The organism is Bacteroidia bacterium (genome assembly GCA_037045145.1).
GTDB lineage: Bacteria > Bacteroidota > Bacteroidia > AKYH767-A > OLB10 > OLB10.
In genome coordinates, this window is sequence record JBAOIA010000011.1 from 807,402 (window position 1) to 865,072 (window position 57,671).

The 57,671-nt window shown below is 35.0% G+C and carries 49 protein-coding genes, 1 pseudogene and 1 CRISPR repeat array (2 of these 51 cut by a window edge); of the genes and pseudogenes, 8 read left to right on the forward strand and 42 right to left on the reverse strand.

What is annotated here, in order from left to right; translation table 11 throughout:
• The 9 genes from V9G42_04610 to V9G42_04650 form a co-directional block, all read right to left on the reverse strand.
• Window positions 1-232: the start of a DUF2169 domain-containing protein gene (locus tag V9G42_04610; protein MEI2758703.1), read on the reverse strand. Its footprint begins 953 nt before the window's first position; 232 of the gene's 1,185 nt are visible here — the first part of the coding sequence; it begins with the start codon at window positions 230-232; its stop codon lies off the left edge, out of view.
• Window positions 233-243: 11 nt separating this feature from the next.
• Window positions 244-1,110: a hypothetical protein gene (locus tag V9G42_04615; GenBank protein ID MEI2758704.1), complete on the reverse strand. Its 867-nt coding sequence runs from the start codon at window positions 1,108-1,110 to the stop codon at window positions 244-246.
• Window positions 1,111-1,116: 6 nt separating this feature from the next.
• Window positions 1,117-2,076: a DUF2169 domain-containing protein gene (locus V9G42_04620; protein ID MEI2758705.1), complete on the reverse strand. Its 960-nt coding sequence runs from the start codon at window positions 2,074-2,076 to the stop codon at window positions 1,117-1,119.
• A gap of 1 nt (window position 2,077) precedes the next feature.
• Window positions 2,078-2,521 (reverse strand): hypothetical protein, encoded by a 444-nt coding sequence (locus tag V9G42_04625; protein ID MEI2758706.1) that lies wholly within the window; start codon window positions 2,519-2,521, stop codon window positions 2,078-2,080.
• Between the two features lie 24 nt (window positions 2,522-2,545).
• Window positions 2,546-4,324 (reverse strand): type VI secretion system tip protein VgrG, encoded by a 1,779-nt coding sequence (gene vgrG / locus V9G42_04630; protein MEI2758707.1) that lies wholly within the window; start codon window positions 4,322-4,324, stop codon window positions 2,546-2,548.
• Between the two features lie 101 nt (window positions 4,325-4,425).
• Complete coding sequence (gene tssD, locus V9G42_04635) at window positions 4,426-4,815, reverse strand: type VI secretion system tube protein TssD (GenBank protein MEI2758708.1); 390 nt, start codon at window positions 4,813-4,815, stop codon at window positions 4,426-4,428.
• A gap of 105 nt (window positions 4,816-4,920) precedes the next feature.
• Complete coding sequence (gene tssD, locus V9G42_04640; GenBank protein MEI2758709.1) at window positions 4,921-5,331, reverse strand: type VI secretion system tube protein TssD; 411 nt, start codon at window positions 5,329-5,331, stop codon at window positions 4,921-4,923.
• Window positions 5,332-5,406: 75 nt separating this feature from the next.
• Window positions 5,407-6,786 carry a DUF5458 family protein gene (locus V9G42_04645; GenBank protein MEI2758710.1) on the reverse strand — a complete coding sequence of 460 codons (1,380 nt, stop codon included), beginning with the start codon at window positions 6,784-6,786 and terminating at the stop codon, window positions 5,407-5,409.
• A gap of 50 nt (window positions 6,787-6,836) precedes the next feature.
• Complete coding sequence (locus V9G42_04650; protein MEI2758711.1) at window positions 6,837-7,283, reverse strand: hypothetical protein; 447 nt, start codon at window positions 7,281-7,283, stop codon at window positions 6,837-6,839.
• Window positions 7,284-7,432: 149 nt separating this feature from the next.
• Here V9G42_04650 and V9G42_04655 point away from each other — a divergent pair, with 149 nt between their 5' ends.
• Window positions 7,433-8,002: a sigma-70 family RNA polymerase sigma factor gene (locus V9G42_04655; protein ID MEI2758712.1), complete on the forward strand. Its 570-nt coding sequence runs from the start codon at window positions 7,433-7,435 to the stop codon at window positions 8,000-8,002.
• The gene (locus V9G42_04660) at window positions 7,999-8,235 is read left to right on the forward strand and encodes a hypothetical protein (protein MEI2758713.1); all 237 of its coding nucleotides are present in this window, start codon (window positions 7,999-8,001) and stop codon (window positions 8,233-8,235) included. The genes V9G42_04655 and V9G42_04660 overlap by 4 nt, the downstream gene beginning before the upstream one ends.
• On the opposite strand, the gene V9G42_04665 is transcribed toward V9G42_04660, so the two are convergent.
• The 10 genes from V9G42_04665 to V9G42_04710 form a co-directional block, all read right to left on the reverse strand.
• Window positions 8,232-10,712 carry an ATP-dependent Clp protease ATP-binding subunit gene (locus V9G42_04665; GenBank protein ID MEI2758714.1) on the reverse strand — a complete coding sequence of 827 codons (2,481 nt, stop codon included), beginning with the start codon at window positions 10,710-10,712 and terminating at the stop codon, window positions 8,232-8,234. The two genes, V9G42_04660 and V9G42_04665, sit on opposite strands and share 4 nt — an antisense overlap.
• Window positions 10,713-10,726: 14 nt before the next feature.
• Window positions 10,727-13,204: an ATP-binding cassette domain-containing protein gene (locus V9G42_04670; protein ID MEI2758715.1), complete on the reverse strand. Its 2,478-nt coding sequence runs from the start codon at window positions 13,202-13,204 to the stop codon at window positions 10,727-10,729.
• A gap of 5 nt (window positions 13,205-13,209) precedes the next feature.
• Window positions 13,210-15,639: a type VI secretion system protein TssR domain-containing protein gene (gene tssR, locus V9G42_04675; protein MEI2758716.1), complete on the reverse strand. Its 2,430-nt coding sequence runs from the start codon at window positions 15,637-15,639 to the stop codon at window positions 13,210-13,212.
• 17 nt (window positions 15,640-15,656) lie between these two features.
• The gene (locus V9G42_04680) at window positions 15,657-16,295 is read right to left on the reverse strand and encodes a hypothetical protein (GenBank protein ID MEI2758717.1); all 639 of its coding nucleotides are present in this window, start codon (window positions 16,293-16,295) and stop codon (window positions 15,657-15,659) included.
• Between the two features lie 4 nt (window positions 16,296-16,299).
• Window positions 16,300-17,220: a hypothetical protein gene (locus V9G42_04685; protein ID MEI2758718.1), complete on the reverse strand. Its 921-nt coding sequence runs from the start codon at window positions 17,218-17,220 to the stop codon at window positions 16,300-16,302.
• Window positions 17,221-17,235: 15 nt separating this feature from the next.
• Window positions 17,236-18,909, reverse strand: coding sequence for a thrombospondin type 3 repeat-containing protein (locus V9G42_04690; protein ID MEI2758719.1), 1,674 nt, complete (start codon window positions 18,907-18,909; stop codon window positions 17,236-17,238).
• Window positions 18,910-18,936: 27 nt separating this feature from the next.
• Window positions 18,937-22,212, reverse strand: coding sequence for a hypothetical protein (locus V9G42_04695; GenBank protein MEI2758720.1), 3,276 nt, complete (start codon window positions 22,210-22,212; stop codon window positions 18,937-18,939).
• A gap of 54 nt (window positions 22,213-22,266) precedes the next feature.
• On the reverse strand, window positions 22,267-25,125 hold the full coding sequence (locus tag V9G42_04700) for a tetratricopeptide repeat protein (protein MEI2758721.1): 2,859 nt from the start codon (window positions 25,123-25,125) through the stop codon (window positions 22,267-22,269).
• A gap of 27 nt (window positions 25,126-25,152) precedes the next feature.
• Window positions 25,153-25,875, reverse strand: coding sequence for a hypothetical protein (locus tag V9G42_04705; protein MEI2758722.1), 723 nt, complete (start codon window positions 25,873-25,875; stop codon window positions 25,153-25,155).
• Window positions 25,876-26,037: 162 nt separating this feature from the next.
• Window positions 26,038-27,429 carry a hypothetical protein gene (locus V9G42_04710; GenBank protein MEI2758723.1) on the reverse strand — a complete coding sequence of 464 codons (1,392 nt, stop codon included), beginning with the start codon at window positions 27,427-27,429 and terminating at the stop codon, window positions 26,038-26,040.
• Window positions 27,430-27,660: 231 nt separating this feature from the next.
• Here V9G42_04710 and V9G42_04715 point away from each other — a divergent pair, with 231 nt between their 5' ends.
• On the forward strand, window positions 27,661-30,087 hold the full coding sequence (locus V9G42_04715) for a thiamine pyrophosphate-dependent enzyme (GenBank protein MEI2758724.1): 2,427 nt from the start codon (window positions 27,661-27,663) through the stop codon (window positions 30,085-30,087).
• Between the two features lie 20 nt (window positions 30,088-30,107).
• On the opposite strand, the gene ruvC is transcribed toward V9G42_04715, so the two are convergent.
• On the reverse strand, window positions 30,108-30,668 hold the full coding sequence (gene ruvC, locus V9G42_04720; protein MEI2758725.1) for a crossover junction endodeoxyribonuclease RuvC: 561 nt from the start codon (window positions 30,666-30,668) through the stop codon (window positions 30,108-30,110).
• 80 nt (window positions 30,669-30,748) lie between these two features.
• Here ruvC and V9G42_04725 point away from each other — a divergent pair, with 80 nt between their 5' ends.
• Window positions 30,749-31,693: a lysylphosphatidylglycerol synthase domain-containing protein gene (locus V9G42_04725; protein ID MEI2758726.1), complete on the forward strand. Its 945-nt coding sequence runs from the start codon at window positions 30,749-30,751 to the stop codon at window positions 31,691-31,693.
• Window positions 31,694-31,699: 6 nt separating this feature from the next.
• On the opposite strand, the gene V9G42_04730 is transcribed toward V9G42_04725, so the two are convergent.
• Together V9G42_04730 and V9G42_04735 are read right to left on the reverse strand one after the other, a co-directional pair.
• Window positions 31,700-32,572, reverse strand: a complete 873-nt coding sequence (locus V9G42_04730) for a hypothetical protein (GenBank protein MEI2758727.1) — start codon at window positions 32,570-32,572, stop codon at window positions 31,700-31,702.
• Window positions 32,573-32,671: 99 nt separating this feature from the next.
• Window positions 32,672-33,895: a T9SS type A sorting domain-containing protein gene (locus tag V9G42_04735; GenBank protein ID MEI2758728.1), complete on the reverse strand. Its 1,224-nt coding sequence runs from the start codon at window positions 33,893-33,895 to the stop codon at window positions 32,672-32,674.
• A gap of 375 nt (window positions 33,896-34,270) precedes the next feature.
• On the opposite strand from V9G42_04735, the gene V9G42_04740 reads away from it, so the two are divergent.
• Together V9G42_04740 and V9G42_04745 are read left to right on the forward strand one after the other, a co-directional pair.
• Entirely contained in the window at window positions 34,271-35,464 is a 1,194-nt protein-coding gene (locus tag V9G42_04740) for a glycosyltransferase (protein MEI2758729.1), read from the forward strand.
• A 52-nt stretch (window positions 35,465-35,516) separates the two neighbouring features.
• Window positions 35,517-35,906 carry a response regulator gene (locus tag V9G42_04745; GenBank protein ID MEI2758730.1) on the forward strand — a complete coding sequence of 130 codons (390 nt, stop codon included), beginning with the start codon at window positions 35,517-35,519 and terminating at the stop codon, window positions 35,904-35,906.
• A 48-nt stretch (window positions 35,907-35,954) separates the two neighbouring features.
• Here the strand turns inward: V9G42_04745 and V9G42_04750 are convergent, their stop codons facing one another.
• The 7 genes and pseudogenes from V9G42_04750 to V9G42_04780 form a co-directional block, all read right to left on the reverse strand.
• The gene (locus V9G42_04750; GenBank protein ID MEI2758731.1) at window positions 35,955-36,413 is read right to left on the reverse strand and encodes a 6-carboxytetrahydropterin synthase; all 459 of its coding nucleotides are present in this window, start codon (window positions 36,411-36,413) and stop codon (window positions 35,955-35,957) included.
• On the reverse strand, window positions 36,413-36,922 hold the full coding sequence (gene paaD / locus V9G42_04755) for a 1,2-phenylacetyl-CoA epoxidase subunit PaaD (protein ID MEI2758732.1): 510 nt from the start codon (window positions 36,920-36,922) through the stop codon (window positions 36,413-36,415). The genes V9G42_04750 and paaD overlap by 1 nt, the downstream gene beginning before the upstream one ends.
• An 11-nt stretch (window positions 36,923-36,933) precedes the next feature.
• Complete coding sequence (gene paaC, locus V9G42_04760) at window positions 36,934-37,692, reverse strand: 1,2-phenylacetyl-CoA epoxidase subunit PaaC (GenBank protein ID MEI2758733.1); 759 nt, start codon at window positions 37,690-37,692, stop codon at window positions 36,934-36,936.
• Between the two features lie 2 nt (window positions 37,693-37,694).
• A complete protein-coding gene (gene paaB / locus V9G42_04765; protein ID MEI2758734.1) occupies window positions 37,695-37,985 on the reverse strand; it encodes a 1,2-phenylacetyl-CoA epoxidase subunit PaaB in 291 nt (96 codons plus the stop codon).
• An 11-nt stretch (window positions 37,986-37,996) separates the two neighbouring features.
• Window positions 37,997-38,945, reverse strand: a pseudogene (gene paaA / locus V9G42_04770) (1,2-phenylacetyl-CoA epoxidase subunit PaaA).
• Between the two features lie 11 nt (window positions 38,946-38,956).
• Window positions 38,957-40,117, reverse strand: a complete 1,161-nt coding sequence (gene hppD, locus V9G42_04775; protein MEI2758735.1) for a 4-hydroxyphenylpyruvate dioxygenase — start codon at window positions 40,115-40,117, stop codon at window positions 38,957-38,959.
• A gap of 88 nt (window positions 40,118-40,205) precedes the next feature.
• Entirely contained in the window at window positions 40,206-41,381 is a 1,176-nt protein-coding gene (locus tag V9G42_04780; GenBank protein ID MEI2758736.1) for a homogentisate 1,2-dioxygenase, read from the reverse strand.
• Window positions 41,382-41,501: 120 nt separating this feature from the next.
• Here V9G42_04780 and V9G42_04785 point away from each other — a divergent pair, with 120 nt between their 5' ends.
• Entirely contained in the window at window positions 41,502-43,088 is a 1,587-nt protein-coding gene (locus V9G42_04785; GenBank protein ID MEI2758737.1) for a hypothetical protein, read from the forward strand.
• A 90-nt stretch (window positions 43,089-43,178) separates the two neighbouring features.
• Here V9G42_04785 and V9G42_04790 read toward each other — a convergent pair whose 3' ends face one another.
• From V9G42_04790 to V9G42_04820, 7 genes are all read right to left on the reverse strand, one after another.
• Window positions 43,179-43,943 carry a T9SS type A sorting domain-containing protein gene (locus tag V9G42_04790; protein MEI2758738.1) on the reverse strand — a complete coding sequence of 255 codons (765 nt, stop codon included), beginning with the start codon at window positions 43,941-43,943 and terminating at the stop codon, window positions 43,179-43,181.
• A gap of 126 nt (window positions 43,944-44,069) precedes the next feature.
• A complete protein-coding gene (locus V9G42_04795) occupies window positions 44,070-45,017 on the reverse strand; it encodes an FkbM family methyltransferase (GenBank protein ID MEI2758739.1) in 948 nt (315 codons plus the stop codon).
• Between the two features lie 140 nt (window positions 45,018-45,157).
• Entirely contained in the window at window positions 45,158-47,449 is a 2,292-nt protein-coding gene (locus V9G42_04800; protein MEI2758740.1) for a tail fiber domain-containing protein, read from the reverse strand.
• A gap of 31 nt (window positions 47,450-47,480) precedes the next feature.
• Window positions 47,481-48,611, reverse strand: a complete 1,131-nt coding sequence (locus V9G42_04805) for an acyltransferase (protein MEI2758741.1) — start codon at window positions 48,609-48,611, stop codon at window positions 47,481-47,483.
• A 124-nt stretch (window positions 48,612-48,735) separates the two neighbouring features.
• A complete protein-coding gene (pth, locus tag V9G42_04810) occupies window positions 48,736-49,302 on the reverse strand; it encodes an aminoacyl-tRNA hydrolase (protein MEI2758742.1) in 567 nt (188 codons plus the stop codon).
• A gap of 71 nt (window positions 49,303-49,373) precedes the next feature.
• Window positions 49,374-50,000, reverse strand: a complete 627-nt coding sequence (locus tag V9G42_04815) for a 50S ribosomal protein L25/general stress protein Ctc (GenBank protein ID MEI2758743.1) — start codon at window positions 49,998-50,000, stop codon at window positions 49,374-49,376.
• Window positions 50,001-50,018: 18 nt separating this feature from the next.
• On the reverse strand, window positions 50,019-50,954 hold the full coding sequence (locus V9G42_04820) for a ribose-phosphate pyrophosphokinase (GenBank protein ID MEI2758744.1): 936 nt from the start codon (window positions 50,952-50,954) through the stop codon (window positions 50,019-50,021).
• 195 nt (window positions 50,955-51,149) lie between these two features.
• Between V9G42_04820 and V9G42_04825 the strand changes: the two genes are divergently transcribed.
• On the forward strand, window positions 51,150-51,551 hold the full coding sequence (locus tag V9G42_04825) for a hypothetical protein (GenBank protein ID MEI2758745.1): 402 nt from the start codon (window positions 51,150-51,152) through the stop codon (window positions 51,549-51,551).
• On the opposite strand, the gene V9G42_04830 is transcribed toward V9G42_04825, so the two are convergent.
• The 6 genes from V9G42_04830 to cas12a form a co-directional block, all read right to left on the reverse strand.
• Window positions 51,544-52,263, reverse strand: coding sequence for a zinc ribbon domain-containing protein (locus tag V9G42_04830; protein ID MEI2758746.1), 720 nt, complete (start codon window positions 52,261-52,263; stop codon window positions 51,544-51,546). The genes V9G42_04825 and V9G42_04830 overlap by 8 nt on opposite strands.
• Before the next feature lie 177 nt (window positions 52,264-52,440).
• Window positions 52,441-53,046: a CRISPR direct-repeat array (repeat unit 35 nt; unit sequence ATCTACAATAGTAGAAATTTGTTTGGCTTAGTAGC).
• Window positions 53,047-53,206: 160 nt separating this feature from the next.
• Window positions 53,207-53,488 carry a CRISPR-associated endonuclease Cas2 gene (cas2, locus tag V9G42_04835; protein ID MEI2758747.1) on the reverse strand — a complete coding sequence of 94 codons (282 nt, stop codon included), beginning with the start codon at window positions 53,486-53,488 and terminating at the stop codon, window positions 53,207-53,209.
• A 68-nt stretch (window positions 53,489-53,556) separates the two neighbouring features.
• Window positions 53,557-53,811, reverse strand: a complete 255-nt coding sequence (locus V9G42_04840; protein MEI2758748.1) for a CRISPR-associated endonuclease Cas1 — start codon at window positions 53,809-53,811, stop codon at window positions 53,557-53,559.
• A gap of 5 nt (window positions 53,812-53,816) precedes the next feature.
• Window positions 53,817-54,824 (reverse strand): hypothetical protein, encoded by a 1,008-nt coding sequence (locus V9G42_04845; protein MEI2758749.1) that lies wholly within the window; start codon window positions 54,822-54,824, stop codon window positions 53,817-53,819.
• Between the two features lie 252 nt (window positions 54,825-55,076).
• Window positions 55,077-56,075, reverse strand: a complete 999-nt coding sequence (locus tag V9G42_04850; protein MEI2758750.1) for a virulence RhuM family protein — start codon at window positions 56,073-56,075, stop codon at window positions 55,077-55,079.
• Between the two features lie 5 nt (window positions 56,076-56,080).
• Window positions 56,081-57,671, reverse strand: the final stretch of a protein-coding gene (gene cas12a / locus V9G42_04855; GenBank protein MEI2758751.1) for a type V CRISPR-associated protein Cas12a/Cpf1. Its footprint extends 2,222 nt past the window's final position; only the last 1,591 of its 3,813 coding nucleotides appear in the window; its start codon lies beyond the right edge, outside the window; the stop codon is at window positions 56,081-56,083.

The window sequence follows — 57,671 nt, forward strand, 5'->3', positions numbered from 1 at the left end:
GATATAGTTCATGATCCGCCATCATCAATTCTCCCTTTGGATGGTAATATTTTGTGTCCAAATCAAAGAAATCATCAGATGCTGATTTTGTACACTTTCCGTTGCTATCGAAGTAATAAGTTCGTTTCGCTAAAACATTTAAAAAATGTTTTTCAAATATCCCGCTCCCTTTAGTAAAGGAAAGCTGAACCTGATTGAACTCTATAGAATTATTACTTAGTGTATCCTGCATGGTGAGCGCGATTAAAGGGAATTTTCAGCAGGCTCCGAAAAATAAAATGAGACAGCTTCTGGTACATCCGAGACAACGCGTGGGGCAGCAGCAGCCCAATCTTCAACCGGAGTTTCACCCATAGCAATCCCCGTCAAGCCACTAACAAGATCGCTTCCAACTTCTGAGCCTATGATGCTTGTTACTGCGGGACTGCTGCTTGTACCAAAATATCTGCCAAGCGCATTAGTAAGTGGCGTAGCTACGTGAATATTAGAGGTTACCGAACGCATAAATAATCTCGAAGAGAGTTGGCTTATAGATTGATTAAAGCTTCTGCTAATAGGCAATCCTGAGGCAAAGGGTATGAATTTAAGGAGCGCAAATTCCACAATCAATTGCGCTATACCAGCCCATACACCTGCCAAAATATCGCCCATTGACATGCCTGCCTGCACTGTACTGAATGAAAAAATACAGCCATTTGGATAAGAAACTGGCCAATTGCAGTTTAAATTCATATTTACCATTACGAGTATTGCTGCTGAGGTAGGAGAGCCGTTCATTTGAACCGTACTGGCTGCAAATAATGATTTAGACGAACTGAATGCAAGTATTAAAGGATATAAGACATTAGCAAGATTACCAAGATGAACATCAAAGTAACCTGTATCAGTCCCTTGCAACATAGGTTGTATGCTCAATGTTAATATTGGATGCTTGGCAAGTGTTTCAGGGGAACCGGAAAATTTAGATTTACTGGCAATTACTCCATGACCTAAAAAAGAGCAATGCATATAAGGAAGTGGCACAGGAGCGGGACTTGGGGGGATTATTGCATTATGAATATCCACAGAGACCAAAGGGTCAGTCCATTTCATTACATTGAATCCAACCATATCTTATTAGTTTTCAAAAATTGTAATACATCTCTTTTCCAATGGGCGAATTGTATAATTAAATGAATAACGATAAGTAATAAAAACAAAATTGTGCTTAGGTTCTACTCCTATCTGATCAATAACCGGAATACGCTCATAGCTGTTATCACCCATTTGAATCAATACTTTAATCTTTGTCTCCGGAACTGCGAACTGGAACAAGGAGTTGTAATTAACACCGGTTATGGATATTATCTCTCCTTCTTCAACGCTCGTTGCAATCATTTCATTAAAAGCAGAGTTAAAATATTTAGGATCCAGCTTCACCATTTTGCCCTTATTATCAAACTCAACAGAACTCCTGATTCTTTCTTCGCACATAGTGATAGGAACCATACCTACAGGCGATGGCCTATCGTTCCATTTCCTTATTCTGTTAAATGAATGTTCAATATTAGGCAAAGCTTTACCATAGGCATTCTTCTTTTCCCATATAAACCCCTTACCAATCGGATTATTGGAATATGGCACAATTAACTCATCCCAAACGTCCGTACCACCATAGGCATTACTTAAGGTTAACGGCATTTCTAAGAATGGCTCGGCCTCGCTGATTTGTAATCCCAAAAAACTGTTTTCCCAAAAACGGTTTCCGATTACACACACGGAATGGTCAATTTTATTCTTAATCTTAAAATTGACCATCATTTCTTTTGTAGGTACACCAAATGGTGCAATTGCAGACCCAAAAAGAAGCAAATCAACCCCGCCTCTTTTATAAACTGAATCACTTAAAATTTCACCATATTGGCTCATCCACGGCTTAGGAGATAAAGGCCAGTCACCTTCTGTAGTACACTTTAGGTTTTGACCATTTAATTTATAAAAAACACGAACAGCAATGGACGCTGCATTCTTATCTGATTTCTCAAGAGCCGTCCTAAAGAGTAAATGAGAGTATGGTGTGTGATTCAAGACTTCCATACTAATCACAGTTTAACAATACTCTTTCACCTTCAACCTTAAAATTATCATTAGCTTTCATCTCAATGTTTCCCAAAGTAGATGTCACTTTTTGAATTCTTGCTATATTTTCATTATCCCCGCGAACATGTGTAACCATACTACCATCAATCTCTGAAATCAGATTACCATCTGAAATAAGAGACAATTTTTTTGATGCGTGGATATTAATTTCTTCACCTGATAAGCTTAATTGTTCGCTTACATTTATTTTTAAGTTTTTCGCATTGATAGTAAGCTCTAGACCATTTTCAGTAAATGTAATAACAAGATGAACAGTATTATTGCTATCAACTAATTGTACTTCTTCCTTCAGATGATCAACCCTGACATGGCTCAAGTTGTTTAACTTCAAAATATCCAATGAGTTTGTTTTTTCTAAAATTATAGGAGATTTATTTTTCATAACTGATTAAATTAATTATTGCTATTAACCATTTAATTTTACAATTGCCCCAATAACATCTACTGTAGCTGTTGCATTCACCTTCGCAGTCATACCATCTATTTTGGCCTCGCCAACAGATGCAGTCAGAGAAGCTCCACCAGATTTTGCTGTGGCTGTAAGCCCGGTTGCACCCTCTAATTTTAATTTCGCTGTTTTACTTATCAGCTCAGCATCTTTTTGTGCTTTGGCGGTAATATTAGCCGTTTCGGTTTCAAGCGTGATATTGTTCTTCGCTTTAAGGATAATATCTTTACCCGCCTTCAATTCAATATCATTTTTTTGAGACTCTATTGTGATTTTCTTTTCTGAAAGAATTGTAATATCACCACTTCCATCAATTTGAATAAAATTTTGGCTTTTATCTATTAATGTAATTTGTCCAAGTTCATCATCAAATTCAATTAATGCACCACTTTTTGATCTAATACTTTTTTTATAATTATCAGCATCGCCTCCACCTGATTTCGCCTGACCGCTGTATATAGAATTAACGACAAAAGGCTTCTCTACATCTCCTCCTTCAAAACACACGATGACTTCTTCTCCCTTTTCAGGAATGAAATGCATCCCTTTTCCTCCTCCTGCGTGTGGAGTGGCAAGCCGTATCCATGGAGTCATATCATTTTGTTTTTGCCAAAAGAACTGTACTTTTAATCGGTTGATACCGTCAGGGTCATGGTTTTCTTTAACAATGGCTGTTTGCACATCAGCTTTTCTAAACACATGAGGATTGGTGTAAGGCGGTACTTTTACACTTGCAGGCACAGCCTGAAAAGTGTTTTCATAGTGCCCCACTACGTTGGACAAGTGTATGACATGAGTTGCAATATATTCATAACTGCCGTTTGATTTAACAGTAAACTTACATCCCGGCTTCAAACCTCCGTGTTTGCTTTCTCCTGTAGCAAACAATAACTGTGCAGCAAGTCTTTTCATTTCCAGTTCAGCAATACTTTCCGCCATACCCTTATTTATAACATTAAAATTGTGCATGGGTCTGTCGGTTGCACGCGAATAAATTTCTTTTGACTTATCAGCTGTGGCAGATGAAAAATCATTTTGCACATCAGACGAAAAACTCCCCAATTCCTTGTTGACCGGTTCGCCTTTATGATAATCATAACTACGGTATGAAAATTTATTGGGAACAATATTTGCTTTTATAGTATAACTAGTAAGGTTACTTCCGCTTTGTAGGGTAGCGCCTGAATCACCCGAAGATCCGAATATTAGTTTAGACCCTTCAAAATAAAACCATTCTCCATACCGTGAGGCTAATCTTTGTAAAAACTGCCAGTCGGTTTCATTATATTGTGTTATATAATGATGTTCATCTTTTGACTGAGGGGCTATATCTTTCTTAAGTACATTGCTGGGTATTCCTTCTAATGTTGAGTTAATGATTTTTTCTAAGTTCTTTTTATAATATGAAGCTGAATGAGGAATGTCGTCTAAAAGTATGGTGAGGCTTTGCCCCTTAACAGTAAATGATTGTGTGCGATCTGTTTGCTCGTGTACCGAAATTTGTGTTATAACACCCTGAAAAGTATTGTCATCAATTTCGATAGTTACAATAGAACCAATATTGTTTTTAATAATATCAAGTTGAGAACTTGCGTCATGATTAAGCGTGCCAACGTTCCATATAAAACTAAAATGGTGGTGATCATTTACTGCCTGGTTTATGACCAAGTTGCGATAAACCACAGTACCGCTATGATTTTGCATACTTACAGTAACAGTTGGAATGGAAACAGGCATAGTTTTGCTATAAAAATATTAGACTTGGTTAAGAAATAGGGTAATAAGAAAAAATATACATCAGCAGCAACCCGTGCTACTGATGTATATGGTACGGCACTTTATACCGGCCAATCGTTTTTATGTTCGGCATTACCCATTTTAATTTCTTTAGATGTAATGACAAAGTGTTCGTTCATTGGGTTTTCGCCTTGGTTGGTAAACGCCTCTGAGTAGTTTACAATGTACCCGTTTTTGAAAGAGAGTTCTTTCATTTTTTGGTCGCTGTTGCGTTGGAAGAAAGTAACTTTTCCGTCCTGCTCTTTAAAGGCATCAAATGCCCACTCAGCCAGGGCAGTATCGCCTGTTGATTCTACTTCAAGTTGTAATGTGCCTGCACGCACGCCAGAAGATGGACGACCGGTTGCGTCAGTATCCTGAGACATGGTGTAAGAACAATGTAGTACTCTGTACTTTTTTCCGTTTACTTCGAATTCTGCTTTGAATGACATAATTTTTGGTTTTTTAAATAGTTAGAATTAATATTTGTTAATTATATAGTTTAATTCCATTTTGGGGATGTTTGTTATCATCCGTTTAGTATTTTTTTTAAATCTTTATGCACCTTCGGGCCAACTCATGTCATAACTTGTCATCACACCTTGTGATTCATATTCATATTTTTTAGCACAAATGATAAAGTTTTCAGTCATAGGAATTTCACCCTCACTTTGAAAGCTAACATGGATTTTAACCACATGTGCTTCTTCAAACCTTAATTCTGTAAGCTTTTGAAAACTATTTCGTTGCATAAAGGTTATTTTACCGCTTTTTACTGCATAGTTTGTGCTTGCCCATTGGTGCAATAAAATGCAATTAGGAGAATGTTCAACCATAAACTCCATTACGTTGCCATATAGTTCGGACGTAGGGCGTCCAAATTTATCAACATCACGATTAGCATAATATTTAAAAGAAAAAACCCGAAAAGTTTTATCTTCAATCGTTAGGGTCGCTTCAAATGCCATTAAAATAAGTTATTAAATAATGTAAGAATGAATGACACATAATTAATGAATCATTAAAAGAATATATCTTTGCTTTCAGTTTTTTGCATATTCTGCTAACCACTGCATACCATCATCTCCTTTTTGTCCGTCCAGTTTTATCATAAATGCTTTGGCTGGAAAATAAGGTGTCATGTGAATATCAATTAAAACTCTGTCCTTTTGGTTGGGGTCTTGTCTTAATTGTCCTATTCTGAAACTTTCAATCAGTTTTCCGGGTCCTGTAACACTGTCTAACCATTTAGTGATCTGGCTGCGCAAATCTTTTTCGGTCTGTGAATTCCAATTTTCAAATGCTCTGCGATTCAGAAAGTCAATAAGTACCTTTGTTACATAATCAAATACTCTAACTACTGAATATGTTTGCAAGCCAAGGTTGTCGCCATTAAAAAGTGTTTTGGCAGAAAATGCCATTACTTTTCCATATTCATTAACCATGGGAACAAGTCCTAATTTTTCAAGACTTGCAATTTCACTTTTTTTCAATTCAAATTTCACACCGTCCACTTCACTAAGGCCTCCGTGTTTTTTACCGGCAGCTACCTGACTCATCAATGTTTTATAAACTGTTCCGGCTAATGCACCACTGGGTGGAACATACAAATCATCATCTTCGCCTACTTCTCCCACCTTGGCTCTTCCCACAAGCCAGTTACAAGCCATCATTACGTTAGAGCGGTATATATCTCCACCGGAAAGGTTTGCTGATTCAAAAAGTTCCATTACATCGTCAGGAGTATCCAAATGTTCAAAATCGGTAACCAACATTACTTTGTTGGCATAAGCCATCTTTGCCCATTTCTCAACAACGGCATTGGATCCTAAATACCCCGGAATTACCATTAGTGAATAGTTATCACGTAAATCAAGTCGGTCATAATTCTGTTTCATTTCTTCTGACACAGTGTCAAAGAAAATAGGGTTGTCCAAATCTTTAATCTGCTCTAAAGAGGCATTCATAAAAGAAACGTTCTTTAGTTTGTCAGATTCTGTATTCTTAAAAAACAATGCAACGGAACGATAAGATCTTTCTAAATCACCAGTTGCGTCCAATGCTTTTTTAAGATTGGATTTAAGGGTTTGATCGGCACTTTTGGTTTTGGTTTCAGCTTTTTCAATCATATCAGCCACTGATGTAGCTTCTGATAAAAGCTCAATCCATAAATTCATGGTCTTTTTAAGAGATTCACGTTCAACTTTTTTGCCAGATTCGGTTAAGAATATTTTTTTACGTGCTTTCTTTTCTGGGTTAAGGTTTTGAGCACCATCAACCACTGCTTCTAATAAATCAAATCCGCCAAATTTTGCTAGTGCATTTGAGCTTTGCTCTAATGTTTGTGATGCGTTATCGAAACGTACCTGCTCGCGTTCTTTAAAACCTTCGGCTTGCGAAGCAGCCTGATCTTGTTCTGCCATATAGTTGTATGTTAAGTATAGTTAGTTTGTGTGACTTAAGAATAAAAAAATTATTTAGCATCCTCAATTTCCTGGCTCATGGCCTGCAATGCCTGCATAAAAGATGCTTTGGTCTCAGGATTTTCAAGAACTGTTTTTAATGCTTTGTTGGATTTTAACTGTTTAATGATTTTAGCGAATTCATTTTTTTTCTGTTCCATATCTTTTAAAAAACCGCTCTGATTGGTAATACCCTTTGCTCCAAAATCGCCTAAATTGGCAAAGTTGAGTTTTTCTGACTGAAATGCACCATCTTCCTTTTGGAACTCTACTTCTACTTGTGGTTTGAAGTTAGCAAAAACCTCATCAACGGTTTTTAAACCCTCAACAATTTTTGGTTTTATAGGATCATCAGCAGTAAGTTTTTCAAGCATTAAGGTGCGATTCATAGGAATGTCAGCAATACCTTCACTAGCGTCTTTAGGAACTTCTTGTCCCCCTATTCCATAGTTAAACATATTTGTTAATTTTAATATTAGTCACACAAAGTAAAACACTATTTTTTTAAAAAGCAAATTTTTTTGCTAATTTTCTACCATGATATTTAGATTTTATGGTAGAATAAAAAAGTAATAGAATTTGTATATTTACCCCTAAATTAGCCAATATGTTTAGAGACCCTCTCAACAGACATAATGATAAAGTTTTTGATAAAAATGATATCAATTATAAAGCGATTTACACGTCTTGTTTTCCTATAGTCAGAAGTATGGTTTTGAAAAACTCTGGATCACTCGATGATGCAAAGGATGTATTTCAAGAAGCTTTAATAGTTTTATTCCAGCAGTCGGAATTAGACACATTTAAATTGAATGTTTCTAATTGCACCTATTTGTATAGTGTTGCTCGAAATAAATGGCTTAAAATGTTAAAGCGCAAGTTTAACCATTCTTCGTTAGATGAAGATGAAATAATAAAGGATACAGTAGCATTGGCTGATGATGATGAGTTTAAGCAAAAGCAACGTATGTTAGTTAAATATATTTCTTCCATGGGCGATCGGTGTCAGCAAATAATATCTTTGTATTTTGAAGGTGTTTCTGGTGAAGTAATCGCAAACAAGTTACAGTTTTCTTCTTATGACTATTATAGGGTTGCAAAAAACAGATGTATAGAGAATCTTAAGAAAAGGATTCAAGAAGATCCATTATTTAAAGAATTAATTCAGATAAAATGAGTGATGATTTTAACCTTTTGGATAAGACTATAGAAAATTATCTAAACAACAGACTCCTTGAGTATGATAGAATAGCGTTTGAAAACAAGTTGCAACAAGATGTTGTGCTTAGAAAGAATGTATTAGAATTAATTGCATTAAAACTACTTTATAATAAAGAACTTTATAATCTACAACAAAAAATTCAAGCAATAGAGAAGGAGCTTTCTAATGAAAAGTTTTTTGAAGATTAAAAAGATTGATTACTCCAAATCAATTCGTTATTAGAATCGATAGAGAGATTTACTTTGTCTCCTTTTTTAATTTCACCGGAGATTATTTTTTTACTCAGTGGTCGTCTTATTTGATTTCGAATTACACCCGAAATTGGTCTGGCACCATATTTTGGAGTAAATCCTGATTTTGCCAAATATTCTTTTGCTTTAGCCTCAACCGCCAAATCTATTCCTTGAAGGTTGAGTATTTTTATAAAATTATTAAGTTGAATCTGGAAAATGTTTAAGACAATTTCTTCTGTTATTGGTGAAAAAGGAACAATTTCTGTCAATCTGGCAAGAAACTCCGGTCTGAAATATCGTGTCATAATTTCCATCAACTCTGTGGTGCTTGGTATTACCTTTTTGCCAAAACTTTCAACTATAAAATCAGATCCAACATTTGAAGTAAATAGAATTACTGCATTGGAGAAGTCACCTTCTTTTCCAAGTCTGTCGTGAAGTTTTCCTTCATCCATAATTTGTAAAAACAAATCAAACACAGAAGGGTGGGCTTTCTCAATTTCGTCAAAGAGAACTACAGCATAAGGCTGCTGTCTGATTTTATTTACTAGCATTCCACCTTCTTCATAACCCACATATCCAGGAGGTGCACCATAAAGCAATGCAGCAGAATGCTCTTCTTTAAACTCACTCATATCAAATCGAATAATAGAGTTTTCATCGTTAAATAAAAACTCTGCCAATGATTTTGCAAGTTCAGTTTTTCCGGTTCCTGTTGGACCTAATAGAAAAAACGATCCAATAGGTTGTCCAGGCTTACTTAAACCAGAACGTGATTCCAATATTGCTTCACAAACTGCTTTTACAGCATGATCTTGCCCCACAACTCGTTTCTTCAGTAACTCATCCATATTCATCAACTTCTCTTTTTCCTGAGCTTGCAATTTTCCTAAAGGAATACCGGTTTTATGAGCAACAATTGCAGCTAAATCGGTTTTTTCAATTGTATCGCGTTTGATGTTTGAAAGCTCTTTGAGTTTGCTTAATATGCTGTTTAAGTGAGTTTGTAATTCTTCGGAGGTGCTTAATTTAAGTTCATCGGTGTTGTTTTCCAACTGACTTAATAGTACCGAGCTTAATTTACTTTTCAGTAGTTGGGCAATCCATTGAAGCTCTTTTAATTGATCTTCTTCAGATAGTTTAATTTTTTGTTCTTGTAGCTTACTAAGCTCTTGTTCTATAGAACTGATTCCTTCTGCACTAGTTTCACTCATCATCTTTATTGCAGACATGGTTCTGTCAATTAAATCAATTGCAGAATCAGGCAAAGAGCGTTCCTTCATATAGCGTTTTGCAAGACGGACAGATTCAAGCACTACACCATCTGCAAGCTTTACTTTGTGGTGTTGTTCAAAATAGGGTACGGTAATATTTAACATTCTCGCAGCAGTATTTTCATCAGGCTCTTCAATTTTTAATAATTCAAACAAACGATTAAATGTCTCATCGGATTCAATATGTTTCCGATAATTTTCATTTGTTGTAATACCAATAACAGTAAGATCACCTTTTGATAGTTCGGGTTTTAGAATATTTGATAATCCCGGGGTTGCTCCGTTTTTATCTAAGAGCGTATGAATGTTATCTATAAATAATATTGCTTTTTCATATTGCTTAATATCATTTATTATGCTCTTCATTCGATCTTCTGCCTCTCCTTTGTAAGAAGCACCTGCGATAAAAGCTCCGGTTTCCAGTTCAAAAACATGTGCATTTTTAATATTCTCCGGAACTTTACCTTCAGTTATTAAGAGCACAAATCCATTAACCATTGCTGTTTTACCTACCCCCGGATCACCAGTGATAATTACGTTTGGTTTGGACCTGCGACCTAATATTTCAGATATCATTCGCACTTCCTTATCTCTACCAATTATTTGCTCTAATTTTCCATCACGAGCTAATGCAGTTTTGTCTATACAAAATTTTGCTAATGCACCTGAATTAACATTTTTTTGTTTGTTATCAATTTTCTTAGTGTTTAAAGCATTTGTCAACTCATTATTTGCTAAATTTTCAGACATAATTTCTGAAATAGTGATAGGAAATGTTTTAAGTTGATCGTATGAGAATGCAATACCGGGAGTGCAAATTGATCCTAAAATCGAAATCAAATCAATTTCATCTTTAGCTAGTTTGATCCGTATATTTTCTGCCTCTTCAAATAATTGCAAGATTTTTTCGTCTCCTGTTGGGGTTTCAACTTTGCTTGCTTTGGGATATGATTCAATTCTAACTTCAGCCCAATCTTCCATAAAGTAAAAATCTTTACCGGCATTTTCAAGATATTGCCGTAATGGTAATTCTTTATGCAGAGACGCTAATAATAAATGAGCGGCAGAAAAGTTTGAATTAGAATTTTCTTTTGCAAGTGCTTGGGCAATTTGAATGCTTCGTTTAACTTCTTGTGATAGATTGTCTGTTATGTTCATATTGTAAGAATTAATCAGCGATTATAGATTAAATCGCCAGGAGTTTTAGATAATGTTTTATTGATATTGAAATAGGATACTAAAACAGTTATTGCAATTATAAATAAAAGTAAAAGACCAGTTGAGATATCTATAAGTATAAAATAATTGGTAAGTTCTTCAAGGTTAAATCGAGCTTTAAAAAAGGAGTTTATGATTATACCTAAAATCCAGGAAAGTAATAGTGCACTGAAGATTCCAGAAAAAATAAATCGTAGCATTATGGTAAGATAAATTTTGGTTGCTTCTTTATTTGAAAGTCCAAAGGCTTTATAAGTTCCCAAATTCATTTTAATTTTATTCAGATGATTGCGAAGTAGATTTGATATAAATAGGCTAATGGATAAAACTGCAAAAACAATTAATAAAAAAGTAATGATCAAGGTAATATTCATTAAATATAAAAAATTTTTTTTGTCTTTGACTTTAGCAGTGTCTAATTCAATAACATTTGATTGCTCGCCTTCATCTCCACTATTTAGTTCACTACTAAAATAATTTGCAAAGTCTTCAACATGGTCAAGACTGCCAAAATTAATACTCAAATAGTCATACTTGTAAATTTTACCTTCACTATTAAATAGAGCATAATCTAATATTCGTGTGATTTGAGTTTTGTTTTCTTTGAAAAATGAAATAGATTTGATTTTAGAATCTAAAGAGTCTGTGATGGTGTAATTTTCTGGCAATTCATTTAGTTCAACAGATAGGAGATAACCAGATTGATAAAAATATTCACAAGTGTCGATAGATATTGAAATATCATTTCTTTCTTTTTCAGTTAATATTTTTTCAATTTGAATTTTAGCCTGTTCTACCAACTTATTATCACCTTCAACAAAGTACAAGATTTTTTTACGATTATCACCAGAAAAATCAAATCTATTATCAGTTGGTGCAATATAGGCTTTGTAAAAGGTTTCAGTGCTGATAAATTTATTTTTGTTTGGAAGATCTTGAATTATGGCTCGTATAGGAACAGGAGCTTTAAATTTCTTATTTGGATTAATATCCAAATCTTGCTCATTATTATCAATATAAATCACACAAGTATTCTCAGGGTAATTTAAATAATTTAATAATTGTTTAGTAACTACAATGCCTATGTCTTCTTGACTTTTAAAGTCTTTGTTTCCTTGAAGAAAGTTTTTACTTCCAAATATGTCTGTTTTTATTGGGTCAGGATGCCCATCTATGTCATCCATTAAAAGTCGGCCTTTGATATATTTTACTTCATCAGTGGGAGCATTATTGGATTTATCAAACGCGTATATTGGAAGTGTGAATTCCTTGTAGGAAGTAACACTTTTAATATTATACTTTTGTTTTACCGTTTTTTCATTTAAACTTGTTACAAACTCTTGTACTCTTTCAGATTCTCCCTTAGAAGCAGGTATCATCACCGCCAACCAATTGATAAAAGCATCATTGCGTTTTTTATTCAAATATTCTAAGGCACCATTTGAAAAGCCAACTGCTATGAATGTTAGAACAAGAATGGATACTAAGAAGAGCCAGTTTATATTTCGTGCACCGTATAATACAACTGACTCTTTCTTAAGAAATAATTGACGATAGCTATCATATTTGTCGGGATTAATACTTTCTTTTACTTCTTGCCCCGATTTTTTCTCAGAGACAAATTTTGAGATCAGTGAGTTTTTAAATTTTTGTTGGTCAGAAGCTGTCATTGTTAACCAATGATTGCTATCATAAATATGTTCTTTTAAAATTTCGCCATATCCGCCAGCATTTTGGGTTAATAGGACAATTCTATCGGCAAAGCGTAAAGCAAGGTTTACATCATGTGAAACAATAATTGCAGTTCGGTTCGTGCCTATATTCTGTTTTATCATTAGCATCAACTCACTGGCGTTAACTTCATCAAGATTGCCAGTAGGCTCATCGCAAAGTAATACACTGAATTGATTATTTAATGCCCTTACAAAAGATACACGCTGACGTTGTCCACCGGATAGATTAACAGCAACAGTATTATAGTTTACTACTGATGAAGGTAGGCCTATCTGATTCATTAATTTTTTTGCATTCTCGATAATCTGACTCTTTTTCTCACCGCCTTTAATCATTTGTGATAGGCAGATGTTTTCATAAGCTGTGAAGTTATCCATCAGATTTGTGTTCTGAAAAATAAAACTCAGCTTTTCTTTTCTTAAATCATTAATTTTTTCTTGATGCCCTTTTTGCCAAAGCTCAGCGAAGTCATATTGGGATTGGGTGTCATTCCACAAGATATGCCCTGAAGCGATAGTATTATTCATTAGTCCCAATGTTTCAAGCAAGGTGCTTTTTCCGCTGCCGCTAGAACCAAGTAAAAAAATAATTTCCCCTTTTTCAATTTCTAAATGGTCAATGGATAACACTTTATCACTTGGTTCAAGTGAATAGCTGCAAATCAGTTTATCAATTTTTATTAGCGTGTTATCGTTCATGCATTTTAATCTTTTAATAAATCGGGTCTAATATGGAAAATGTTTTCAGGAACCCAATAAAATGTTTCATCATCTTGATCCATTTTGTACATTGGATTTTTAGAAAGTTTTTTTAATTCTAATCCCATATTAATAAAAACCTTTTTAAGTTTTTCAATATCTTCATCAGAGGTTTTTTTGCTATCTTCTAAATCATTGATTGTTTTTTTGAAAAGGGGGTTGTTATTAGGTGGTAAACTAGTGATTAATTTTAAAAAATCATTTGAACTGAATTTATCTAGCTTTTTAGCATCTACATTACCTCCTTTATACACTGTAATAATGTCTTTATATGCATTGATAAGTCCAGTTCTTTGACTTTCTGAAGAGCCTTCTCGTAATTTATCAAAGACTTCAGTCATTCGTTGAAATTCTCTATTACTTAAAAAAAGATTACGTATAAGCAGTTGTTCTGTTAACTTGGGTGTTTTAAGGGGAGCGTAAGCTTGTATAAATAATTGAAAATTATTTTCATTTACCAATTTTTCACTAATGTTATCCGGAATATCTAAGTTTTTAAGCATCAGTAATAAGCGTTTTCTGTCTTCATCTGTAAAATCAGAAGCAGACCTTGCTCCAATTGTTGTTTCATCATACAAACTGAGAAATGTTTGAACTTTATCATTAATTTCAGAAAATAGCCTTTTAAGTTTTTTGTTTATTTCGGCTACAGAAAAAACTTGTCCTTTATCTTTGGTGTATAATGCCCCTGGAATTGCTGAATTGACTAAAACATAATCATTGTCGAGCTCTTCCAACCTAGCTCTTTGAATAGTCTTTTTCGTTAGGTGGTAATTGAGTTTTTCGTCAATTGCATTAGACGAATTTTCAAGCAAGTATTTAAAGTCTCTGATATAATCATCAAAAATATTCTCACCGGAATTACTAATCTGATATACGTGCATCATAACTTGTTTGTTAATCAGTGCTTGCAATACTTGTTCTTTTCCTGATTTATCAATACTGGATGCTGAACCCGAAAAAACAATTATGTTTGTTGTGTTTTCATCATTAAACATTGAACAGGCTGTTTTTAAAGCTTCAAAAATTTGAGAACCTGTTTTTTTGTTTATTGGGCAAGGGGGCTTATTACCCTCGCTATTTAATATACTCACAAATGATTCTTTATTTGCTGTTAAAGAAATTTTCTTAAATGGCTCAACGCCACAGCCGGGGTCGTTAAAAACAATTGCACCTAAACGAAAATCAGACCTTGACCTTTCAGAGTTTCCTATAAATGGATTGTCCATAATTGCACGTGCTGTAATTTTAATATGTTCGCGAGAGCTACCATCAAGGACAAATACAATATTGATTTTTAACCTTTGCCGGGCACCAGTTTCATACAGTTTATTGTACCCTGCCTGATCACGAGCCTTAAAAACAGTTTTATTGGATTTACTTTTAGTATCGGTTATATATCCGGTTTTATATATATTTCTATCCTTGGTTGAGTCAATTATTGGAAAGCCATAGAAGTAAGGATTGTCCTTAATGTTTTCATCTGATGGGTCTGAATAAAGGAAAAGTAAATTATTTGCAGCAGATCCCTCATTACTGAATTTTTTAGCATCTTCAAATGTTTTAAAAAATTTTACATCAATATTTTTTTCTTTTCTTTCAGCAATTGCCTTAAGATCCAGATTGGTTCTTAAACACATTGCATTATTCCATAAATGAAGTTGATTAACAGATACCCATCCTAATATATCTACAGTGGCAGACCCTGTATAAGTACTAATTGTTTTAGAAAGTAAGAATGCACCGTTTTCTTTATCTTCCTTAAACACAAAGAAGTACTGAAACAGCCTTACATCTTTCTCAAGGAGTGTTTCTTTGCTAAACTTAGGATTGTTATAAATATCCAGAACCCCTTTTTTTAACAGCGCACTATAATCTCCGTTATCTGGCACTTTTTTTACGGAAATAGCTTTTATCGAATACTTTGTAGATTTATCTACCAGACAATTTTGCCAAAGCAATAAATATTTTTTCTTAATCCAGCCTTTTTCATACGCAGTACTTTTAAAGATTGCTTTTCCTCCTTTTATTTCAAAAGGTAATTCTGCACCATCATATGCTATTAATCTTACAGCATCATCTGTTTCCTGTGCAACAATAAATGCTTCAAGAAAGTTGATAGTTCCAAGCTCTTGAGTACAATTTTTGTCTGAATAAGTTTTGTTATTTTCCCGATCTGAAAAAACGAACCAAATCGGATCACCGGATTTACTTCTCTCAGCTTTTGCATTTAAAATATCACCATTAGGTGTCTTAAAATCAGCCGGCATTCTAATAGCTGTTTTACCTTTTATATTTCCTCCTTCAATAGATTGTGCTAATATTGTAAATGGAGATACAAGAAATAAGAAAATCAAATAAAGCTTAGTTATCATCGTTTTATTTTGTTTTTTTAAATTATATAGATTTCAATAGGAAACTCGATATTTAGTTCCTTATTACAAAAAGTAAATTGCTTTTTCAGTTCGGTTGAGTATTCAGCATTGTCAGTGTAAATATTTATTTTAACTCTAAAATTATTTCCTTGCAAATAGGATAAAATTTCATTATACATTAAAAATGGTATAGGTAGTTCATCAATATTATTAATAGCTTTCTTAACAGCATTTGATGATAAGTAAAAATTAAGTTCTACACTTTGTTTTATAAACAATGGATTATCTGTAAGTAATTCGCGTATTACTTTTTTATCAAAATCATAATCGCATGGTTTTGATGGTCTTGAAAAATAGGTATTCAACAGGATGGAATTCGGATCCACCAATTTGTTTAAATTATATTCAGTTTTATAGTTATTGCTATTACTAGCGAAGAATAATAAATAATTTTCAGTCCTACCCTTTAGTTTATGTAAGTTGATTTTTAAGGTGTTTACAAGGTCGTTAGACATTGGTGTATTATCACCGCCTGCACTATTGTCTAAGTAATAGAAAGTAAAATTATTATATGTTGAAACTTCTGTATTAGCTTGACCTAGTAATACTGTTCTGAACAGAGTACTGATTAAAATAGTAAATATAATTTTTTTCATAATCTTATTGACGTTTAAGGGTTACTTGCATTCCACTTACGCAGTTATGTGAATCTTTTGATGTAATAATTGCGGACTCTACTAAGAAATTATCTGCAATCATAAATTTTCGAAATCCTTCGATGTTTTTTGTCTTAAATAAACTGCCCTCAACAAATAATTCAATTTTATTTACAGTACAAAACTTTGACGCTACATCAGGCCATTTTTCACTGCTGGTTGCTAACATATTTGCATAGTTGACAAAATCCTGAATAAAAACTGATTCATCAAAATTGATTTTTTCTACTTTCGCCTTCTTTACCGGAGAAGCTATTGGTGAAAAAATTATTTCTTTTGGTTCTTCTTTAATAACAACTTTTTTCGGTCTGTTAACATTGATTGAGAATGTTGTATCACCTTTGAAACATTTTCCAATAACTGAGACGGTTATAGTATAAATACCACTCTTTATAAATGTCGTACGAAATTCATTAGCAGTTGACAACTCCTGAGTTTGCTCAACTTTCCATTGTATGCTTTTTGTTAATTCTGTTTTATTGGTAAATATACATGGTTCATTTTCTGTTATTGATTCAGGAACAGCTATTAAAGGAATAATACTTTTAACTGTACAGGGTGGTTTCACATCAATCTCACGGATTTTTTCGCATTTATCATTAATCACAGCTTTAATAATGGCTTTGCCTTCTTGAGTAAATACATAGTTAAGTTGAGATGATTTGCCTAAATTCTTATCGTTTATAAACCAGGTGATTTCTTCATCAGACTCACTTTTAATAATGACACTTTCACCAACTTCCGGCTGTAAATTATTTATTTCTATTTCAGGTATTTCACAATCATGTAATAATATACGCAAACCGATAATAATTCCTAAAAGAATTAAAAGCGCAATAAATAATGCAAATATTCGCTTATCCATATTTTTTTACTTTTTTTAAATTCCTATAGCTAATCCTAAACTTATTCCCCATGTAAAATAATTTGATTTGGCATTACTTTCATATATTGAAGTGTATTTATCAGATATTCTATCTGAAATTTTATAGCTATTAGTCTTATTGCTTAAATTGGCATAAATGACAGCAACACCTGCTTTAGCAGCAATCTTTGATGATAGATGATACAATAAATCCAGATTAGCGTTCAGCGAATAGCCTTTTCTTTTTGAAAGTTTACGACTGTCTTTTTCATTAAACACCTTGTTTAATCCAAAGTCGTAACCTGAAGAATTTTGTTGATACATTGAAAAGGCATTGTCAGCAATTGAATTGTCTTTTGAATTAATAGTTTCACCAACTAAAATCCAATCTGTATTTTGTTCGTTATAATTTTGTGAGTATTCAAACTGTTTTGTGGCCATATTATATTGATAAATGCCTTCATAATCTACAGTTGCTTGGTACTGATATTTATTTAGAGAGGTAATATACCCGGGTCCAAATCCTATTTCTGTTGCAAACCTTGTGTTTTTTAACTTGCCTCTATATTTTAATTGTAATGCAAAGTTTAATATAGAGAAAGTAATATTTTCATTAGCCTCTTTTATAGTAACTATTCTGCGATAGTCATCTACACCATCATTGCTTTTATAAAAATATTTTATACCAGATACTTGATAATCATCACGATAGTTGTTTATAAACAAGTTTGCTGAAACACCAAAGTTCTTTTTGAATTTTCTCTTACCAAAATAATAGGCTAAATTAAGGTCAAGAGCAACACTTGGTTTAACACCGGGGTTTTTAACTTTTCCAAAAGTGGATTTAACCTTATCCATTTTTTCATAACTAAAACCAGAGGTTGGTACACTTAAAACATGCTTGTTGAGGTGATATGCTAATGAGCCTGATAGAACAATCGAATAAGTAAAGGTTGAAGGTGGGCAGCCTTTGTTGGTAGGTGAGCCAAATTCTCCTGGGCAATCATCATCTTTATCAGGAATGCCATCATTGTCCTGATCCGGACACCCTTTAAGATATTGTTTACCTCTTATGTCTTTGCAGTCATCTTGCGTATCTATTATGCCATCCAGATCAGCATCGTTTATCACTTTTATATTATTTATTATATTTAATGAACTTATATCACTGATCTTAACTGTCAAATTCGGTGCTATTGATAGTGTTAGTAAGAGGCTGTCATGATTGAAAATTTTGTATTTTTTAGAATGACTAGTTGCATTTATTATACGTTCTAAAGCTACTTTAATAATTCCATTGTCCTGATCTTTATAAGAGATATTAATTTTTTTATTTAAAACAATCAAACCCTTTGGAAATTCATATACCAATCCTCTGAAATATTCCTGGAGTGGTTTTTTAGTTACTTTGTAAGGATTGGTGTTAAATTCAAGTGAATCGTATGTAGGCAATATGTCATCATAAATTTTTGCATCTTTTGTAAACAGTAGTTTAAACTTACTCATTATCTCATTACTCTGTTTAATGCCGCCCGGTTCTATTAGATTACTCATGGTCAAATAATCTTTTAATAATGAATCTACTCTGACGTGAATAATATTTTTTTGTGATAAAGTATATTTTTGACCAAAACTTTCTAAGCCTAAAAGGCTGAAAATCATAAATAAAATTGTAATTGTATATTTCATATTTCCGGGTATTTAATGGTTAATTCTTTAAGGATATATAACTAAAAATTTAGTAGTCGTTCTTTCACCGGTTGTTGCGGTAATATAAGCATGATACAATCCTTGATTTAATTTTAAATCTTTAAATGTGAAGATGTATTGCGGTGAGGTTTTTTCAATATTTTGAGAATAGACTATTTGTCCCATGGTATTAATGATCTTTAATTTGATATCACCATAGATTGCTCCTGAAAGGGTTATATTAAAATTCCCATTATTAGGACTTGGAAGAATTTGAGTTATTATTTGATCGGGAATTTCTGTTTCTTGATTTTTTTGAATTCGGGTTGCAAATGGACCGTTATAATAGACCTTTGTAAAACAACTTCCATAGCGTGCCCTTACCCAATAGGCATAATTTGTTTCATCAAGAGTATTGTCTAATAGAATAAAAGATGAATTTGGTGAAAATGCCTGATATACCTGCCCTGGAATATTATTGGGTTGCAGATTTGCGATAGAATCGAATCCCCACTGATAGCCATCGGCAGTGTGATCAAGATAGACCAGTAAATTACCAGGCTGTTTTTTTACAATGATAGCTTCTGCAATGGAATCAATTTGAGCAGCTACTGCTATTGTAATTGAAGTATCATTGGTGCAGCCTAATGATGTAGTTAACACAGCATGTATCGTTGCTGTATAGTTTACTGACCCATTGTACATTGATATTACAGTATTTGCTACGGAATCTTTTTTTAATTCAACCAATCCGGGAACTGATGGTGAAGTTGTAACATCCCAGGTGATTAAATTGCCACCAATATTTGTAACATTAAAATTTAGATTTTCAACTCCTCCACAAACGGATGTTTGTATTGTTCCACCTGAATTTGTCTGATTTGTAACTACAGGGGTTAAAGGAGTTGGCAAAACGGTTATATTGACAATAATGTCTGTTCCAGAACAACCAGCGGCAGTACTGTGTACAATAATAGTAGCAGTAACTGGAGAGTTAGTTGGGTTATTAGCCGTAAATGACGGAATGTTGCCAGAACCACTTGAGGGAAGATTAATAGTTGGGTTGTTGTTGGTCCAGCTTATAGTAGTACCAGATAAAGATGAGACTAAATCAATTTCGATGGAACTCTCATTATTACATATTGTTTGATTATTGGGTGTTGAAGTAATATTGGGTTGTGGATTTACAATAATAGTACCAGTAGCATTTACATTGCTGCAACCACCCGTGAGGGGAATGGAATAATTAAAAGTTCCACTTGCAGACGGAGTACCTTGAATGGTAATAGTGTTACCGGCAAAACTTGCAGAAACACCGGCAGGCAAACCAGAAGGAGAAGCAATACCTGTGGCTCCAGTGGTTGTATGAGTAAGAGGAGATAAAGAAGTGTTAATACAAAGTGTAGTTGTAGTGCCTGCTGTTACGGTGTTATTAGGATTTACAATAATAGTACCAGTAGCAATTACATTGCCGCAACCACCCGTGAGTGGAATAGAATAATTAAAAGTTCCACTTGCAGTAGGAGTACCTTGAATGGTAATAGTGTTACCGGCAAAACTTGCAGAAACACCAGCAGGCAAACCAGAGGGAGAAGCAATACCTGTGGCTCCAGTGGTTGTATGAGTAAGAGGAGATAAAGAAGTGTTAATACAAAGTGTAGTTGTAGTGCCTGCTGTTACGGTGTTATTAGGATTTACAATAATAGTACCAGTAGCAATTACATTGCCGCAACCACCCGTGAGTGGAATAGAATAATTAAAAGTTCCACTTGCAGTAGGAGTACCTTGAATGGTAATAGTGTTACCGGCAAAACTTGCAGAAACACCAGCAGGCAAACCAGAAGGAGAAGCAATACCTGTGGCTCCAGTGGTTGTATGAGTAAGAGGAGATAAAGAAGTGTTAATACAAAGTGTAGTTGTAGTGCCTGCTGTTACGGTGTTATTAGGATTTACAATAATAGTACCAGTAGCAATTACATTGCCGCAACCACCCGTGAGTGGAATAGAATAATTAAAAGTTCCACTTGCAGTAGGAGTACCTTGAATGGTAATAGTGTTACCGGCAAAACTTGCAGAAACACCGGCAGGCAAACCAGAAGGAGAAGCAATACCTGTGGCTCCAGTGGTTGTATGAGTAAGAGGAGATAAAGAAGTGTTAATACAAAGTGTGGTTGTAGTGCCTGCTGTAACAGTGTTAATAGACGTTACAATAATAGTACCGGTAGCATTTACATTGCCGCAACCACCAGTGAGGGGAATAGAATAATTAAAAGTTCCACTTACAGTAGGAGTGCCTTGAATGGTAATAGTGTTACCGGCAAAACTTGCAGAAACACCAGCAGGCAAACCAGAGGGAGAAGCAATGCCTGTGGCTCCAGTGGTTGTATGAGTAAGAGGAGATAAAGAAGTGTTAATACAAAGTGTAGTAGTAGTGCCTGCAGTTACAGTGTTAATATTTACAATAATAGTACCGGTAGCAATTACATTGCCGCAACCACCAGTGAGGGGAATAGAATAATTAAAAGTTCCACTTACAGTAGGAGTACCTTGAATGGTAATAGTGTTACCGGCAAAACTTGCAGAAACACCAGCAGGCAAACCAGAGGGAGAAGCAATACCTGTGGCTCCAGTGGTTGTATGAGTAAGAGGAGATAAAGAAGTGCTAATACAAAGTGTAGTAGTAGTGCCTGCTGTTACAGTTTTATTAGGATTTACAATAATAGTACCAGTAGCAATTACATTGCCGCAACCACCAGTGAGGGGAATGGAATAATTAAAAGTTCCACTTGCAGTAGGAGTACCTTGAATGGTAATAGTGTTACCGGCAAAACTTGCAGAAACACCAGCAGGCAAACCAGAGGGAGAAGCAATACCTGTGGCTCCAGTGGTTGTATGAGTAAGAGGAGATAAAGAAGTGTTAATACAAAGTGTAGTTGTAGTGCCTGCTGTAACAGTGTTATTAGGTAGCACAGTAATAGTACCTGTCGCAACACTATCAATAGTGCAATTAGTTCCATTTAAGACAATGCTATAATTAAATGTGCCGGAAACAGTTGGTGTGCCACTTATAGTAATCGTATTAGATGAAAAAATAGGAGTAATTCCAGTAGGTAACCCTGTAAAGGTACCAATCCCTGTGACACCTGTCGTGTTGTGCGTAATAGAAGGAGTTAATGCTGTATTAATACATATTGAAGGTGATGATGAAGCTGCACCAACATTGCATTGAGCAAATGTATTGTTGTAAAATAAGACAATTAGTACAATAAATTGTACTATTAATCGAAGATTTTTTAGTTTCATGTTTAGGCAGGTTTTACTTATTTGATGCGAATATAATTAATGTAATGGGAATTTTTAATTATCAGGAAAATATTTTTTTATTAACAGTCTTATTTTTTTTCTGCTTATTGGGGATAACATTTTTTCATTTTCAATCACAGTGTTTTCAATCTGTTTTGATGACAGGCACTTTTCAAGATGCTCAAGTGCTTCTTTTTCTTTATTTTGTTGTGCATCATAGCAAGAATAAACCAAATAATACAGCCCTATATTATTGTCATCACCAATTCCTTTTTTTAAATAGGTTTCACATAAAGCATATTGTTTTCTGTAAACCGCAATATATGCAAGCCATAAATTGGATGGAATACTATAACTTGTTTCACTCGCATTTTCAAAAATTTTAAGTTTATTTTCTGCATTTGCAATATTAGCATTGTCTTCTGTTCTTATCAGGCAAATTGATACTCTAAAAGTGCAGGTATCTCTATATGTTGGGGTGTTAAAAAGTTTTGAATACTCATCAATAGCTTTAAGATATTTCTTGCCTTTCTCGGCATTGTTAGCCGACCAATAAATAACTTCTTTATTATTAGAATTAATTTTTAATGCATTATCAAAATTATCAGCTGCAGCCTTGTAATTGGACATTTCATACTGAGCTCTTGCAACTACATAATAACTTTCCCAACGTTTCTGTTTTGATAGATCAATCGCTTTTTCGCCATATATAATTGCCTGAGCATAATTTTTGCTACCAAATTCAGCCCAAGCACGGTTAAATAAAGCAGAATCGGATTCGGCTATTGCATTAGAACGTTCAAAACTAGTTGCTGCATCTTTGAATTTATTTTGTCTCATTTTTGATAAGCCTATATAGTAATGTGCTGTTGCATTTTGAGGATTGAGGGTTAACTCTTTTTCAAAATCTTTCATGGCTTCATAATAAAGCTCTTTTTCAAAATAAACTTGACCTCTTGTTATATAGGTTTCTTGAATATTTTTATTTTTCCGGTCAAGAGTATTTAAGTCACTTAATGCCAGGTCGTAATTTTTCATTTTTAGATATGTTTGTCCGCGTTTTAATAAACCTAAAAGTGTGCTATCTAAATCAATAGTCTTTGAGTATTCAATTAAAGCATCTTTCAGGAATTCTTTGTTTTTAAATTGGTCGCCTCTTGCAAGAAAGCTATCTATTACATGTGAAATATATGTGTGATTATCTATGGTAATTCCACACTTTACAGCTTCTCGGAAGTCTTTTCCCGCTTCAATAAATTTATTTTGTTCTATTCTGCATTTAGTTCGTAAGAAGAGTAATAGGCCATAACATTTGGTAGCTTGTATACCAGCAGTACAGGTTAGCTCACAATTTGAATAAAGGGCATTGTTAAATTCCAATTCTGCTTTTGCATAATACACTGTTGTGTCTGATGTATGGAATTCAATTGCTTTTGCATAATCTTGTATGGCCTTGTCAAAATACTTTTGCTGAGTATAAAATTTTGCCCTAAAAATATAATAATATGCTTCTCTTGGAGTGTACTCAATTAGTTTGGTAGCATCACTTAAAGCACGAATAAAGTCACCAATATTGAATAAGATGAATGCTCTTAACTCTAAAGCATCTAAATGTTTATCCGAACTTAACTGAACGCTTTCATTTAGTGATTTTAAGATTTGTTTTGTTTCATCCGGGTTTATAACATAAATTGCTTTAGCAAATTGATAATATAAATCAGATTTGTATAATTTATTTTTAGTAGCATATTCTTTTTTTACCTCATTATTTAAAAGCGACTCAACTTCTTTTGTTGATTTTAAGTTATAGGTTGCCTCAAAAGATGCAATAGCAGAACTTAGCCCACTTAAATCATTTTGCAGATTGGTAACAGTCGTATCTTTTACTTTGTAGTCAATAACTAGTGAATCACATAGTATTTTTGCTTTTTGAAACTTGCAATTGTCAAGATAGGTTTGAATTTGCTCCTTATCAGCTTTAATTTTTTTTGACAGATATTTTTGATAAGCCTCTTCCTTAAGTTTTTTTTCGATTTCTTTTCTTGAGTGTTCAAGTTTGTTTTTTAGCTGTTTGTCACTTGAATTAATAATATAGGCTTCTCTGTACTTGTCACGAGCCTTTTCATAATCACCGGCACTCATTGCATCATCGCCTTCTTGTACAAAACGGGTTAAAACTTTTTGTTCAGCTATTTTTTGTTTTTCATTTTCAGAAAGTAATTCATTAATAATTTTATTAGCATCAATTTCAACTTGAACAATTTGTTTAAAGTCATTCAAAGTGTCATGATCGGTTACTCGTGCAAAACGAATAGTTTGAATCTGGAGTTGCCATGTTGAATCTCTGTTAACAATTACCTCAAATACCCTTTCTGTTGGTTGAATAAAGGAACTATTCTTTAAGGCAGTGTTGTACTTTAGTTCTGTATAAACTTTGTAGTAATAAAAGCTTCTTCTCTTTAAAGAAGAAATATTCTTGATAGTAATTGAAACACTGGTTTCATCTTCTTTAGCTTTTTGTAATTGAGTGTTAACAAGTCTTAAGTAATCTCCCACAAATAAATCTTGAGTGGGAAAAGTGGTGTCTGCCCCAATAAAAAGGTCGTTTTCTATTAGAGAGTTTTCATTGTAAAAAAGACGGTTTGGATACTTTAATTTAGCTTCATTCGAAATATTTCCAAGAATCCTTTCACAAAGGTTTGCTTCTGTAGATTCATTGGATAATAAGTTAATTAGGTTTTCAAATTTTGGAATTAAAAAATTTTTTATTTGATAGCTAAACTCAAGGGTATCTCTTGTAGTTATAATATCTTTATTAACGGTGTTTGTGTTTTGGGAATAAGTAAGCAGAGGAAGAATAGTTCCCGAAAAAACTAAAACGAGTAAAAATTGTAAAAAATATTTCTGCTTCATTAAAGGTTTTGTTTGAGTTTTAAATAATTACAGATTCAGCATATTAAGAATTTGATGTTTATATTTTTTTTTTGATTCACTTGTGGCAGTTTGTAATCTGGAAATTAGCCATCCCGAATTTTTTGATGTGCGGTTATAGTATTTTATTTCAAGTGCCCATCCGGGGAGTTGAAGTAGGTGATAATTAATTTTGTCGAGATTAATAAATTTAATTTGTTTGTTGTTTATTAAGATGAGCAGTTTTTTTAGCTCAAACGGAATAGGTTTGGTAGTTACATAATCAAGAGCACTGTTTCGGTTTTCAAAAAACTTAAAAAGTTCTGAAAATTGTAAAGCATGACTTACTGGAGAGAAAAATTTTGTTCCTCTGTGGTTTTTAATAAACAAACTATCATTAATGACAGCAATACTGTCGTTTACAAAACTTGATTTTAAAATACCTCCTTCAGCAGCAATTATTGACCATTTAAATGCATTTTGTTGTGTACGTTCAACCTTTAGAGTTAATTCAATAGTTGAGATTTTCTTTTTATAGAGAACTTTACAATAAAGTTTTGCATACCAGTTGTCATCAAAATAGCTTAAATATAGTGGGTGGATAGAATCAATACAACTTTTAACAAATAAAAAAGATGTTGAAATATCCTTAGGCTCTTTAAAAATTTCAAAGTTAAATAAACTACGTATAAGTACATCTCTTGTTAATTGTATATCTGGTTTTTGGTTTTGAATATAATTAAGAACTGCCATTTTTTTTGTGTAATTAAATCTGTCGAAAAACATATCTAATGTATGAACTTTATAGGCAAATGATTCATTTAATAGTGATTGATTTTTAAAAGTTTGAGCATTGGTTTTATTGAACACAAGTAAAAAGCATACAAATAATAGTCTATATCTTTCCTTCATAGGTTATTCTGTGTGCTCAACGCTGATATCACCTAAAAACACATCCCAATTTTCTTCAGAATTTCCATTAATAGTCTTTTCATATTTCTTCAGAATTATTTCCGCTCTTTTTGTTGTGATGTCTTTATAAATTGGACGACCATCCTTATAACCTTCAAAAATCTGAGATAGAACAACTGTAGCTCTATAAGTAGTATCAGGAGCTTGATAAAAATCTGATGTATAGTTTATTTCTGCCCATTCAATTCTTACATCATCATATTGCAATGCATTTAAGCTTTTAAGATAGTTAATTATTTTTTTACGTTTCTTAATCTCAGAATTCTTTGTCGAAACTTCTACAAAACGGGTATCTGGGTCTTGAAATAGGTTTAAGGTACTTTCAATTAGTTGATTGACTGTAAAAGCATCGGTCTTATTATTAGAAATTTGTTGAATATAACTCTCTAATTGTTTTATTTTAAGCAATCCTTTGTTTTTAAAGTTGTCAAGTTCTTGTTCATTAAATGTTTTAGTACCGGAATTGGGTATGATGGTGGTTGAGGTTTCTTTTATGACGTTACTTTCTGTAGAGTTAGCATTATCAGTCGAATTGTTTGTTGTTGGTTGTACTTCTTTTTCTATTGATGTTTGTTCAGTTGTTGTTTCGGATATTGTGTTTTCATTTTTAATAGTAGAAGTGCTATTATTAAGTGATTGTGTTTCTTTCTTTTCATTTTCAGATATATTATTTTCTGAAGGTGCTTCTATTATGGATTCAGTTTTTTCTTCAGTTGTTGTTGGGTTATCATAGCTTTTTTCTGTATGGGTGTTTTCGGTTCTAACAGAATCTTTATTCTGACTATCATTATCTGAATTCGAGGGGTTAGATTTTAAAGTTGTTTCTGATTCTGAACTTTTTATTAATACTTCCTTTTCTTTGTTCTTATTCTTTTGGTTGTCTTTAGGAGTTTCTTTATTAATTAAAGAAATATCATTGTCAGTATTTTCATTTGATATTACATTACTTTTTACCGGTTCCGGAACATTCTGAGATACTTCTTTTTCTACAGATTCAGGTTCTTTTTCAACCTCTGGTGTAGTCTGAGTTATAGTGGCTTCATTCTTTTTTGTTTCAATAACATATTTTAGACCTTCATATTCCTCTGAAATAAAAACCCTTTCCGGTTGAAGAGCAACTGCTTGTTCCATAAACTTTAATGCTTTTTGCAAGTCGTGTTTGTTTAGGGCATCACATATGCTATCTAAACATGAATTATATTGTCTATAAGTACTATTATCGTCAGTGAGTTTTTCAGTTGAATATCGATCATAATCACAATATTCATAATTTGTTTGAGCGAAAATCACTTTGCTGAAAAGCAAAAGAAAAGTTAAGGTAATTATTCTTTTCATATTTTTTTGGTTGATTGTTGACTGCAAGTTTAACAATTGGTTTCCTAATTTACAAACAAATATTTGTTAATAAAATCAGGTTATATTAATGGCAGAAATAATAATTAATGAAAATAATAGAAATCAAAAGTTCTATAGGTATTTGCAAAAACACTATAAATCAATAGAATGCGCACCTTTGTCGGAGTTTTGACACATTCGTTACCTTTGTAACTATTAATTAGCGGAATTATGTCAGACCAAACCCCAATAATGCAAAACAAAGAGCTTTCGTTTGAAGATTTCAGGCAGACAGTAATAAGTGATTACAAAGTAGGTCGCATCAGCCGCGAAACAAGCTTGCTGGGCCGAAGGGAGGTGCTTACAGGAAAAGCCAAATTTGGCATTTTTGGTGATGGAAAAGAGATTGCACAAATAGCTATGGCCAAGGTTTTTCAAAATGGAGATTTCCGTTCCGGTTACTATCGCGATCAGACTTTCATGATGGCAGCGGGCTTACTCACAGTTCAGGAGTTTTTTGCTCAGCTATATGCACACCCTTCTATTGAAGCAGAACCTGCAACAGCCGGTCGCGCCATGAATGGGCACTACGCTACTCGATTGCTGAATGATGATGGCAGTTGGAAAAATCAAACACAATCAAAAAATTCTTCTGCCGACATATCACCAACAGCAGGTCAGATGCCACGGTTGCTGGGGCTGGCTTTAGCCTCAAAATTTTATCGCAATAATCCCGAACTCAAGTCTGATTATTTTAAAAACTTTTCTGTTAATGGCAATGAGGTTGCTTTCGGAACAATTGGTGATGCCAGTACTTCAGAAGGTTTGTTTTTTGAAACAATCAATGCAGCAGGTGTATTGCAGGTGCCATTGGTAATCAGCATTTGGGATGATGGTTATGGTATTTCAGTTCCTAATAAATATCAGACAACAAAACAAAGTATCAGTGAAGCATTACAAGGTTTTGAACGAACTCAGGAAAAACCCGGTTATGAAATAATCAGAGCTAAAGGATGGGATTATGCAGAGTTATGTGATGCTTATGAACAAGCTGCAAAAATTGCACGTACAGAGCATGTTCCTGTGATGGTGCATATTCAACAGATGACACAGCCTCAAGGTCACTCAACATCAGGATCGCATGAACGTTACAAATCAAAGGAGCGTTTGATGTGGGAAGAAGAATTTGATTGCCTCAGAAAAATGCGTGAGTTTATGTTGCAATCTGCTATTGCAACAGAGCAAGAGCTAGATGCTATTGATGCAGAAGCTAAAAAGTTTGTTAATGATGGTAAGAAGCAGGCATGGGATAGCTTTACTGCTGAAATTAATACTGAAAGACTACAAGCACTATCACTGGCAGAAGCTGCAATAAGTAAAAGCTCCAATGGTGTTTTTCTCAACAAGGCAGTTGAAGAGATTAAGAGTACCAACAATTGTGAAAGAAGAGATATTGCGGTTTTTGTTCAGCAAGTTTTGTTTACACTACGTGGTGATTTTAGTGCTGAGCAGGAAAATTTGAAGCAATGGTACCGCCAATGGCATCAATTGAATTTTGATCGTTACAGTTCTCAACTTTATACTGAAGGTAAAGGAAGCGCATTGGGCATTGGCGAAGTTAAACCTGTTTATGCTTTAGAGGCAAACATGGTTGATGGTCGTGAAGTGCTTCTTGCAAATCATGATATTCTTTTTAGTCGCTATCCCGAATACATCGCCTTTGGAGAAGATGTTGGAACAATTGGTGGTGTTAATCAAACTTTTGCTGGTATGCAGGCAAAATATGGCGAACACCGGGTTTTTGATGTAGGTATCCGTGAAGCAACAATTGCCGGTCAGGGAATAGGAATGGCATTGCGCGGCTTACGACCATTTGCAGAAATTCAATATCTCGATTATCTGGCTTATGCAATACAAATTTTATCAGATGATTTAGCCTGTCTTCGTTATCGCACCAAGGCAGGACAGAAGGCGCCACTCATTGTCAGCACTCGTGGACACAGGCTGGAAGGTATCTGGCATTCAGGTTCACCCATGCAATTTATTCTTGGCGCCTTACGTGGCATGCTTGTACTTGTTCCCCGCAACATGACACAGGCAGCTGGATTTTATAACCTGTTGTTGCAATGTGATGATCCTGCATTAGTGATAGAACCGTTGAATGGCTACAGGCTTAAAGAAAAACTTCCGGAAAACTTAGGTGATTTTACTATTCCTGTAGGTGTACCTGAAATTCTTGACGAAGGCAATGATGTAACTCTGGTAACCTACGGATCATGTGTTAGAGTTGCACAGGATGCAATGAAACAATTGCAGCAATGTGGCATTAGTGTGGAGTTGATAGATGTACAGTCACTCATACCTTTTGATATTCATCATATCATTGCCGAATCTATTCAAAAAACAAATAAAGTTGTTTTCTTTGATGAAGATGTGCCTGGTGGTGCAACGGCATATATGATGCAGCAGGTTATTGAAAATCAAAAAGCATTTGAGTTTCTTGAAGTACCTCCTGTAACCCTAACGGCAAAAGAACATCGTCCTGCATATGGAAGTGATGGAGATTATTTTTCGAAGCCTAATGCAGAGGATGTGTTTAATACTGTATATGATTTAATGCATTCTGTAAATCCACTGGCATATCCACTTTTCAGATAAGGAGAATAAATTTGATTGCACTACCCGATTAATTTATCCGGATTATCTGAAATAAATTTTTGCCAACCTTTGCTTCCTGGAAATTGTTTTTGTCCGGTATTTTTCTGAAAGTGATGACATACTGCAGCAGCCAGCCCATCAGTTGCATCAAGATATTTTGGCATTTCTTCAAAGTGCAACAACTGTTGAAGCATTGCTGCCACTTGTTCCTTAGTGGCACTGCCATTGCCGGTGACAGATTGTTTAATTTTTTTGGGACTGTACTCAAATACAGGAATGTTTTTGAATAGTGCAGCAGCAAGTGCAACTCCCTGCGCCCTCCCTAACTTTAGCATAGATTGAACATTCTTACCAAAAAAAGGTGCTTCAATAGCCATTTCATCAGGCAAATAACTTTCAATGAGTCGTAGGGTTTTCTCAAAAATATGTTTCAACTTCAGTGGATGATTGTCAAATTTTTCGAGATGAATAATGCCTGCTGTCTCTAATTTCATTTCTGTTCCGGAGACAAGAAGTACTCCATATCCCATCACATTGGTACCCGGGTCTATTCCTAAAATTATTTTTTCGCTTTCTGACATGAATGTTGTTACTGCATATTTTTTAAACTTGCACTATAATCTGCAATTGTTTGGAAGGTTCAAAAATAAAAATTAAAAGTGTGCTAAAGCTTTTGCTGAAAGCAGCAATTGCATTGTTTTCTCTTTGGTTTATTGTTCATAAAGTTGTTCACCGTGAAAGTGAGGTGTCGTTTTTTAGTTTTGTGAATACACGACTGAATACTGAAGGTGCTTATCCCATACTCATATCTGTTGTTATATTGATGGTGTTGAATTGGAGTATTGAAGCAATAAAGTGGAAGGTTTTAATTGGTAAACTCACCAAACTAAGTTTTATTCGGAGTCTAAGTGCTGTTTTTGCAGGAGCAACGGTAAGCTTTTTTACGCCTAATCGTGTAGGTGACTATGCAGGCAGAATGCTTTTTTTGCCATCATCTGTGCGTATAGCATCTTTGCTTTCAACTTTCGCTGGAAATATCAGTCAGCTAATTGTTACATTATGCTGTGGGCTTGCTGCATTGGCTTTGTCATTACAACATTATGTCAGTTGGAATGAAAATTTAATCGTAGCAGTACGTGTAGCCTCAATGGTTTTCGCCTTGATGCTTTTTGTTTCTTTTCCTTATATAAGAATTGTTTTCAAAATGCCCTTGCTGAATTATATACGAAAGAGATTTCCTGAATATGTTGTGCATCTTGAAAATTATTCTTACAAAGAAATGATGCAGATTCTTTTTCTATCCTTGTTACGTTATTCTGTTTTTGCTTTTCAGTATATATTATTATTTCTGGTTTCCGGCATTCCTGTAGTGCCAACAATGTTTGTCATTATAGCACTGATCTTTTTTATTCAGGCTTTGGTTCCCACTCTTGCACTGACAGAGTTTGCCATAAGAGGTTCTGTAGCGTTGATGGTTGCAGCGCCTTTTATTCATGATGATCAGGCTGTTCTTATGGCATCATTTGCGCTGTGGCTCATCAATCTGGCAGTGCCGGCAGCAATAGGTTCTCTGATGATTTTTTATTTTAATTTTCGAAAAGAGTAACACACACTATTTAATTTCCCAAACAGAAATTGTAAGTTGTTTATTACCAAAAGTACTTACACCCCAAACTTTTTTTTGTTTGATATTGGTTGCATAATCTAACTGAACGGCTTCGTCATGACCTTCAGCCAATGGCCATGTTTGAAGCGTGTGGTTTTTAAAATCTTCAAAGTATAATGTCAGCGAACGATCAAAATACACAGCGGTTTCTTTTTCCAGATCAACTAAAAGAGGCTTGCATTTATTTGTTAGTCTGTCGCTGAACCAAAGATCGCTGCGTTTTAATGCAAGATAGGTCTTTCTGTTGCCAACCTTCTTGATAAAGTTATAGGCAAACTGATAGATGTAACCATCCTGATAGTTTAACCACAGGTTGTAAGAGTAATGAAACCTTGTTTTATAAAAATCCTGATAATAGTCGGGGTTGTTATAGTATGTAGGGATAGAAGCTATTTCAAAAAAACGATAAAAGTGATTCAGGCTTTTATACCAGTCTTCAGGTTTGTTATAAGGAATGATTTCCATTTTTTTTGTCTTTCGGACATATTTAAATATACGAGTTTCTTCGTTATCCATCATCATCAGATTGTCAAACTCATCAAACTCCATATTGCGCAGACAACCTTCATAGGGAAGTTTAATTTCATCAAGTATGGTTCCCTGATTGTTAATTAAAAAGACATACGGCTGATTACAGGAGTTGAAGGCAATTATCTCATCTGCATCTACGGCAATTCTATAGGTGAAAATTCCGCCATCAATTACCCTGTCGCGTTCAAGTGTAAAAAGATCTGTCTTAACAAAAGGCCCACGCCTTTCCTGACTATAAATGTATGATGGAAATATTATGATTAAAAGAAAAGTAAAATAAAACCGCATTCAATAAAAATTTACGGGTGCAAAAGTCAGCTTTTTATACATGCAAACCGAATAAAATAATAACTTGACTTTATGTATTACTTGATGCTAAAATGCAATTTATTCCTTTATCAGTTTTACAGGCTGTATGTTTGGATCAGATGTAGTCAAAAAATAAACACCTTTAGATAAATCCGAAGTTGATAGTGACCCTGAAATTGAAGAGAAGGAACCTTTTGAAACTATCCTTCCGGCTACATCTGCTATAAAATATTTTATGGAAGTGTTAGCAGACTGAATATGCAAGACGTCTGTAAATGGATTAGGATACACATTGAATTGTGATGGCTTTTGTTGTTGAATGCCAGTAGTTGAATTCAGGTAATTACCAAGATAAGAATATAAACTGAATTTGTTCAGTTTTGGCGCAATCGAAATTGGCCCCTGAACTAAGCTTTCATTGGTTAAGAAATAGTCGAGTCCATTTTCACTAGCTATTCCCTCAATCTGATGAAAAGGTAAGGAGATATTTATTTTTCTCTTATTACCATTAAAGAAGGCATTATCCTGATAATCGTATAATAGATATAGGAATGGTTGCACTAAGTTGGTGTAACCACAAAGTACGGTTAACTGTTTTTGTTGTAATGTTACAGCTCCGGTTATTAAACCTTGTACATTATAAGTGGTTATTGAGTCGGCAACGTAGGTTCCCGGAGTTTTGGATAATGCATACAAGGTTGTTTTTTGTGAAACCCACTGTTTGGTAAAAAGATAAATACTGTCAGTAGTGAGTACCATTGCTTCACAGTCAAAGTTGGTGTTGTTGGCTCCTGCAGAAGAAAAATTTGTTTGATCCGGATAAGAGAACATAATACTGTCTATGATTGGATTTCCGGCAATCAAAGAAGCTTTTTCTACTCTTATTATTTTTAAGTTAGTTCTATTCCCTGCTACATTATTGCCAAAATCGCCTATATACAAGTAGGCAGTATCAGCATCTAGGTCTTCCCAATCATTATTGACAGCCCATTTTACATCATAGTCTTGCAACAGACTGCCGTTGCTGGTGTCAATGGCATGTAGGTGGGTGTCTGTATCATCATTGTTTGTCCATAGTTCATTGTTCCACCATAAAAGCCCGGAGGTTTCACTTAGCTGTGGTGGAAGTGTAAAAGTTGTACTCGGACTAATGGACACAGAATTATAATGACAACTACCATCATTAATGGTTGCTGCAGCATTGTAGTTGTTGGCTAGCGGATCGGTGCATCCTGATTGTGCATGGGTAGCTGTTGCCAGTGTGCTCACTATAAGGGAAATGATGAGTGTAGGTGTTTTCATGTTAATTTTTTAAAATGTTATTTTTTAAATAGTACGCATTAAATCAAAAACTAGTTAAAGTGCATTTAGCAGACATTGTACTTAATGCGTATAATTTTTTTTATAGATGGTGCTTCATCAAAGCGAGCAAATGTAAAATCAAGATAAGAGAATTTACTTCTGAAGGAACAATTTTTTATAAATGTGTAAAATGGCCTGTAGGTTGAATTCAGCTACTAGAACTATGGCGTTGAAGGTTACCGCACCGCTTTTGGTTTCAAAAATAATAAATTATTATCAAAACCATTTGACTGATTCGTTTCTATGGTATGGTAACAAGTCCTAAGTAATAAATCTGTTTATTATATCACGGAAATGATGACCTTTGCAACTATAATGAAATTGATTGTTGTCATCCTGTTTTGGGTCTCATTGATGGGTCTATTACATACGTATGTTATTTTCCCATTGCTCATGCGTTTGTTACTTATTTTAAAACTCAGAGCCAAAGCAAGCGATAACAACATTCCTATCAGGCCTGTTGTGAGTATTTTAGTAGCAGCACATAACGAAGAAAAGGTGATTGCTGAAAAATTGGAAAGTGTCATGCAAAACGATTATCCGGCTGATAAACTGGAGATTTTTGTTGGGTCTGACAATTCTGATGATGGCACAGATTCAGTAGTAAAAAAGTTGTCGGAAAAGTATCATCAAATATCGCTTATAAGATTTGAGAGTCGCACCGGCAAACCCGGAATCATCAATCAACTGGTAAAGCAATGTAGTGGAGAGTTGTTGATTATTACTGATGCCAATGTGATGTTTGAAATGAATACCATTAGTGCTTTGGTACAGCGGTTCGAAAATGAAAAGGTGGGTTTGGTTGACAGCAATATGGTAAATGTTGGTATGCTGCAAAGCGGAATTTCTGTGCAGGAAAAAAAGTATATACAAACTGAAGTGTTGACTAAGTTTGCAGAAGGCGAAGTATGGGGAAGTATGATGGGCCCTTTTGGAGGATGTTATGCAGTAAGGAAAAATTTATTCAGTGATATTCCGGCAAATTTTCTGGTTGATGACTTTTATGTCTGCATGAGAGTGCTGGAGCAGGGTTATCATAGTGTAAGTTCGTTAGAGGCTATTGTTTATGAGGAGGCATCGCATAATCTTTGGATAGAGTTCAGGAGAAAGGTGCGTATAGCTACCGGAAATTTTCAAAATCTGGCAAAGTTTAGTAAGATGATTTTTAAAGGCAGGGGCATTGGTTTTTGTTTTATGTCTCATAAAGTTTTAAGATGGATTGGACCTGTTCTAATGTTGATTTTATATTTCTCAGCTTTTACAGCCTGGTGGTTGTCAGTTGGTATAAATCCGGTTTTGTGTTTGGGCGTTTTTGAAGCAATATCTCTAAGTTTTCTGTTGTTTCTTGCAGACAGGTTACTCAATTTGTTTCAAATACATGTAGGATTACTCAGGCTTAATACGCATTTTTTAGCCATGAACGCTGCAATGCTCAAGGGGATGTTTAGATATATTAAAGGTGTAAAAAGTGGCGTTTGGCAACCTACAAGCAGGACGCAGAAGGCATAATAAGATATTATAAAAATTATTGTAGGTTTGTATCCCATTTGACACTAAAAAAATGATAACAACACCATTAAAAATATTTATTGTTGATGATGATAATCTGATGTTGGAAATGCTTCGTGACAGAATAGGTCAGCATTCATCACACACGGTTTTAACTTTCAGCACAGGCGAAGATTGTTTGAAGCATGTTGCAGAAAATCCAGATGTTATTATTCTTGATTATTATCTGAATTCAAAAAATCCGGATGCATCTAATGGTATGGAAATTTTGAAAGCGATTAAGAAGTACAATCCAAATATTCACGTAATTTTTCTTTCAGGACAAGAACGCTATGGTGTGGCTATGCAAACTTTACAAAAGGGCGCAGAGTATTATGTCATTAAAGACAATGAGGCATTTGGTAAAATTGAAAAAATATTAAGCGGTATTACTGTAACATAAATCCATTTTGTAAAAAATTGATATAGTTATTTTTTGAATATAGCTCACCTATCGGTTATCGTCAATACACCACTCCGAATAAGAAGTTGGGGTTTCCTCCAGTTTTAAATAAACCAATTTTATTTTATCCGTAAAATAGGAAGCAAGTTGGTTCTTAAAATGCAACAACAGATTTTCACAGGTTGGTTGCACATCTAAATAAATTATTTTTTCAAACTGCTGTGTAAGCACAGTATCAAGCAGCTTATGTGGCGAATTGTTATTGAGGACTAAGGCGTGATCAAATTTCCGGATAATTTTTTCGTGTACAATTTCTTTCAATGCAGAAAAATCAATAACCATTCCTGCTTTGGGACTGCTGTTGTCAATGATGGGTGTACCCATTAAGGTTACTGACAATTTGTAGGTGTGACCGTGAATATTTTTACATGGACCGTCATAACCGAACAAGGCATGAGCCATGTCAAACACAAAAATTTTTGTTACCCGAACTGTTTCATTCATCATTAATGGCATTTAAAATACTCAAACGGCTGACTGCATTCATTGCAATACCACAGTGCCTTACAAGGTGTAGAGCCAAAACGATTCAGAATTTTGGTTTCTTTACTATTGCAACGAGGACAGGTAACCGGTTTCTGTGCTGCAAATATACTATCCATTCCGGTTTCATCTTCAGGGGGTGCTATGCCGTGAGCTTTCATTTTTTCAAGCCCTTCTTTGCTTATCCATGCTGTAGTCCATGCGGGAGATAGTACGGTTTTTATTTCTGATTGAAAACCTGCACCATTTAATACCTGTTTGATGTCTTCTGTAAAAACAGACATGGCCGGACAGCCCGAATAACTTGGCGTAATTGTAATAATAGCTTTTTCGTTTTTCCATTCAACATTGCGTACAATACCTAAATCAATAATGCTGATGACAGGAATATCCGGATCAGGAACGGTATGCAGCAAAGCCCAGATTAATGATTCTGTTGCATTGCTGCTTTCAGTATTTTTTACTGATGACATGACTGTTTATTCTACCATTTAGCATCAGGATAGGCTCTCTGCAAAAATTGCATTTCGCAAAGCATGATACCTAAATGCTCTGTATGAATACCATTGTAACCACCGGTAATGGTGTTGTTCGTTTCGGGAATGTTAATGTTCGCTGCGGCAAATATTTCATTTACATTTAACTGCCACTTCGCTAATAGCGTGTCCGTAGTAAAGCTAATGCCGTTATCAACTAAAGCAGTGTCGGTATCATTCATTACAAACATATCTTGTGTAAAACGCCATAAGTTTGTGACAGCCTGTTGCACACGCTTTTTGCTTTCATCAGTTCCATTACCAAATCTGATGAGCCATTCGCTGCTATGTCGCAAATGATATTTTACTTCTTTAATTGCTTTAGCGGCAAAGCCGGAAAGCGTTTCGTCATTGCTGTTCAGCAGGGATTCGTACAGTTGCTTTGCAAAGGCTGAGTACAGAAACACCTTCATCATAGTTTGGGCAAAGTCACCATTTTGCTGTTCCACCAACAAACAATTGTAGTATTCTCTTTCACTGCGTTTGAAGGCCAGTTCGTCAGCACTAAAATCATCTGCTGATAATGATGATGCATATTCATAAATCATTTCAGCCTGGCCAATCATATCCAATGCCATATTAGATAAAGCAATGTCTTCTTCCAGAAAAGGACCTCTGCTGCACCATTCAGCCAAACGCTGGCCATGTATCATGTTGCTGTCTGCCAATCGCAGGCAATAGTTATATAATGCTTCTTTTGTTTTCATTCTTACAGATTTTTTGTCCCTTGCGGCATTTTATAAAAGTTGGGTGTGCGATAAATTTTATCGTTTGCCGGATCAAAAAAATCAGCAGCATCATCAGCAGTAGTTGCAGCGATACTTTCAGTAGGAACTACCCAAATGCTGCGTCCTTCGCTTCTGCGTGTATATAAATCTCTTGCATTCTGAAGTGCCATTTTTTTATCTGCAGCATGCAGGCTTCCCTGATGTTCAAAAGGTCCACCGTTTTTTGTCTGTATAAATACTTCCCATTGAGGAAACTGATTGTCGTTTTTCATTCTCTGATTTTTTAATTTGATATGGACGAATTTTCTTTCTCTCTGTTTTTTTCAAATGCGTTTGCACAGTCACGAACCCATTTTCCTTCGTTATGAAATTGTATATGATGGCTCATTCGCTGAAAATTGCAAGGGCCATTACCCTTTACCACACTCCAGAATTCATCCCAGTTGATGGGGCTTATTTCCCAATGCATGGTTTCTTTGTTGTACTTTAAGTTCTTATCAGGTATGGTAAGTCCGATATGATGTGCCTGTTCAACAGTTCGGTCAATAAATCGCTGACGCAGGGTGTCATTACTTTCAACTTTTATTTTCCATTTCATTGAATCTTTTGAATGCGTAGATTCAGAGTCATGCGGACCAAACATCATCAGTGATGGTTCCCACCAACGGTTCAAGGAGTCTTGTGCCATGTTGCGTTGTGCCGCAGTTCCATTCATCATCTTTGCCATTATTTCATAACCCTGACGCTGATGAAACCCTTCCTCTTTACAGATGCGGATCATTGCACGCGAATAGGGCCCGTAGCTGCATTTCGCCAACATGGTTTGATTTACAATTGCTGCTCCATCAACAAGCCAGCCAATTGCACCCATGTCAGCCCAGTTTAATGTTGGGTAATTAAAAATGCTTGAATATTTTGCTTTTCCGGAATGCAAGCATAGCTATCATCTCTGTTCTGTCAATACCAAATGTTTCGGCAGCAGAATAGAGATAAAGTCCGTGCCCGGCCTCATCCTGGATTTTTGCCAGCAGAATTTTTTTTGCACGTAATGATGGTGCTCGCAACAACCAGTTTCCCTCGGGTTGCATACCTATAATTTCCGAGTGTGCATGTTGCGATATTTGTCTGAATAGAGTTTGTTTATATGCTTCAGGCATCCAATCACGAGGTTCTATTTTTTCACCTGCATCAATTCTTAGCTGAAACTGTTTTTCTTTTTCTTCTTCTGTCATAATTTTTTAAATTATAATGTTCCTCTTCTTGCCTGTTCGGCCTCTATGCTTTCAAACAAGGCTTTAAAATTTCCTTTACCAAAAGATTTGGCTCCTTTACGTTGTATAATTTCATAGAATAATGTTGGTCTGTCTTCAACCGGTTTGGTGAATATCTGCAACAAATAACCTTCTTCATCACGATCAACCATGATACCCCATTTTTTTAACTCTTCCAAATCTTCTTCAATAATTCCAACACGTTCTTTTACTGTATCATAATAGCTTCCGGGTACATATAAAAACTCAACACCGCGTTTTCGCATTTCTGATATAGTATGCACAATGTCGTCAGTAGCTACAGCAATATGCTGGCATCCTGCACCTTCATAAAAATCCAGATACTCTTCTATCTGCGATTTCTTTTTACCCATGGCAGGTTCATTAATCGGAAATTTAATGTATCCATTACCATTTGTCATTACCTTACTCATCAATGCAGTATATTCCGTAGAAATATCTTTGTCATCAAACGTAATCAGGTTATAGAATCCCATTACTTCAGCATAAAATTTACTCCAATCATTCATTCTGCCCAACTCAACATTGCCAACCATGTGATCAATATATTTTAACCCTGTGGGTGCAGGATTGTACTCAGACTGATATTTTTCGAAGCCCGGTAAAAAAACACCGTTATAATTTTTGCGTTCAATAAACAGGTGTACCGTATCACCATAGGTGTGAATGCCCGACCTGCGTACTTCTCCGTCTTTATCTTTGATGGTTTCCGGTTGCAGATAGGGTTTAGCGCCACGTTTCACTGTTTGTTCAAATGCATCATAAGCATCGTTTACCCATAGTGCAATTACTTTAATACCGTCACCGTGTTTTTTTATGTGTTCGGCAACCGGACTTTGCGAATTGAGAGGTGTAGTTAAAACTAATTTTATTTTTCCCTGTTGCAGAGCATACGATGCGCTGTTACGGACACCTGTTTCTAAACCTGCATAGGCAAGGTCTTGAAAGCCGAAAGCAGTTTTATAATAATGTGCTGCCTGTTTTGCATTGCCTACATAAAACTCTACATAGTCTGTTCCCAACAGTGGAAGGAAATCCTGTGCCTGCGAAAAAATTTTTGTTGTTTCGGAGTAGTTGAAATTTTTTACTGCTGTTAAATCGTTCGTTGCCATTGGTTGTTTGATTTAAATACCCCCGAAACTCTGCTCTCCTTGGTGGAGGTGAAAAATGAGAGAGCAGGAGTAGGGGTATGTTGCTTCTTTATATTGCTTCAGATTCGTGCATGCGCCACGACTGATAATATTCTTCAATTTCAATTTCTGTTGCTGCCTTCGTGATTTTTACCGGATTAAACGGATCAATCATTACTGCCAATTCATTGGTTTCTTTTTTACCTATGCTGCGTTCAATGGCGCCCGGATGCGGACCATGTGATAGACCACCCGGATGCAATGTTATTTGACCTTGTTTAATATTGTTTCTACTCATAAAATCACCATCAACATAATAAAGCAGTTCATCGCTATCCATATTGCTGTGATGGTAGGGTGCTGGTATTGCCTGTGGATGATAATCATATAATCGGGGCACAAAAGAGCATACTACAAAATTGCTCGACTGAAATTGCTGATGTATAGGCGGAGGCATGTGTATGCGTCCTGTAATGGGTTCAAAGTTGAAGATTGAAATACCATAAGGATAGAAACATCCGTCAAATCCTACTGCATCGAAAGGATGCGTTTCATAGATGTATGGATAAATCAAACCACGTTTCTTGATGTTAATCAGAAATTCGCCTCTTTCATCATGTGTCTCTAATGAATGTGGCAGCTTAAAATCTCTCTCACAGAAGGGAGAATGTTCCATAAACTGTCCGTACTGATTGCGATAGCGTGCAGGCGTTTCTATAGGAGCATGAGACTCTATGAAAAGCAACTTATTGTCGGCAGTGGTAAAATTAATTTGATAGATGATACCTCTGGGAATGATAAGGTAATCGCCATATTCAAAATCAATTGAGCCAAACATGGTTTTCAGTACACCACTTCCACGATGGATGAATAACATCTCATCGGCATCGGCATTTTTAAAAAAATAATCTTTAGTACCTTTTGTTGGTGAGGCCAAACCTATCTGCATGGCATCATTTACAAAGAGTACTTTTCTGCTTTTAAGATAATCGTTTTCGGGAGCTACTTCAAAGCCCAGAAAACTCCTTGCCTGAAGGTTGTCTTCAACAGCTATTTCCGGTCTTACACTGTACGGCTTGCCATGATCTTTAACCATGGTGGGTGGATTAAGGTGATATACTAAGGACGATATTCCTGAAAATCCTTCTGTACCAAAAAGTTCTTCGTGATACAGGCTGCCATTGTTTTGACGGAAAACTATGTGTCTTTTATTTGGGGTCTTACCCTGTCGTTGATAGAGTGGCATTGCAAAATATTTCTGCAAAGAGGTCGAAAATCCTCGTTTATTGATATGATATTTATCAGTATGTAGGGTGATATTTTGTTTGTAGATGGTTTTATTGAGTTTTGTTAATATTGTCTGAATATGAAAAAAAGAGAGTCTAATCAGGAATACAGATTAATAACACTGCCTAATAAAATTATTAAAGTGTTGGCTGACGGAAAATTTTCGCAGCTAAACACTGTGGATATGGAACAACTGTTTCATGCCTTAATGTTTCAATTAGCCTATCCGCAGTCGGTGAAACAAGAAGCGTTTACTTTAAAGAAGTTGAAGCTATTAACTGCTGCCATTAAAAACAAAACGGCTGCATTTAAACATAAATTACAGAACAGTGGATTGCCTTTTACCATTATGTCAGTGCAGTTTACACATGATTTTCTTCAATGGCTGTTGCAGCAGAAGGAACTAAAATTAAAATTTCAGCAGTTTGTAAATAAAGAAGTAGATTTAAATGAGTTGCTAAAGCTGACGTTAAACCCGGCAGAGAAATCCGAAACTACTGCAGGCCGTAGTAATGACGATTTACTCCAATCACTTGGGATTAAACAGCATGAAGTTCTCAATTTTCTTGTGAATGAATTTTCTAAAATTTACCAACCTGAAGTAAAAGATTACTTGTTTGACAGTTTGAGTTTGCAATGTGACTTAACACCACTAAACGAATTTTTTTCATTACCCTTTAATCGTTTCACAAGGAATAAAACATTCTATCACGATGAGATTTTAAAAAAGTTTGATTATAAAACTGTTTTAGATTCTGAAATTAATGCTGCCATAAAATTAACCGAGCCAGACAAACTTAAACTGATTAAGACAATAAAGAATGCAATGGCACTTACCAACCGCGAGACCGATACAGTTACCTATATGGATGAAAATACCTTACGCTATTACCAGCTTGAGCGTGGCATTTCGGTAGCAATTTATGGTATGACTTCGCAAAGGCAACTACCGTTTGAATCTTATATCGGTTATACTTTGCTTAAAAACGGATTCCCCTGTGCCTATGGTGGTGGATGGGTGTTTGGTAAACACGCATTGTTTGGGATCAATATTTTTGAATGGTTTCGGGGTGGCGAGTCGGGCATGGTGCTTTGTCAGCTGCTGCGTGTTTACAGGCAGGTTTTCGATATAGATTATTTTGAAGTGGAGCCTTATCAGTATGGACTTGATAATCCAGATGGTATTGCTTCGGGAGCATTTTGGTTTTATTATAAGTATGGCTTCTGTCCTGTTGACAAAGAGCTTAAGAAAATTGCTGAACGTGAGTTTCAGAAAATAACAACCGATAAAAACTATCGAACACCGGAAAAAATATTATTAAGATTTACGGAAAGCAATATTGCACTTGCCTTAGAAAAAGTGAATCAAAAAACTATTGTTGAGGTAACTTCTCTGATATCACGAATGATTAGAAAACAATTTAGAGGTAATAGAATGTATGCAGAGAAGGAGTGCATGAGCTTGTTTTTGCAAAAATCGCAAAGGGTTGTCAATGATGCGGAATATAGTGAAGCACTTCTGGAAGTGGCATTGTTGTGCGAAGCATATAAAATTAAAGATGATGAAACAATAAATTTACTCTATACCATGGCGCAAACCAAACCTGTAAATCCTTACGACTATCAGAGCATGTTGTTGAAGTTTTTGGAAAAAGTTTCAGTGTAATTTTATTTTTTAATGATGTGCGGCAATAAACAGAAATAAAAAAGCCATTGCATTTTGTACAATGGCTTTTTTATCCTTGGTTAAGCTATATTATCGTCTGATAACAATTCGTTTATTTACTGCCTGTCCGTTCATGTTAATTTTTAAAACATAAACACCATCAGGCAATTCAGATAGATTTAAAATAGTTTTGCCGTTGCTTTGTATAAAGTTGAAACGTTTTACTTCCTTTCCAATCATATTGATTACAGCAATTTCAATTGCTTTTCTTTCGCTGCTGCTTTCAATGTTTAAACTGCCGGTTGTAACTGTTGGATAAATATTTAAAGCACCTTGCTCAATGTTATTTAATCCTACAGGACCGTTTGAAATAGTAATGTCATCTAAGGCAACATTAAATCCAAGTGAGTCTTTAGTGTATTCAAACTTTACCTGAATGTCAGTTGTATTGAGACTTAGTGTATAAAATGTTCCTGACAATGGAACCGGATTGTAGGTTTGAATATTGTTCCAGTTAGTACCATCAGCAGTAGTGTAAATTTTAAAAGGATTAGGTTGTGTACTGCCATTGCCTTTCATAAAAAACTTTAAGTGGGTTGCATTGCTGAATGTTGGTGAAATGATTGTGGCACCTGTTATATTAAATTTATAAGATGGACAGGAGGTGGCACATGATGAGCCTGTTGTATAAAAAGTTTTACCGATAGCAGAAGTATCGTTGTTTGTAATAGTCCAACCGGAAGGTATGCTTGTTACCAACCCATCATATCCGGTAAAATCGTATGATACCAATACCTGTGAGAATACGTTAGTAGTGATTACGGCAAATGCAATTGTGAGTAGGCGTTTAATCATGTTTTTAAATGTTTATGCAAATATAGCTATTGAAAAGTAATAAAATGCGCAAAAAATGACTAAATCATTCAAAGGCTGCACATATTAACACTTTGTTTGGGTAAATGTTTGTTTGTATTTTACAATCTATCGGGCTACCATATCATAATGACAATGGCTAAAGTCGGTGCTGGTACTCAAGGCAGACATATTGTCGGTACGATAAAATTTGGTGTAGCCCAAAGAGCACAATAAGCTGACTAATGCTAAGGCACTGCTGTTGTTTTCTTTCAGATTATTATCGTCTAATTCTATAAAAAGGAGTGGTTTGTGTTTTTGAATAGCTTCTTTACCGCCATTGATGACTGCATATTCAAATCCTTCAACATCAATTTTAATAAAATCAAGATGCGTAATATTTTTTTCTGTTACAAACTGATCCAGCGTATCAACATTTATTTTTTTAAAAGCAATAGCTTTCTCTTCGCGGATTATTCTGTTCATTCCCGGATTGTGTTCATTGACTTCATACAGTTTCAACTCCTCCTTTTTTTCACCAAGACCCAGGTTTATGAGATTAATATTTTGGAAGGTGTTAAGTGCAATGTTTTCCTGTGCACGGATAAAAATATCGGGATGTGGTTCGAACGAAAAAATTTGCGCAGTACTATTCATGGATGCATAATACAATGATGTGTAGCCTATGTTTGCCCCAACGTCAAATATTACTCGTGCATTTTTCAGTTCTTTTTGCACCGATTGATGTGCTGCATCTGTCAATCCCCAGTAGATAAAATGGTCAACAACATGGCTGATGTCTAATTTGTATTTTATGCCATTGCGCTCCACCATACGAATACTTCCTTTTTTAAAAAGATAGTCTGGTGGTATTACTTTTTGCAATAGTTTATTGTCCCATTTAAGAGTTAGGGTAAGCAGCAATTTTTCAAAAACGGGTATGGTGAAAATACTTCTGAAAAAATTTAAAAACCTGGTTTTTGCAGATTGTTTTAAATGATAATTGTCCATGTAGATGCTGTTTGGTGTGGGCCTGCTGACTTTATTTGTGGTGTCGAAACTACACAATGTTTGCATATTTCATGCCATGGAATGGTTCGAATTAGAAAAGAAGTCTCATAGAAGAATATAGTTGATTAGTGTAATTTTATTTAAAATTGGTTTCGACATTATTTATTAAGAGCCTCAATATTGAGGCTCTTAATAAATGAAAATAGTTATTTGGTAACGGTTAAGATTTTCGAGTCAATTTTTTGACCATCAACTTGCAGTGTATAAATATAATTCCCTGCAGGCAATGAATTTGCGGATACATTTACAGTACCAATACCTATTGATAGATTCTCAAATCGTAATACAACCTGTTGATTTAAGTTGTAAATATAAATACTTGTTTTTTTTGCTTCATCATGCACAAAATATTTAATTGTACAGGACGATGTAAAAGGATTAGGTTCGTTTTGATACAAGTACGACATGTCATGAGTGGACACTTTTTGTTGTTGTTTTGCGGAATTTATGCTGCAACAAGCAAGTGCCATATTTTCAATTTCTGATAACCTTGACTTTAACTGAGTTATTTCCTTTTGTTGTTCTTTCATAGCTTCAACGACAATTGGTATAATTGCATTGTAGTTTACAGCATAATTACCATTTTGGTCTTTAAAAACAACTTCAGGCACAACTTTTTCTAACTCCTGCGCCAAGAATCCAATCTGTTTATGGCTATCAAAGTTTTCAGCAGGATAATTTTTTCTATCCCAATAATAGCTATATCCATTCATAGATAGTAATTTTTCAAGTGGAGAAGTAAGTTGTAGTATGCTTGTTTTATATCTTTTGTCGGAAGATACAACCAATGTATTTGTAAAGGTTAAACCATTTACATCAAGCAGTGCTTTTGTACCTGACAAAGCTGGGCCTAAGTTGGCAACATAAGATGAAGAGGAATTAAACACTCTAATGCTATTAGTGCCAATACCCACCGATCCAGAAGTAGTGTTTACCGTAACAGGGTCAATATAAATTGGACTTAAGCAAGTTAGTCCTTGTGTATTCCAATAAGGCACATAGTTGTTTGTTGTTGGAGAGCAATTATTGTAGTTGGTCGGTATGTTCAATTGTTTAACAAAAAGGCGTGTATCATTATTGGTTGACTTTGGACTTCCTGCTGGGTTTTCAATTACTAAAAAATAGTTTAAACTGTTATTTAATGGTAAATCTGAAAATCTAATATCTGTGGAACCAGGTAGTCCGGACATATCGCTAATCATAAAATTCCCAACAGGGTTAGAGGTTCCAACTCCAACACTAAATTTTCTTGAAATAGAGCCATTTCCTAGAACCATACAGTCGTTGCAATCTGCAATAGAGTTTGCACCAATTGCGGTTGCAAAATCATGGTTAGTTGAGCCTAAACCAGAATTAGCCCCAAAGGAGGAACAATTTGTGTGATTTGCTCCTGATATACCAGCATTTACACCAAAAAATGAATTGTTTTGACCATTGGTATTTGAAAAACCCGATTGTAATCCAATAAAAGTATTATTGGAACCAGTGTTGGTATTATCGCCACTTGAAAAACCCATAAATACATTGTTGGATGCAATAGTATTAGAGAATCCGGAGCGAAGTCCAATAAAAATATTGTTTTGACCACTTAGTAAATTCCTGGCGGAATTTATTCCAATACCAATATTGTTACTTGCAGTTGTGTAGGTTGCTCCGCTCCAATGTCCAATAAAAACATTAGAAGATCCGCTTGCTTGATTTTGTGATAAACCACCAGCTTCCATACCAATAAATAAGTTTTGAAAGCCACTGATATTGTTTAAACCCGTGTTTGTTCCAATAAAGGTGTTTGAATAGCCGGTTAGGTTAAATTCACCACATCTAGCACCAATAAATGTGTTATTAGTTCCAGTGGTTGCACTACCTGTATTGCTGAAGCCGGATCTAGCACCAATAAATGTGTTATTATTGGCAGTTGTGTTTGCTCCTGATTCAAATCCAACAAAAGTGTTGTTGTTAGAATTTTGTGATAAACCACCAGCAGCCATACCAATATATACATTTCGAATACCAGTGATATTGTTTAAACCTGTGCTTGTTCCAATAAAGGTGTTTGAATGGCCGGTTAGGTTAAATTCACCACATCTAGAACCAATAAATGTATTATTATTTCCAGTGGTTGCACCACCGGTATTACTGAAGCCGGATCTAAATCCCATAAATGTGTTATTATCGGCAGTTGTGTTTGCTCCTGATTCAAATCCAACAAAAGTGTTATTGTCAGATGCTGCATTCAATTGTGCTCCAGCAAAACTACCTAATATAGAATTGTTAAAACCTGCATTGCTGTTCCCAGTACTCGCTCCAATAAATAAGTTGTTATTTCCTGCTTGACTAGAAGCATTGGTGGTTTGAACTGGAGACTGAGGGAAGTTGACTTGTGCAGCTACAATGCTGCTAAACGTGCTGAACGTTAATAAAAACATTAATTGTTTCATAATATTGATTTTTTAGTTTATTAGCGTAAATTTAATGCTTATTTCTTTCTGAACTGCTTCTTACAATTGAATATTTCAACTTTAGACTTAAAAATGGTTTTTCGAAATATTTGTATGATAAATAGGCTATTGATATAACTGCTATAAAAACCACTATATAAATGATTAAGTAATTAAGTGGAAGTTGACTGTTTGAAAAGTGAATTGCCTTGGCGAGGTAAAAAATAACCAACGGGTGGATAACATAAATACCGTAAGATATCTTTCCAACAAAATCAAAGACTGGGTGGTTTAAATTAACGATTCTTTTTTCTGTTTTTATTTGCCCAATAATCACCACAAGGGTAACCACACAAAAAATTTCATTGTCCAGAAAAGAAATAATATGGAATTGGTTGACAGCGGCAAGTACAATGGCCAGCCAAGCTATTGACTGTACAAAGTAATTGTTGGTGAGCATCAGAAACCATTTGTTTTGTTGAAAATACAGAATGGCACCCACGGCACCAATGAGCATACATTGAAAGCGTGTAGTATGCAATATAGAATATGCTAAACCAATATTACCATTATTATATTGAATGTCATAAATGCGGATGGCAGTTTTCAGAAGTATCAATCCGGCACAAATCAACACTGTCATTATCAGTGTGTTACCCCCCCCCCTTCTGATCAGCCAGGGCCAAAAGGAATAAAATTGTTCTTCAACACCCAGAGACCAGTAGTGCGAAATAAAATCAATGGCTGTTCCGATAATAAATGGAACGTTAGCTGCTAAAAAAATGTAAAACAGAATAGTACTGTTTATAGTTTGTTCTGTAAATTTAATTAAAGTAAGCAGGCTTAAAATCATATAGGCATAGTACAAGGGCCATATTCTAAGCACACGCCTGATGTAAAAGTTTTTGACAGAAATATTGCCGGTTTTTTTTTCTTCCAGCAGCAAATAGGTTATAAGAAAACCGCTAAGTGCAAAAAACATTGATACACCCAATCCTGCAAGTAATGTTGCTTTGGGATTACCATCATCATAAGTACCGAAAATAAAAGCATTGAGACCAAAATCACCAAGCATCATTGTAGTGTGAGCAAACAACACTGACAAAGCTGCAATAGCACGAATACCGTTTAATCCTTTAAAAAAAATTGTTTTCTCAGCCAAAAGAATTTAATTTTTTGATTGGGTAAAAGTATTGTATTAATTCTATAAAGAGAAGCCTTTTTGGTGTGTGGTTTTAAGAAATGTTGTTTTTCAAAAAAGGTAATAAATCTTGTTTCTGGCGATTTTATCTTTTATTAAAATCATTCATAGTTCGGTTTACTCCATGACCAATAAAACTTTTAACTATCTCTTCTGCAAGTTTTAATTTTTCAGGGATAGCGGCAAGCTCTTCTGAGTCCCAACTTCCTAAAACATAATCAGCCTGACGACCTTTTGGGAAATTACTGCCTACACCAAAGCGCAGTCGGGCATAGTTGGTGTTGTTCAAACATTCCTGAATGCTTTTAAGTCCATTGTGTCCGCCATCGCTGCCTTTAGCACGCAAGCGCAGTGTTCCAAAGGGCAAAGCAATATCATCGGCAATGACTAGAATATTTTCAATTGCAATTTTTTCGGCTTGCATCCAGTATTGTACGGCTTTGCCACTAAGGTTCATGTAGGTGGTGGGTTTAATCAAAAACACAGGCTTGCCACGATGACGCCATTCGCAAACATGAGCATAGCGTCCGCTGTTGAAACTGAATTCATGTTGTTGCGCTATAAAGTCAACAACTCCAAAGCCAATGTTATGTCGTGTGCCGACATACTCTGCACCAGGATTACCCAAACCAGCAATCAAAAATTTAGACATTGAACATAAATATTTAAAAAACAAAGAAGCCGGATATTGGAATACCCGGCTTCATCATATTAATAAAAAAATTATTTAGCCGGTTTGGCAGCAGGTGCAGCAGCAGGCTTGGCAGCAGCAGGTGCAGCAGCAGCAGCAGGACTTTCTTCAACCACATTTCTTGTTGTTCTTACAGCAACAATGATGTTGTTTGGTGAGTCAAGTAATGTAATGTTGTCGCGCTGAATATTAGAAACTTTAACTGCTTGTCCTATACCCAAGGTAGTGACATCAATTTCAATAGCATCAGGTAAATTTGCAGGTAATGCACTGATTTGCATTTTGCGCATTTTCTGAATCAGCTTACCACCTTGTTTAACACCTTCTGCGCTGCCTTTAACGGCAACCGGAACAGCTATAGAAACAGCTTTGTCCGGATGTAATTGCAAAAAGTCTACGTGTTGGATTTTGTCCGTCACAGGATGAAACTGGATGTCTTGCATTACTGCATGAAACTGCTCTCCATTTACATCGAGATTAACCGTGTAAACTTGTGGAGAATAAACCAGATCTCTCAGTTCAAGTGCCGTTGTGCTAAAGTGCACATTTTCTTTCCCACCGTATAACACGCATGGTACATTACCATCGGCACGGAGTTTTTTCAACTCTTGTTTTTTAAGGCCTACTCTTTTGGTACCTTTAATCGTTAATGATTTCATTGTAATTGATATATAAATTTAAGATTTAACAAATAGATTGCTGATAGAAGAATATTCATAAACCCTTCTGATAGCATAAGCAAAAAGTTCTGCCGTTGATAGCTGTACTATTTTTGTTGATTTTTTTCGTAATGGTATGGTATCAGTTACTATCAGTTCGGTCAGTTTGGAGTTTTCAATAGTTTCATAAGCATTGCCCGAAAGCACAGCATGTGTACAGAAAGCCCTCACGGAGCTGGCTCCTTTTTCTATAAGCAAGTCGGCAGCTTTGGTTAATGTGCCTGCTGTATCCACAATGTCGTCAACCAATATCACATCTTTACCCGTAACATCACCAATCACCTGCATGCTGGCCACTTCGTTGGCACGCTTGCGTTGTTTGTCGCAAATAGCCATTTCGGCATTAAAGAATTTGGCATACTCGCGGGCACGATAAACACCACCCATATCCGGTGCTGCTATAAGCAGGTTGGGCAGGTTAAGGTTTTTGATATAGGGAACAAATATGGAAGAGGCATCCAGGTGATCTACCGGAACATCAAAAAAACCTTGAATTTGCGGAGCATGTAGGTCCATGGTCATCACACGGGTAACACCGGCAGCAGTGAGCAGGTTGGCAACTAATTTGCTGGCAATAGCCACTCTGGGTTTGTCTTTTCTGTCGCTGCGGGCAAAGCCAAAATAAGGTATAACGGCAGTGATGTAGTGTGCCGAAGCACGTTTGGCAGCATCAATAAGCAGTAGCAGTTCAAACAAATTATTTGTTGGCGCAAAGGTTGACTGAATGATAAACACATCGCAGCCACGGACCGTTTCGTCAAAATAGGGCGAAAATTCCCCATCACTGAAATGCGAAACAATGACATCGCCAAGGGGCAAACCATAACTAAGCGCAATATTATCAGCCAGATAGCGTGTTGCCTCACCTGAAAATAATTTGACTTCTCTTGCCATAGATAAAGGGGATTCTGAAAGGGCTGCAAAGAAAGGAAGTTTTAGGCAATTTTCAAATAGTTCATTTTGAATATTTTTTTAGTGTTATCAAAAATGAGCTAACGTATCGCTGAAATGTGTAATCGTAGAAATTTAAAAGGATTATATGCCTGCAATTTTGGAGATGTCTCGTCCTAAAATAGGTTTACAAAAAAAATGCCAACAAATAAAAATCCCTGGACTAAAATATTAGCAGCATATAAAACCATGCGAGCTACTCTGGCTGATGACCTCAGCCGCATGGGCAGTAGCAGCACAAATGGTGGCCGCATAGGTGTTAACTGCCCTGCAGGGGCAACAATAGAATATCAGGTATGGGCTAATCTTGGCAGTGTGGGAACCTCGCTAATGGCAAAAGGAATTGACAGCAGTGGCGCAGAAAGCAACACCGTGGCTTCTGGCGGAACTGGTGTATCAAGCTTCGCGTTTTTTATTACCGGCAGCATTAAAACAGGAGCAACTGCAGGCACCGTACAACTCAATGCAAGAAGCATGGCAGGAGGTAACTCTTTCTATATATATGCAGGAGCTGCGGTAAAGGCGGAAAGGATTAATTGAAAATCAAATACACTATAAAAACCGCAACCAGCAGCAGTATAATCATCATAACTTTTCCTGCTGTGTTTTTTTCTTTTTCGGCAGTGCGTCCTGATTCATTTAAGGCTGATTCTTTCTGATAGCGATTAATAAAATTTGTGATTAATTTTTTATCTCCACCGATAAGTATTGTTTGTGGCGAGTGAGTTTTCACATCCCAATAGTTTATGATAAGATATGTTTTGTCTGTAATTTTTTCGGATTTATTTATGCCAGACAAACCGCCAACGATAGCTCCAACACCTCCGAATACAAGTCCACCAACAACTGCCCTGCCTATTACGGATTTATCGGCAGATACCAATTCGCCACGAGTTTTCACATTGAGTGAAATGATTTGTGCATTGTGTATTTCTACTCTATGAGTTAATGACGTGGACAGCGTAATGCCATGCGTGTGCAGCATTACATTTATTTTTCCCGAATCCAAATTGCCAATTACATTTTCATCTCTCAGATAATCGCCTTTAAAGTATGAGTCCTGCCCCCAATTAGTTATTTGCTTTCCAATATTCAAATCAGCAGGCAAGTCGGGAAAGGCGAGCGTTTGTTCGGCTGCGGTAGAGGTAACAACATGCTGCTGTTGTTTTACAAGCGGAAAGGCGCAAGAGGGGCAAACGGTAGCTTTATCGCTTACTTCTTTGCCGCATTCGGGACAGTTAATGAGTGCCATTGTATTAATTATTTAGGAGTGATAAAAATAACTAATCAAAGTGTATTTTAAACCAACGTCCAAATCTACATTAATAGAAATTTGTTTGGCTTAGTAGCCTGCTCAAAGACGAGCAGAAAGCACGACTATCTACAATAGTAGATGTGCTAGTAGCCGATAGAGTAGTTTTTAAGTGACATCTACAATAGTAGAAATTTGTTTGGCTTAGTAGCCCGAAATAAAATACTAATAGGTAATCCATCTACAATAGTAGAAATTTGTTTGGCTTAGTAGCCTTAAACATTTCGCCCAGCCATTAGTTTATCTACAATAGTAGAAATTTGTTTGGCTTAGTAGCTGCATCAAATGTAGCCGATCAGGTAATCTACAATAGTAGAAATTTGTTTGGCTTAGTAGCCTCAGAGCGGAAAACATTGCAGATGTAAGATCTACAATAGTAGAAATTTGTTTGGCTTAGTAGCCTTCTAATAACATGTCAACAGACGTTAAAAATCTACAATAGTAGAAATTTGTTTGGCTTAGTAGCCTATTATTGAAGACTTCATAAACTCTGAATCTACAATAGTAGAAATTTGTTTGGCTTAGTAGCCAATGGTTAGGCAGCTTGACGCATCCACAATCTACAATAGTAGAAATTTGTTTGGCTTAGTAGCCAGCCGCAGTACATTGCTGCACCACGGCTTATCTACAATAGTAGAAATTTGTTTGGCTTAGTAGCTTTTCACAAAACAGAGATTCCTGAAATATATCTACAATAGTAGAAATTTGTTTGGCTTAGTAGCCTATCGCTGCCAAATGTAGAAAATTTTGTCTGAATGCCAATATGTTATAACTAAGTGAATTCTGGAAGTTAAACCCCACCTACTGTATGATCAAAGTAGTTAGGTTTGATTTCCAGTGAATTACAATTTCCTTTTAATTAAATATACCTGAGTTTTGTGTTTTATCCAACTATAATCAGGTTTTTGTCTACCAATTCAGCACTTCCATAGCGTATGGTTTCTTCATGATTGGCTCTAAAAATATAAATGCTGTCACCCGCTTCAAATCTTTTTTTAAATTTATTTTCAATAGCAGTGAGCACAATATTTAACACACGATTTGAATTTTTTATTTCAAATACAGAAAATTGTACACGCATACCATATTTTTCCAGATACTTAGAAAAATGTGTTCTTAATTTATTATTCGTGATATCGTAAGCAATGATTATAACGTTATTCATATTTAAATATTGGAAAGGTGATGGCACTTTTTCGCCCCATAAAACAACGGTAATATTGTTGTAGGTATTTATAGATTTGACTTATGTTCAATGATGGCTTCAAAAAATGTTTGCATGTATAATTTTCTTAAATCAGGTTTTAGATAATAAGCATTTTTCTTTAACTCAAAATCTGATGGCTTAAATGTTTTTAATTTTAATGACTTACGGATACGATGCTCAATGATGCAGCGAAAGGGCTCCATTAAGTCGCAACCAAGCTTTTTGCTAACAAGTTGATGATAAACGCCCATATAGGGATCAAACCCAAAAAGACGTGTCATACATTCTATATAATTAAAAAGCATAGTGTATCCATGTCGAGTGTTATCTTTTTTATTAAATTAAATTTTAAAAAAAGATTAACTATATAAGTTTGCAAAATCTTTATAAGTTTTAAAACTGTTTGGTTTCTTTTGTCAGCTGCGTTAATGAGTGAGCCTCTTTCTTTTTTTAGTTTTTGCAAATCACTTCGCAGTCTTCTTTTTTCATTATCATTGGTAGATTGGTTGAGTAACGTTGCTTTTTTTTCTATTTCGTTTGTATGTTTTTTATAGCTATTAAATTCTTGTTCTGAAATGGTATTAAACAAATAAAGTTCATTATTGGCTTTTAAATCTTGATAGCTAATATCCTGTGTCATCAACTCATTAAAAGCAGCTTTTTGATGAGCCTTGATGTTTTTGAGTTTCTGCCGTAAGGCATCTAAATCAGTAATATTGAGTTGAATATTCGATTTTATTGTTTTTGAAAAATTAGTTCGTTCAAACACTTGCCTTTCCCAATCAGTTATTTTCAATTTAGCTTTTTGCTCTTTTATTTTTTGAGCGTAGTCCACCGGTTTTTTGTTGATGGTGTAATAATTAAAACTCGCTTTCGCAATAGGCAATCCTGCTGATTGTTCTGGTAAACATTTTTGAATACCTGCCAATAATTCTTGCTGCAAAGCTTTGCCTTGTTGTTTTAGTTGCACACTCAAATTATCTTCTTCCTTTTTGTCAACGGTGTTTTCAACTAAATCTACAAAATAAGATAAGCCATTTTTGTTAACTAACTTTTTCAGTAAAAGCCCTGTTTGTGCATTTCTCGCTCTTTCATTAAGTTTCACATCCGCATCGTTTGTTAAAGCTTGATAAGTGGCTTCAAGTTCATCAAATCTATCTTCTATTTCCCAAGTTAATCCTCTAAAATCAGCAATCGCTTTGGTTTGTTTTCTTTTACTTTTATCACGTACTGCTTCGCTATCATGAAACAGCTGCTTAGCATATTGTTTCAGCCATTCAGTTTTTATAGACAATGCACTTTTTGATATTTCATCGCCACTTTTTGCTTTAAAAAAAGAGATATTTTTTCAATTTGCTTTTGAAATCTCCCAATTGAACAACGAAAGACGTTAATTCAAAAGAAATATTTTTTACTTCTCCTACCTTTTGCTGAATAAGATTGTTGTTATCGTTTGATTCTAATTTGAATCGGATTGCTTTGGTTAGTTTGTAATTTTCCATTTTTTATATGCTTATGAATTTCAATTTTAGCTATTAAAATGAAATTATTTTTTCTTTTTTACCACTTTTTCTATTTGATTTAAATTTTCTAAATATGCTTTTTCTACTTCACTCAAGGATTTATTTTGATATTCTTTAAACTCTTTTCTCGCTTTCTCCATCGCTTGTTGATGACTTATTTTTCCATTATCTGAAAGCAATTTTCTGTTAGAAGAATTTAGTAAACTGTCTAATTCTTCAACATAATCTTTCATATACATGGGCTTTTCTTCGAGTGCATTTATTTCTGCCAAATCAAAGTAAGCCGACACCAAGTTGTTCAGAACTTTTAATTCCTTTTCTTCTAAATAATTTTTTGCAATTAAAGCTTCGGAGGCTGTAGGTTGTATTCCTTTAAAGTTAGTTAAACCGGCAAAAGGTTTATCGGAATCAACCCTAAAATAAATAACCTCAGCAGCCGTGTTTCCATGAGCTGCATAATGCAGTTTATTTTGCACCATCTTAAAAAATAAAATACTTTCCGAAGATTTTGGATCATAATCTTTTGCAGTGGCATACAAATCCAATACCTGCCGGTACATTACCTTTTCGCTGCTTCTAATGTCACGTATAGTATCTAAAAGTTCTTTCCAATAATTACCGCCACCCAAGTTTTTCAAACGATGACTATCAATGGCAAATCCTTTGAGTAAATATTCTCTCAATCTTTGGGTAGCCCATATACGGAATTGCGTACCTTGTTGGGATTTTACCCGGTAACCAACAGAAATAATTACATCTAGGTTATAATACTTCACTAGTTTTTCCTGTGTTTTTCCTTCAATAGCACCGTGCTTAGTGGTATGTCGGAAATCCCGACACACCACTTTTTCTTCCAGCTCTCCTTCTTTAAAAACATTTAAAATATGTTCTGCAATGGTACTTCTTCCTTTTCCAAACAATGTAGCCATTTGCTCTTGCGAGAGCCAAACAGTTTCTTCTTCAAATTTTACATCTATTTGTACCGAATTATCTTGGCTTTGATAAATAATAATTTCGCTCATAATTGTTAGTTTTTGCGTTGTACAAAATTCAACCAGCCTTTATTGGTATTTTCAAATTTTAAATTTTTCCATTCCTTACCTTCAAAATCATGAATTTGTTGGATCCACATCAATCCTTTTTTAGCAATATGATAGGCACCATTAGCATCAGCATCTTTGGGTAAAGTGTCATCAGCTTTTCTGCTATCATAAAATGCTCCTTGGGCATTTTTTACAGGCGAAACCAAATAATCTACTTCGCTATTGGTGACGCTGTTTCGCATTTGCAAAGTAAGTTTGAATAAATCCATCAATACCTTGAAAAATTTAGCATTATTTTGTGCAACTATCTGCGATTTGATGCAAATTCCATCGCCATAAGTAATTTGATATTTGCCCAATAAGTCTTCAAATTCTTCTGAAAGTTTTATCTCTTTATTATCCCACTCATTATTTTTTTGAGGATTTCGGAAGGTTAAAATTCTTTCTCCATGAGTACAAACCGTCCATTTGGTTTTGGTGTCTTTGGCTCTTTCTGTAAAATTGTCGTAATCAAAAGCAAACTCAAAATAGTTTTCTTTTTGATTAAAATGGATAGCATCAAAACTGCTAAAGAATTTTTGTGCTTTTTCTACGCTTTCGTATTTAGCAAAAAACAAATTGACAAAACCCGTGGTAGGGTCTATTTTACTGGTGTTCCATGCCGGGACATAAAATAGGAAACCACTTTGTTTTCCCATTTTTTGGAAACTTTCAAACTTGTTGGTCAATTGTAAGGCATTGTATAAATAACCCGCTTCATTTTCTTTTGCATCTTTAAATACTAAATAATTGAGCTTATCAATCAACATTTTCTCTAATTTTTGATAGACTTGTTTTTCTACTTTAAATCTTCCCCGCTTAAAGCCCATGTTCAAATCTTCCATCACTACAATAGCATTGTACTCTACCATTAATTTTGCTATTTTGTGAACCACTTGGGAGATGTAGCCTTCTTTCAGTTCTTTTATGTTTTCAATTGTTCCCCAGTTTTCTCTTGCAGCAGCTCTTTCTTTTTCCTTTTTGTCCAACAAGTCTTTATAGCCTGTTTTATAGGTTTCTCCTTGGTACTCGTTTACGATATCATTCAGAGAAAACTGTTGTAGTATTTCTTCTTTTTGATTGATAAGGGTGAGGTAAATTAAATGCCTTTCGCCACGGTCTAAACCGATGATGTTGACATCGGGATTGTTTTTGAGATAGGTTAAAACATCTTGATTGATATAATCATTTCCTTCTGCTTTAAAATTTAAAGTAATAGGAACATGGAACTGGAATTTGTCCACCGTAAAACGTTTGTCTTTTACCAAATCGTAGGTAAACAAACTTTCTTTCTTGGTATTGAGTGGGTTTTTATTAGCAACTTTTTCATTGGCTTTATGAATGATTTTTTTATCATCAGTAATTGATTTTTTACGATAAAAAACTTCTGCTTGTCCATTGAGCTTATAAACAACATCTTTTAAGTTTTCCTCATCAAACAGGGCTTTCCAGTACATTGTGTGCATATTGGGCATACCTTTGCTATATTCAGAAAAATCTTTGTTGTAGATTTGAAATAGGTAGAGTTTACCTACA

Excerpts from the sequence above, each read along its gene's own strand:
- V9G42_04615 (MEI2758704.1), bottom strand. The coding sequence starts at position 1,110 with ATGGTTGGATTCAATGTAATGAAATGGACTGACCCTTTGGTCTCTGTG.
- V9G42_04620 (MEI2758705.1), bottom strand. The coding sequence starts at position 2,076 with ATGGAAGTCTTGAATCACACACCATACTCTCATTTACTCTTTAGGACG.
- V9G42_04625 (MEI2758706.1), bottom strand. The coding sequence starts at position 2,521 with ATGAAAAATAAATCTCCTATAATTTTAGAAAAAACAAACTCATTGGAT.
- vgrG (MEI2758707.1), bottom strand. The coding sequence starts at position 4,324 with ATGCCTGTTTCCATTCCAACTGTTACTGTAAGTATGCAAAATCATAGC.
- tssD (MEI2758708.1), bottom strand. The coding sequence starts at position 4,815 with ATGTCATTCAAAGCAGAATTCGAAGTAAACGGAAAAAAGTACAGAGTA.
- tssD (MEI2758709.1), bottom strand. The coding sequence starts at position 5,331 with ATGGCATTTGAAGCGACCCTAACGATTGAAGATAAAACTTTTCGGGTT.
- V9G42_04645 (MEI2758710.1), bottom strand. The coding sequence starts at position 6,786 with ATGGCAGAACAAGATCAGGCTGCTTCGCAAGCCGAAGGTTTTAAAGAA.
- V9G42_04650 (MEI2758711.1), bottom strand. The coding sequence starts at position 7,283 with ATGTTTAACTATGGAATAGGGGGACAAGAAGTTCCTAAAGACGCTAGT.
- V9G42_04655 (MEI2758712.1), top strand. The coding sequence starts at position 7,433 with ATGTTTAGAGACCCTCTCAACAGACATAATGATAAAGTTTTTGATAAA.
- V9G42_04660 (MEI2758713.1), top strand. The coding sequence starts at position 7,999 with ATGAGTGATGATTTTAACCTTTTGGATAAGACTATAGAAAATTATCTA.
- V9G42_04665 (MEI2758714.1), bottom strand. The coding sequence starts at position 10,712 with ATGAACATAACAGACAATCTATCACAAGAAGTTAAACGAAGCATTCAA.
- V9G42_04670 (MEI2758715.1), bottom strand. The coding sequence starts at position 13,204 with ATGAACGATAACACGCTAATAAAAATTGATAAACTGATTTGCAGCTAT.
- tssR (MEI2758716.1), bottom strand. The coding sequence starts at position 15,639 with ATGATAACTAAGCTTTATTTGATTTTCTTATTTCTTGTATCTCCATTT.
- V9G42_04680 (MEI2758717.1), bottom strand. The coding sequence starts at position 16,295 with ATGAAAAAAATTATATTTACTATTTTAATCAGTACTCTGTTCAGAACA.
- V9G42_04685 (MEI2758718.1), bottom strand. The coding sequence starts at position 17,220 with ATGGATAAGCGAATATTTGCATTATTTATTGCGCTTTTAATTCTTTTA.
- V9G42_04690 (MEI2758719.1), bottom strand. The coding sequence starts at position 18,909 with ATGAAATATACAATTACAATTTTATTTATGATTTTCAGCCTTTTAGGC.
- V9G42_04695 (MEI2758720.1), bottom strand. The coding sequence starts at position 22,212 with ATGAAACTAAAAAATCTTCGATTAATAGTACAATTTATTGTACTAATT.
- V9G42_04700 (MEI2758721.1), bottom strand. The coding sequence starts at position 25,125 with ATGAAGCAGAAATATTTTTTACAATTTTTACTCGTTTTAGTTTTTTCG.
- V9G42_04705 (MEI2758722.1), bottom strand. The coding sequence starts at position 25,875 with ATGGCAGTTCTTAATTATATTCAAAACCAAAAACCAGATATACAATTA.
- V9G42_04710 (MEI2758723.1), bottom strand. The coding sequence starts at position 27,429 with ATGAAAAGAATAATTACCTTAACTTTTCTTTTGCTTTTCAGCAAAGTG.
- V9G42_04715 (MEI2758724.1), top strand. The coding sequence starts at position 27,661 with ATGTCAGACCAAACCCCAATAATGCAAAACAAAGAGCTTTCGTTTGAA.
- ruvC (MEI2758725.1), bottom strand. The coding sequence starts at position 30,668 with ATGTCAGAAAGCGAAAAAATAATTTTAGGAATAGACCCGGGTACCAAT.
- V9G42_04730 (MEI2758727.1), bottom strand. The coding sequence starts at position 32,572 with ATGCGGTTTTATTTTACTTTTCTTTTAATCATAATATTTCCATCATAC.
- V9G42_04735 (MEI2758728.1), bottom strand. The coding sequence starts at position 33,895 with ATGAAAACACCTACACTCATCATTTCCCTTATAGTGAGCACACTGGCA.
- V9G42_04740 (MEI2758729.1), top strand. The coding sequence starts at position 34,271 with ATGAAATTGATTGTTGTCATCCTGTTTTGGGTCTCATTGATGGGTCTA.
- V9G42_04745 (MEI2758730.1), top strand. The coding sequence starts at position 35,517 with ATGATAACAACACCATTAAAAATATTTATTGTTGATGATGATAATCTG.
- V9G42_04750 (MEI2758731.1), bottom strand. The coding sequence starts at position 36,413 with ATGATGAATGAAACAGTTCGGGTAACAAAAATTTTTGTGTTTGACATG.
- paaD (MEI2758732.1), bottom strand. The coding sequence starts at position 36,922 with ATGTCATCAGTAAAAAATACTGAAAGCAGCAATGCAACAGAATCATTA.
- paaC (MEI2758733.1), bottom strand. The coding sequence starts at position 37,692 with ATGAAAACAAAAGAAGCATTATATAACTATTGCCTGCGATTGGCAGAC.
- paaB (MEI2758734.1), bottom strand. The coding sequence starts at position 37,985 with ATGAAAAACGACAATCAGTTTCCTCAATGGGAAGTATTTATACAGACA.
- hppD (MEI2758735.1), bottom strand. The coding sequence starts at position 40,117 with ATGGCAACGAACGATTTAACAGCAGTAAAAAATTTCAACTACTCCGAA.
- V9G42_04780 (MEI2758736.1), bottom strand. The coding sequence starts at position 41,381 with ATGCCACTCTATCAACGACAGGGTAAGACCCCAAATAAAAGACACATA.
- V9G42_04785 (MEI2758737.1), top strand. The coding sequence starts at position 41,502 with ATGAAAAAAAGAGAGTCTAATCAGGAATACAGATTAATAACACTGCCT.
- V9G42_04790 (MEI2758738.1), bottom strand. The coding sequence starts at position 43,943 with ATGATTAAACGCCTACTCACAATTGCATTTGCCGTAATCACTACTAAC.
- V9G42_04795 (MEI2758739.1), bottom strand. The coding sequence starts at position 45,017 with ATGCAAACATTGTGTAGTTTCGACACCACAAATAAAGTCAGCAGGCCC.
- V9G42_04800 (MEI2758740.1), bottom strand. The coding sequence starts at position 47,449 with ATGAAACAATTAATGTTTTTATTAACGTTCAGCACGTTTAGCAGCATT.
- pth (MEI2758742.1), bottom strand. The coding sequence starts at position 49,302 with ATGTCTAAATTTTTGATTGCTGGTTTGGGTAATCCTGGTGCAGAGTAT.
- V9G42_04815 (MEI2758743.1), bottom strand. The coding sequence starts at position 50,000 with ATGAAATCATTAACGATTAAAGGTACCAAAAGAGTAGGCCTTAAAAAA.
- V9G42_04820 (MEI2758744.1), bottom strand. The coding sequence starts at position 50,954 with ATGGCAAGAGAAGTCAAATTATTTTCAGGTGAGGCAACACGCTATCTG.
- V9G42_04825 (MEI2758745.1), top strand. The coding sequence starts at position 51,150 with ATGCCAACAAATAAAAATCCCTGGACTAAAATATTAGCAGCATATAAA.
- V9G42_04830 (MEI2758746.1), bottom strand. The coding sequence starts at position 52,263 with ATGGCACTCATTAACTGTCCCGAATGCGGCAAAGAAGTAAGCGATAAA.
- cas2 (MEI2758747.1), bottom strand. The coding sequence starts at position 53,488 with ATGAATAACGTTATAATCATTGCTTACGATATCACGAATAATAAATTA.
- V9G42_04840 (MEI2758748.1), bottom strand. The coding sequence starts at position 53,811 with ATGACACGTCTTTTTGGGTTTGATCCCTATATGGGCGTTTATCATCAA.
- V9G42_04850 (MEI2758750.1), bottom strand. The coding sequence starts at position 56,075 with ATGAGCGAAATTATTATTTATCAAAGCCAAGATAATTCGGTACAAATA.